The sequence below is a fragment of the Aggregatibacter actinomycetemcomitans DSM 8324 genome (assembly GCF_000372365.1).
In the GTDB taxonomy this organism is placed as follows: domain Bacteria; phylum Pseudomonadota; class Gammaproteobacteria; order Enterobacterales; family Pasteurellaceae; genus Aggregatibacter; species Aggregatibacter actinomycetemcomitans.
In genome coordinates this window covers 56,805-114,475 of the sequence record NZ_AQUU01000006.1, presented here as the reverse complement: position 1 = coordinate 114,475, position 57,671 = coordinate 56,805, and the positions used below count along the sequence as shown (strand labels likewise).

56 protein-coding genes and 1 pseudogene (2 of these 57 cut by a window edge) are annotated in these 57,671 nt (G+C 45.7%); 26 read left to right on the top strand and 31 right to left on the bottom strand.

Annotation, left to right across the window (positions count from 1 at the left end; translation table 11 throughout):
- The 16 genes and pseudogenes from nrfC to rsuA form a co-directional block, all read right to left on the bottom strand.
- Positions 1–264 carry the start of a cytochrome c nitrite reductase Fe-S protein gene (nrfC, locus tag A3CS_RS0104855; protein ID WP_005547396.1) on the bottom strand. It extends 414 nt beyond the left edge of the window, so the window shows 264 of its 678 coding nt (coding positions 1–264); it begins with the start codon at positions 262–264; the stop codon falls past the left edge of the window.
- On the bottom strand, positions 261–926 hold the full coding sequence (gene nrfB, locus A3CS_RS0104850) for a cytochrome c nitrite reductase pentaheme subunit (protein WP_005547398.1): 666 nt from the start codon (positions 924–926) through the stop codon (positions 261–263). The genes nrfC and nrfB overlap by 4 nt, the downstream gene beginning before the upstream one ends.
- A 73-nt stretch (positions 927–999) precedes the next feature.
- Entirely contained in the window at positions 1,000–2,523 is a 1,524-nt protein-coding gene (gene nrfA, locus A3CS_RS0104845; protein ID WP_012821116.1) for an ammonia-forming nitrite reductase cytochrome c552 subunit, read from the bottom strand.
- Between the two features lie 576 nt (positions 2,524–3,099).
- Positions 3,100–3,390, bottom strand: coding sequence for a hypothetical protein (locus A3CS_RS0104840; protein ID WP_005547402.1), 291 nt, complete (start codon positions 3,388–3,390; stop codon positions 3,100–3,102).
- A 17-nt stretch (positions 3,391–3,407) separates the two neighbouring features.
- Complete coding sequence (locus tag A3CS_RS0104835) at positions 3,408–4,034, bottom strand: hypothetical protein (protein WP_005547404.1); 627 nt, start codon at positions 4,032–4,034, stop codon at positions 3,408–3,410.
- A 131-nt stretch (positions 4,035–4,165) separates the two neighbouring features.
- Positions 4,166–5,089, bottom strand: a complete 924-nt coding sequence (gene ccmI, locus A3CS_RS0104830; protein WP_005568059.1) for a c-type cytochrome biogenesis protein CcmI — start codon at positions 5,087–5,089, stop codon at positions 4,166–4,168.
- Complete coding sequence (locus A3CS_RS0104825) at positions 5,089–5,640, bottom strand: cytochrome c-type biogenesis protein (protein WP_005547408.1); 552 nt, start codon at positions 5,638–5,640, stop codon at positions 5,089–5,091. The genes ccmI and A3CS_RS0104825 overlap by 1 nt, the downstream gene beginning before the upstream one ends.
- Complete coding sequence (locus A3CS_RS0104820; protein WP_005542796.1) at positions 5,640–6,185, bottom strand: DsbE family thiol:disulfide interchange protein; 546 nt, start codon at positions 6,183–6,185, stop codon at positions 5,640–5,642. Before A3CS_RS0104820 ends, A3CS_RS0104825 begins: the two co-directional genes overlap by 1 nt.
- A gap of 28 nt (positions 6,186–6,213) precedes the next feature.
- On the bottom strand, positions 6,214–8,172 hold the full coding sequence (locus A3CS_RS0104815; protein ID WP_005547410.1) for a heme lyase CcmF/NrfE family subunit: 1,959 nt from the start codon (positions 8,170–8,172) through the stop codon (positions 6,214–6,216).
- Positions 8,172–8,690, bottom strand: a complete 519-nt coding sequence (ccmE, locus tag A3CS_RS0104810) for a cytochrome c maturation protein CcmE (RefSeq protein WP_005547412.1) — start codon at positions 8,688–8,690, stop codon at positions 8,172–8,174. The genes A3CS_RS0104815 and ccmE overlap by 1 nt, the downstream gene beginning before the upstream one ends.
- On the bottom strand, positions 8,687–8,893 hold the full coding sequence (ccmD, locus tag A3CS_RS0104805; protein WP_005574716.1) for a heme exporter protein CcmD: 207 nt from the start codon (positions 8,891–8,893) through the stop codon (positions 8,687–8,689). The genes ccmE and ccmD overlap by 4 nt, the downstream gene beginning before the upstream one ends.
- 17 nt (positions 8,894–8,910) lie before the next feature.
- Positions 8,911–9,648, bottom strand: a complete 738-nt coding sequence (locus tag A3CS_RS0104800; RefSeq protein ID WP_005547415.1) for a heme ABC transporter permease — start codon at positions 9,646–9,648, stop codon at positions 8,911–8,913.
- A 10-nt stretch (positions 9,649–9,658) separates the two neighbouring features.
- Positions 9,659–10,324, bottom strand: coding sequence for a heme exporter protein CcmB (ccmB, locus tag A3CS_RS0104795; protein ID WP_005547417.1), 666 nt, complete (start codon positions 10,322–10,324; stop codon positions 9,659–9,661).
- 4 nt (positions 10,325–10,328) lie between these two features.
- Positions 10,329–10,964 (bottom strand): cytochrome c biogenesis heme-transporting ATPase CcmA, encoded by a 636-nt coding sequence (gene ccmA / locus A3CS_RS0104790; protein WP_005547419.1) that lies wholly within the window; start codon positions 10,962–10,964, stop codon positions 10,329–10,331.
- A gap of 171 nt (positions 10,965–11,135) precedes the next feature.
- Positions 11,136–12,367, bottom strand: a pseudogene (locus tag A3CS_RS01000000110885) (Bcr/CflA family multidrug efflux MFS transporter).
- The gene (rsuA, locus tag A3CS_RS0104780) at positions 12,333–13,034 is read right to left on the bottom strand and encodes a 16S rRNA pseudouridine(516) synthase RsuA (RefSeq protein WP_005547425.1); all 702 of its coding nucleotides are present in this window, start codon (positions 13,032–13,034) and stop codon (positions 12,333–12,335) included. Before rsuA ends, A3CS_RS01000000110885 begins: the two are co-directional and overlap by 35 nt.
- A gap of 216 nt (positions 13,035–13,250) precedes the next feature.
- Here rsuA and A3CS_RS0104775 point away from each other — a divergent pair, with 216 nt between their 5' ends.
- The 3 genes from A3CS_RS0104775 (at position 13,251) to A3CS_RS0104765 (ending at position 17,506) form a co-directional block, all read left to right on the top strand.
- Complete coding sequence (locus tag A3CS_RS0104775; protein ID WP_005547429.1) at positions 13,251–15,515, top strand: NADP-dependent malic enzyme; 2,265 nt, start codon at positions 13,251–13,253, stop codon at positions 15,513–15,515.
- Positions 15,516–15,659: 144 nt separating this feature from the next.
- Positions 15,660–16,304: a Fe-Mn family superoxide dismutase gene (locus A3CS_RS0104770; RefSeq protein WP_005547431.1), complete on the top strand. Its 645-nt coding sequence runs from the start codon at positions 15,660–15,662 to the stop codon at positions 16,302–16,304.
- Between the two features lie 410 nt (positions 16,305–16,714).
- On the top strand, positions 16,715–17,506 hold the full coding sequence (locus A3CS_RS0104765) for a factor H-binding protein (RefSeq protein ID WP_005547433.1): 792 nt from the start codon (positions 16,715–16,717) through the stop codon (positions 17,504–17,506).
- Positions 17,507–17,707: 201 nt separating this feature from the next.
- Here the strand turns inward: A3CS_RS0104765 and ypfJ are convergent, their stop codons facing one another.
- Positions 17,708–18,535: a KPN_02809 family neutral zinc metallopeptidase gene (gene ypfJ / locus A3CS_RS0104760; protein ID WP_005547435.1), complete on the bottom strand. Its 828-nt coding sequence runs from the start codon at positions 18,533–18,535 to the stop codon at positions 17,708–17,710.
- A 139-nt stretch (positions 18,536–18,674) separates the two neighbouring features.
- Between ypfJ and lysM the strand changes: the two genes are divergently transcribed.
- On the top strand, positions 18,675–19,118 hold the full coding sequence (gene lysM / locus A3CS_RS0104755; protein ID WP_005547437.1) for a peptidoglycan-binding protein LysM: 444 nt from the start codon (positions 18,675–18,677) through the stop codon (positions 19,116–19,118).
- A gap of 89 nt (positions 19,119–19,207) precedes the next feature.
- On the opposite strand, the gene plsY is transcribed toward lysM, so the two are convergent.
- Complete coding sequence (gene plsY / locus A3CS_RS0104750; RefSeq protein ID WP_005543723.1) at positions 19,208–19,804, bottom strand: glycerol-3-phosphate 1-O-acyltransferase PlsY; 597 nt, start codon at positions 19,802–19,804, stop codon at positions 19,208–19,210.
- 96 nt (positions 19,805–19,900) lie between these two features.
- Between plsY and folB the strand changes: the two genes are divergently transcribed.
- The 3 genes from folB to A3CS_RS1000000112020 are packed head-to-tail and all read left to right on the top strand — an operon-like array spanning position 19,901 to position 21,862.
- Positions 19,901–20,254 (top strand): dihydroneopterin aldolase, encoded by a 354-nt coding sequence (folB, locus tag A3CS_RS0104745; RefSeq protein WP_005547440.1) that lies wholly within the window; start codon positions 19,901–19,903, stop codon positions 20,252–20,254.
- A gap of 20 nt (positions 20,255–20,274) precedes the next feature.
- Positions 20,275–21,705 (top strand): membrane-bound lytic murein transglycosylase MltF, encoded by a 1,431-nt coding sequence (gene mltF, locus A3CS_RS0104740; protein WP_005574737.1) that lies wholly within the window; start codon positions 20,275–20,277, stop codon positions 21,703–21,705.
- 10 nt (positions 21,706–21,715) lie between these two features.
- Positions 21,716–21,862 (top strand): hypothetical protein, encoded by a 147-nt coding sequence (locus A3CS_RS1000000112020; protein ID WP_005543716.1) that lies wholly within the window; start codon positions 21,716–21,718, stop codon positions 21,860–21,862.
- Positions 21,863–21,904: 42 nt separating this feature from the next.
- Here A3CS_RS1000000112020 and dsbB read toward each other — a convergent pair whose 3' ends face one another.
- Positions 21,905–22,444, bottom strand: coding sequence for a disulfide bond formation protein DsbB (gene dsbB, locus A3CS_RS0104730; RefSeq protein ID WP_005547444.1), 540 nt, complete (start codon positions 22,442–22,444; stop codon positions 21,905–21,907).
- 23 nt (positions 22,445–22,467) lie between these two features.
- Complete coding sequence (gene nhaB, locus A3CS_RS0104725) at positions 22,468–24,012, bottom strand: sodium/proton antiporter NhaB (protein WP_005543712.1); 1,545 nt, start codon at positions 24,010–24,012, stop codon at positions 22,468–22,470.
- A 194-nt stretch (positions 24,013–24,206) separates the two neighbouring features.
- Here nhaB and fadR point away from each other — a divergent pair, with 194 nt between their 5' ends.
- The gene (gene fadR, locus A3CS_RS0104720; RefSeq protein ID WP_005568029.1) at positions 24,207–24,938 is read left to right on the top strand and encodes a fatty acid metabolism transcriptional regulator FadR; all 732 of its coding nucleotides are present in this window, start codon (positions 24,207–24,209) and stop codon (positions 24,936–24,938) included.
- 120 nt (positions 24,939–25,058) lie between these two features.
- Here fadR and A3CS_RS0104715 read toward each other — a convergent pair whose 3' ends face one another.
- A complete protein-coding gene (locus A3CS_RS0104715) occupies positions 25,059–26,273 on the bottom strand; it encodes a pyridoxal phosphate-dependent aminotransferase (RefSeq protein ID WP_005547449.1) in 1,215 nt (404 codons plus the stop codon).
- Between the two features lie 116 nt (positions 26,274–26,389).
- Between A3CS_RS0104715 and A3CS_RS0104710 the strand changes: the two genes are divergently transcribed.
- From A3CS_RS0104710 to A3CS_RS0104675, 8 genes are all read left to right on the top strand, one after another.
- The gene (locus A3CS_RS0104710; RefSeq protein ID WP_005547450.1) at positions 26,390–27,694 is read left to right on the top strand and encodes an isochorismate synthase; all 1,305 of its coding nucleotides are present in this window, start codon (positions 26,390–26,392) and stop codon (positions 27,692–27,694) included.
- Entirely contained in the window at positions 27,685–29,391 is a 1,707-nt protein-coding gene (gene menD, locus A3CS_RS0104705; RefSeq protein WP_005568025.1) for a 2-succinyl-5-enolpyruvyl-6-hydroxy-3-cyclohexene-1-carboxylic-acid synthase, read from the top strand. The genes A3CS_RS0104710 and menD overlap by 10 nt, the downstream gene beginning before the upstream one ends.
- A gap of 52 nt (positions 29,392–29,443) precedes the next feature.
- Positions 29,444–30,193: a 2-succinyl-6-hydroxy-2,4-cyclohexadiene-1-carboxylate synthase gene (gene menH, locus A3CS_RS0104700; protein ID WP_005547454.1), complete on the top strand. Its 750-nt coding sequence runs from the start codon at positions 29,444–29,446 to the stop codon at positions 30,191–30,193.
- Positions 30,194–30,288: 95 nt separating this feature from the next.
- A complete protein-coding gene (rpsO, locus tag A3CS_RS0104695) occupies positions 30,289–30,558 on the top strand; it encodes a 30S ribosomal protein S15 (protein ID WP_005540508.1) in 270 nt (89 codons plus the stop codon).
- A 207-nt stretch (positions 30,559–30,765) separates the two neighbouring features.
- Positions 30,766–31,920, top strand: coding sequence for a methionine adenosyltransferase (metK, locus tag A3CS_RS0104690; protein WP_005571105.1), 1,155 nt, complete (start codon positions 30,766–30,768; stop codon positions 31,918–31,920).
- 68 nt (positions 31,921–31,988) lie between these two features.
- Positions 31,989–32,489, top strand: coding sequence for a SprT family zinc-dependent metalloprotease (locus A3CS_RS0104685; protein ID WP_005568024.1), 501 nt, complete (start codon positions 31,989–31,991; stop codon positions 32,487–32,489).
- Between the two features lie 156 nt (positions 32,490–32,645).
- Complete coding sequence (locus A3CS_RS0104680; protein ID WP_005588266.1) at positions 32,646–33,887, top strand: HAAAP family serine/threonine permease; 1,242 nt, start codon at positions 32,646–32,648, stop codon at positions 33,885–33,887.
- 92 nt (positions 33,888–33,979) lie between these two features.
- The gene (locus A3CS_RS0104675; protein WP_005547462.1) at positions 33,980–35,344 is read left to right on the top strand and encodes an L-serine ammonia-lyase; all 1,365 of its coding nucleotides are present in this window, start codon (positions 33,980–33,982) and stop codon (positions 35,342–35,344) included.
- A 180-nt stretch (positions 35,345–35,524) separates the two neighbouring features.
- Here A3CS_RS0104675 and ansB read toward each other — a convergent pair whose 3' ends face one another.
- Positions 35,525–36,574: an L-asparaginase 2 gene (ansB, locus tag A3CS_RS0104670; RefSeq protein ID WP_005547464.1), complete on the bottom strand. Its 1,050-nt coding sequence runs from the start codon at positions 36,572–36,574 to the stop codon at positions 35,525–35,527.
- Positions 36,575–36,847: 273 nt separating this feature from the next.
- On the opposite strand from ansB, the gene A3CS_RS0104665 reads away from it, so the two are divergent.
- The 7 genes from A3CS_RS0104665 to A3CS_RS0104635 all read left to right on the top strand — a co-directional run bounded on the left by A3CS_RS0104665 (position 36,848) and on the right by A3CS_RS0104635 (position 43,324).
- Positions 36,848–38,008 (top strand): bifunctional tRNA (adenosine(37)-C2)-methyltransferase TrmG/ribosomal RNA large subunit methyltransferase RlmN, encoded by a 1,161-nt coding sequence (locus tag A3CS_RS0104665; RefSeq protein WP_102873378.1) that lies wholly within the window; start codon positions 36,848–36,850, stop codon positions 38,006–38,008.
- Between the two features lie 21 nt (positions 38,009–38,029).
- The gene (gene pilW, locus A3CS_RS0104660) at positions 38,030–38,581 is read left to right on the top strand and encodes a type IV pilus biogenesis/stability protein PilW (RefSeq protein ID WP_005547469.1); all 552 of its coding nucleotides are present in this window, start codon (positions 38,030–38,032) and stop codon (positions 38,579–38,581) included.
- 143 nt (positions 38,582–38,724) lie between these two features.
- Complete coding sequence (locus A3CS_RS0104655) at positions 38,725–39,780, top strand: RodZ domain-containing protein (RefSeq protein ID WP_019518281.1); 1,056 nt, start codon at positions 38,725–38,727, stop codon at positions 39,778–39,780.
- Positions 39,781–39,791: 11 nt separating this feature from the next.
- A complete protein-coding gene (gene ispG / locus A3CS_RS0104650) occupies positions 39,792–40,895 on the top strand; it encodes a flavodoxin-dependent (E)-4-hydroxy-3-methylbut-2-enyl-diphosphate synthase (RefSeq protein WP_005547472.1) in 1,104 nt (367 codons plus the stop codon).
- 21 nt (positions 40,896–40,916) lie between these two features.
- A complete protein-coding gene (hisS, locus tag A3CS_RS0104645) occupies positions 40,917–42,194 on the top strand; it encodes a histidine--tRNA ligase (RefSeq protein ID WP_005547474.1) in 1,278 nt (425 codons plus the stop codon).
- A 10-nt stretch (positions 42,195–42,204) separates the two neighbouring features.
- Positions 42,205–42,819, top strand: coding sequence for a YfgM family protein (locus A3CS_RS0104640; RefSeq protein ID WP_005547476.1), 615 nt, complete (start codon positions 42,205–42,207; stop codon positions 42,817–42,819).
- Between the two features lie 52 nt (positions 42,820–42,871).
- Positions 42,872–43,324, top strand: a complete 453-nt coding sequence (locus A3CS_RS0104635) for a methyltransferase family protein (protein ID WP_005539334.1) — start codon at positions 42,872–42,874, stop codon at positions 43,322–43,324.
- Positions 43,325–43,329: 5 nt separating this feature from the next.
- Here A3CS_RS0104635 and hda read toward each other — a convergent pair whose 3' ends face one another.
- The 5 genes from hda to gshAB form a co-directional block, all read right to left on the bottom strand.
- Positions 43,330–44,034 carry a DnaA regulatory inactivator Hda gene (hda, locus tag A3CS_RS0104630; protein ID WP_005539331.1) on the bottom strand — a complete coding sequence of 235 codons (705 nt, stop codon included), beginning with the start codon at positions 44,032–44,034 and terminating at the stop codon, positions 43,330–43,332.
- A gap of 119 nt (positions 44,035–44,153) precedes the next feature.
- Positions 44,154–45,407 carry a nucleobase:cation symporter-2 family protein gene (locus A3CS_RS0104620; protein ID WP_005547483.1) on the bottom strand — a complete coding sequence of 418 codons (1,254 nt, stop codon included), beginning with the start codon at positions 45,405–45,407 and terminating at the stop codon, positions 44,154–44,156.
- 123 nt (positions 45,408–45,530) lie between these two features.
- Complete coding sequence (gene upp, locus A3CS_RS0104615) at positions 45,531–46,157, bottom strand: uracil phosphoribosyltransferase (RefSeq protein ID WP_005539327.1); 627 nt, start codon at positions 46,155–46,157, stop codon at positions 45,531–45,533.
- A gap of 134 nt (positions 46,158–46,291) precedes the next feature.
- Positions 46,292–48,139, bottom strand: coding sequence for a peptidylprolyl isomerase (ppiD, locus tag A3CS_RS0104610; protein ID WP_005547484.1), 1,848 nt, complete (start codon positions 48,137–48,139; stop codon positions 46,292–46,294).
- 132 nt (positions 48,140–48,271) lie between these two features.
- Positions 48,272–50,545 carry a bifunctional glutamate--cysteine ligase GshA/glutathione synthetase GshB gene (gene gshAB, locus A3CS_RS0104605; protein ID WP_012821123.1) on the bottom strand — a complete coding sequence of 758 codons (2,274 nt, stop codon included), beginning with the start codon at positions 50,543–50,545 and terminating at the stop codon, positions 48,272–48,274.
- A 231-nt stretch (positions 50,546–50,776) separates the two neighbouring features.
- On the opposite strand from gshAB, the gene A3CS_RS0104600 reads away from it, so the two are divergent.
- The 3 genes from A3CS_RS0104600 (at position 50,777) to clpX (ending at position 54,452) form a co-directional block, all read left to right on the top strand.
- Positions 50,777–52,378 (top strand): phosphoethanolamine transferase, encoded by a 1,602-nt coding sequence (locus tag A3CS_RS0104600; protein WP_005588272.1) that lies wholly within the window; start codon positions 50,777–50,779, stop codon positions 52,376–52,378.
- Positions 52,379–52,619: 241 nt separating this feature from the next.
- On the top strand, positions 52,620–53,201 hold the full coding sequence (gene clpP / locus A3CS_RS0104595) for an ATP-dependent Clp endopeptidase proteolytic subunit ClpP (RefSeq protein ID WP_005542551.1): 582 nt from the start codon (positions 52,620–52,622) through the stop codon (positions 53,199–53,201).
- Between the two features lie 9 nt (positions 53,202–53,210).
- Entirely contained in the window at positions 53,211–54,452 is a 1,242-nt protein-coding gene (clpX, locus tag A3CS_RS0104590; RefSeq protein ID WP_019518278.1) for an ATP-dependent protease ATP-binding subunit ClpX, read from the top strand.
- A 62-nt stretch (positions 54,453–54,514) separates the two neighbouring features.
- Here the strand turns inward: clpX and A3CS_RS0104585 are convergent, their stop codons facing one another.
- The 4 genes from A3CS_RS0104585 to A3CS_RS0104570 all read right to left on the bottom strand — a co-directional run.
- Complete coding sequence (locus A3CS_RS0104585; protein WP_005547493.1) at positions 54,515–54,838, bottom strand: helix-turn-helix domain-containing protein; 324 nt, start codon at positions 54,836–54,838, stop codon at positions 54,515–54,517.
- Complete coding sequence (locus A3CS_RS0104580) at positions 54,831–55,181, bottom strand: type II toxin-antitoxin system RelE/ParE family toxin (RefSeq protein ID WP_005585570.1); 351 nt, start codon at positions 55,179–55,181, stop codon at positions 54,831–54,833. Before A3CS_RS0104580 ends, A3CS_RS0104585 begins: the two co-directional genes overlap by 8 nt.
- Before the next feature lie 116 nt (positions 55,182–55,297).
- Positions 55,298–56,143, bottom strand: a complete 846-nt coding sequence (locus A3CS_RS0104575; protein ID WP_005547497.1) for a DUF817 domain-containing protein — start codon at positions 56,141–56,143, stop codon at positions 55,298–55,300.
- A 72-nt stretch (positions 56,144–56,215) separates the two neighbouring features.
- Positions 56,216–57,671, bottom strand: the 3' portion of a protein-coding gene (locus tag A3CS_RS0104570; protein WP_019518277.1) for a heavy metal translocating P-type ATPase. It continues 704 nt past the right edge of the window; the window shows 1,456 of its 2,160 coding nt (coding positions 705–2,160); the start codon falls outside the window, past its right edge; its stop codon occupies positions 56,216–56,218.

Below are 57,671 nucleotides of genomic sequence, written 5' to 3'. Positions count from 1 at the left end.
CTCATATTCCTGATTCGGAAATTCGCCGTAAGGCTCGCTGCGCAAAATCTCCAAGCGGGAAACGCCTTGCGGCACTTGGTTGGTTTCACGACAGGCATCCATACAAGCGGTACAGCCGATGCACGCGTTTTCATCGTGCACCATGGCGTAGCGTTTCGGTTTATCCGCCTTTTCCTCTTTTGCCAAAGAGGTGACTGATGTCCCCGTCATAAGGATTAACGCCCCCATGCCGGAAACAAAGTTTCGGCGTGAACAGGCTGTCATTGTTTACCCTTTTGTTCGGTTGATGGAGTTTGTTCTTGTTGTGCTTTGCGTTTTTGTTGCTCTGCCTGTTGTTTTCCATGGCAATCCACACAAAGTTTTACGTGATTTTTCGGTTCAATGTCTTTCATCGCATCCGCTTTCGGGTGCAATGTGTGGCAGCTTGCGCAAGGTAATTTCATGGCGTGCACATCATGCGCCCAGAATTTTTCACGCAGTTTGTCCGGTTGATGACAAGAAAAACACACTTGGTTTTGTTCTTGTGCGCTATACATCGGTTTTTTCTCACCGAAAATATCACCTTCAAAACGCATCACGTCTTTCGCACCACGACGGTGATCTTCGGAAATATTACCGTGGCAGTTCACACAATTAATCGGTTTACCGTTATTCGGATTTTTTTGGCTTAAATGGGCGCCGTGGAATTTACCGAAATGCAATTCGCCGCCGGATTGATCCAAGGTTTGGCTTTTATCCACTTTGTCAAATTTATGGCATTTGGCGCAATATTGATTCGGATCCCGTTGATTGTCCAACTGCGGTTCATAAGTCAGCTGATTATCAGCCGATGGCGTTTTCGCCTGTGCAACCATCGGCAGCGCCGCAAGCATAGCGAACAGTGCGAGCGCTTTTACAGGTTTGCGGATTAAGGAAGTTACATTCATTCTGATTACCTCAAATTTGCGTTTGAAAATGACCGCACTTTTTTCTTTCCCGGCAAAAGTGCGGTGCTTTTTTCTATTGTTTTGTTGCGGAATCTTCAGCTAATTTGCCTGTGGCTTTCGCTTCTTTTTCCCATTGAGGTACAACAGTTTTTAAGAATTCTTCTTTGGCTTTGCGTTCTTTTTCGATGTCAATGCCCACGGCTTTCCAGGCTTTTTCCGCGGTGGAAATATCCGGCACTTCAATCGGTGTTTTTACGCCATGTTTGGTTAAGATGGCAGCCAATTTGGCACGGGCATCAGCAGCGCGGTCAAGACCGGAACCTAACACGCGTAACATCACATCAGGTGCGTGCATATGTCCGCCGTGGCTGGCTGCGGCGTAATCCCAGCGCCATTGCGCGTGACGAATGTCCATTAACGCCGGTTCCATTTCTTCTTTGGTTGCGCCGGCATCCCATGCGGCTTTCGCTTCAAAGTGCAAACGAACTACTTGATTTTCTAAGCGCCCCATAATGTCTTTCACTTCTTTTTTGCGGGAAGCCACAATGTCTTTTAACTTCTCTTTACTTTGATCGTGACAGTTGGCACAAGTGCTATCAAAGGCATCAAATGGATTTTGAATTTGGTGGTCGGTATAAACTTTACCATCCGCCCCTTGCACTTTCGGCATGTGGCAATCGATACAGGTCACGCCGTTTTTACCGTGCATACCTAAAGACCAAATTTCAAAGTCAGGGTGTTGTGCTTTTAAGATCGGCGCTTTGGATAAGATATGAGTGAAGTCGGTGAACCCGATGTCATCGTAGTATTTTTCCATGTCATCGACGGTTTGACCGTTATTCCATGGGAAAGTCACTTGTTTCAAGTCACCTGCGAAATAATATTCAACGTGACAGTTCGCACAAATTTCCGCCCGTTTTTCGGTGCGGGCGGCAGTGCCGAAACGTAAATCAGGCTGTGTTTTGCCTTCCGCTTTCGCTCGGGCTTGCAACGCATTGTTTAAATGATCCAAAGCACGAATAACGTGTGGACGGGCAATTCGCAATGCCGGTTTACCTTCAGCAAACTCTTTAGAGGTCGTGTCGTGACAGTCGGCACAACCGATGGCATTCACCACTTCCGCCCCGCCTTTTGCCCATTTACCATTGAAATAGCCTTCTTCTCCCCATTCGGCGATTAAACGCGGCACATCCGGACCTTTACAGGTCCAACACGCCATCGGTTGTGGACCGTCGTTAGCGGTTTTCGGCGCACCGGTACGCAAAATATTGCGTAAATCTTTAATGGCATAAATGTGTCCGCGCGGTGCGTTATATTCTTTCGCAAAGGCATAACCGCCCCATAATATGATTAAACGTGGATTTTCCTCATCTGCATAAATAATCTTGTCGCCTTTTTCGGTGGCTTTCCAAGACGCAAATTGTTTCGGGTATTTTGCCGCAAACTGTTCGTTTACCGCTTCAATTTTTAGATTCGGATTTGGTGCTTCCACAGGTTGCTCAAGCGGTTTATACACCAACTCCGCCATTGCCAAATTAAACACACCTAAAGCTGCGAAAGAAGCTGCCACTACCAGGCTTTTGCTCAATGCGTTCACGATAATCACTCCAATCAGGTTAACTGTAGTTTTGTTAAGGAAATGTCTATACCGCCCGCATCATAAAAATGATAACTTTTATCATGAAAAACAATGCGATATAAGGTATAAAAGGGGGTTAAACGAGTTTAACATAACCAAATATCCGCGCTCATTCCATGGTTATTTTACATTTTCTTGTTTTTGATCAATTTTTCCAATTTAATTTTCTATTTTAGTGAAATTTTGTAGCATGAAAATTTCTCCTAAAATGTGTCAACTACCTATTTATTAGTATAAAAATATCATTAAAGGGGAAAATTAAATGAAGCAGGAATATATAACTATAAAGAGGTATATTTACATTTTATGCTACAAAAAAGAATTATTTTTATTTGAATATTTTATCGAAGAAGAAATACCCTAATTACGGGCAATAAAAAACCGAACTCATCGAAATGAATTCGGCTTTCTGATTTGATGTTCTACTCTAAAAGTGCGGTTAATTTCTTACTCATAAATCTTGAAGATTTACTTGTATCCTCGACTCCGCCGACAAAGCCAACGTTCAAAAAGCATTATTTTTGTCAGGGTCTTTTACCAGTGCCAACCGCGATAATAGCCAATGCTCGGTGTCACAACCAGTCTTGGCTGACGCTCGCGATAAATCACGGTTTTCGGTTCCGAATCACTAGCGTTTAACACATTGTCTTCCGGTTTAACGTCTCTTACTTGATATTTCTTCGACACCGTATTACCGCTATACACTTTCGCTTGATAAGCTTCAACTGTCTGCTTATCTAAAGGAGCTTGATTGATTTGTGGAGCCTTAGAAGAACAAGCAACTAAAACACCACTAATCACTGTGACGAGTAACAATTTTTGCATAATTTACCACCTTATTTTTACTTACAAACTACGTTAGAAAGAATTTCTCTGCTCTTTTGCAAATTTTTATTAATCAAGGTCTTACCGTTTCGTTGTTCTTCCGACTTTACTTCTTTATCTAACTCGGGATCCTGAATATTAAACACCGGCGCATATTGCACGTTTTTCGGTTCCACGTCAGAAGATACGGTGGCGCCGATGATACTGGCGTAATATTGCTGCTTGGATTTATCTACATAATAGGTTGTAGAATCGGTGAACGCGACGCCATCGGTATATTTGAAGCCGTAACAAATGCCGGCGCCGGATTCAAATACTGAGTGAGAGTCTTTATTTTCTTTAATCTCAAACACTTCAAAGGCGATGCTTTTACCCAATTCACTCACATCAGCAGCATTTTTAGGATCGAATTTCTTGCCGTTATTTTGATTAATGTAAGTGGTTTTACCTTGCCCGCCGCTGTCAGAAAAAGAAAATTGTTGTTTGTACACAGCTCCGGCATACCTAGCCGGATTAAGCTGTTGAGCGGTTTTATCGGTTATCACGCCATCTTCGGAAATATGCATAGTCCAAGATTCTGCAAAAGCCAATGATGAAAGGAAAGTAAAACTCAGACCGAGCGTTAATTTTTTGAAAAGCATCATTGGGACCCCTTAAGAATAAAGTGAAATGGAGTATAAATTATAAAATTGTACAAATCTCAAGCGGTAAGTTATCAGGATCACAGAAAAAAGTAAATTGTTTTCCAGTCAATGCAAAACCCGAAAAGGGGTCATTATTTTTCCTGTTGTGGCGTCAGTTGTTGGTGTTTTTCCTGTTTCTGTGCTTCCAGCGCATCACGTGCGGAACGAATACTTCGTTCAATAATCGGAACACGCCGGTCATCTTTCGGTAATAGTTTCAACATCATCGCCCAGCTGACCGCTGCCATTTTGTAGTCTTCCGTTTCAAAATAACGGAACGCCAACAAACTCAAAGCTTCAACGTTGGTATGATCTTCACGAATGACGTCGCGCAATAAACTATCCCCTTTCAATTTATCCGTTTCATCCCCGGAGAACATCAAAATACGGGCATACGCCAATTTATACAGATTATTTTTCGGTTCTAATTTATTCGCGCGGGCAAAGCTGTCTAATGCCATTCTCGGCTGTTCCAAGTTCATACCGATTTGCCCTAACAACCACCAGTTCTTCGCATTATTCGGATCTTTTTGCAAATCCACCCGTAACGCGGTGGCAAATTGCTGCATTTCAGCATCGTTTAACGGATTTGTGCTTTCACGTTTTAAACGCTCATAAAAGTGCGGTAGTTTTTCCGCGCTTTTTTCCAACATAATTTCCGCCTGCCAGGAGCCCACTACAAAATACGCCGACACGGACAAAATGCCGAGTACCAGAAAGCCGGAGACAAACCACAGCTTGCCGTAACTCTTTTCACTGCGCACCGCACTTTCAGGCTGTTGCGGAATATCTTCCAATAAGGATTTTTGCAATTCGGTTTTGAGTTGTTCGGCGTTTTCCAACAAGCCTTGTTTTTCATCCCATTCCAGCTCTTTTAAACGTTCAAAATAAAACGCCTTGTTGAGATCATCACGACGGGTTGATTGGGTTTGCACAAAACGCGCAGACAGCAACGGGAAAAAACAAATTAACGCGGCAATCAGCGTTAACACAAAAATGCTTGTCCACAAATTCATTAGTCATTTTCCTTATTTAACAAAGCATTAAGGCGCTGCTGTTGTGCTTCACTTAAGGCCTGTGGCGCGGCATTATCCGCCCCACTCGGCATCGTTCTTTTCCGCCCGAAAAGCCATACCAGCCCGCATAAGATCAAAGCAAAAGGCGTAACCCATAAAACAAGGGTGGCAACGGTCAATGGCGGGTCATAAGTAACAAAATTGCCATAGCGATCCACCATGTATTGCACCACATCCTGTTTGGATTTGCCTTCCTGTAACAATTCAAACACTTTAGTGCGCATATCCACAGCAATAGCGGCGTTAGAATCGGCGATATTGTTATTCTGACATTGCGGACAGCGCAGTTCCCGCGTTAAGGCGTGATAGTCGGCTTCCTGCTGCGGCGAGCTGAAATTCAGCACGTCGATGGCGGCAAACACATTGATGCTGAAGAAAAGTGCGGTTAACAAAAAACAACGTTTTTTGAACGTTGGCTTTGCCAACGGCCCCGAAGGGGTGAATAAACGAACAAGTGAGCTTATAAATATAAATAAAAGTTTTTTTTTCATTACTGCGCACTGCCTAATTTTTGGTAAATGGGTTGCAAGGTTTCCTGCCACACTTTCGCGTTTACATCACCCGCATGGCGATAATGAATCACGCCGTTGCCGTCCACCAGAAAAGTTTCCGGCGCGCCATATACGCCTAAATCCAAGGCAAATGAACCTTTTTCATCTTTTAACACAGCCTGATAAGGATTGCCCAAATTCTTCAGCCATTTCGTCGCTTTGGCACTGTTATCTTTATAATCCAAGCCGATAATCGGCACGCCCTGCTTCGCCAGTTGATTCAAATATTGGTGCTCCGCATAACAAGTCGGGCACCATGTCGCCCATACATTGAGTAAAAGCGGTTTGCCCTGTTTAAACAGCGTTTCATCATAGGTTTTATCCGATAATAAATCCTGCAACGTCTTCGGCGGAACCGGCTTACCCACCAACGCCGATTCCAATGCTTTCGGATCATCACCCAGTGCATTGCGTTGTAATTGCACCAGAAAGGCGGTAACCAAAACGAAGAAAATAATTAAAGGTAAATATAATTTCTTTTTCATTATCAATACTCGATGATTCTATAAGGGGTTACTGCACGGTTTCTTTACCTAAAATTTTACTAAACCGATAACGGCGGTCGAACAGGCATAATATCCCGCCGAGCACCATAAACAACCCACCAAGCCATATCCAGCGGATAAAGGGTTTGTAATACAAGCGCAACGCCCAGGAATTGTCGTCTAATTTTTCACCTAACGCCACATACAAGTCACGGCTGAAACCCCAATCGATCGCGGCTTCGGTCATCGGCATTTTGCTCACGGTGTATAAGCGTTTTTCCGCATAAAGCGTGGTTTCTTTTTTGCCGTCACGATGAATATCAATTTGCGCTTTGCCGCCGATGTAGTTCGGTCCGTTGGCATCGCTGATGCCTTTGAAAGTGAAATCATAACCGGCAATTTGTACCGTATCACCGACGTGCATCCGCACATCCCGTTCTACGCTGTAATTTTGACTGAAGGCAATGCCCCAAACGGTCATGGCGACCCCCAAATGTGCCAAAATCATGCCCCAATGGGAGCGGGATAATTTAGTTATACCGCGCCAAAAAGATTCACGGTGCGTCGCCCGTTGCTGCATTTCATACAGGCTTAACAGCACGATAATCACCGACATCATGGTGCCGAGTACGGCGCTGATGGTTAATTTGTTTTGGAGCGCATACGGCAAGGCAAAACCGGCAAGAAGCATAATCACTAGGCTGACAATCACCGGCGTGCGAATGGCAGAGAACTGATCACGGCGCCACTTTACCAGCGGTCCGATACCCAATAACAAGGCGAACGGGGTCATGATAATCAGGAACATTTGATCAAAAAACGGCGCGCCGATGGAAATGGAACCCAAGCCTAATTGTTTGTGAACAAGCGGCAGCAGCGTACCCAGCAACACCACACAAAGTGCGGTCATTAATAAAATATTATTTAACAGTAGCAAACTTTCGCGGGAATAGCGTTCCGCATTATCACGGGAGCGAATTTGGCTGCCTTTATAAGCGTATAAGGTCAGTGAACCGCCGATCACCACGATTAAATACTCCAACACATATAAACCGCGGGTTGGGTCGGAGGCAAAGGCGTGTACCGAGACCAAAATACCGGAACGCACTAAGAAAGTACCGAGCAAACACAGCGAGAAGGCTAAAATCGCCAGCAACACCGTCCAGGCTTTGAAAGAACCCCGTTTTTCCGTCACAGCTAAAGAGTGCAACAATGCCGTGCCCGCCAGCCAAGGCATGAAAGAGGCGTTTTCTACCGGATCCCAGAACCACCAGCCACCCCAGCCCAGTTCGTAATACGCCCACCAGGAACCAAGCACGATACCCAGAGTTAAAAAGATCCAGGCCGCCATGGTCCAAGGACGTGACCAACGCGCCCATGCGGTATCCAGTTTACCGGTCATTAAAGAGGCGATGGAAAAAGCAAACGCAACGGAAAAACCAACATACCCCATATATAACAACGGCGGGTGGAAAATTAAGCCAACATCTTGCAATAACGGATTCAGTTCTTTGCCGTCCACCGGAAAATCAGGGAAAGTGCGGTTAAACGGGTTGGAGGTAAATAACACGAAAAGCAGAAAACCGATGCTGATAATGCCCATAATGCCGAGTACGCGGGCGGTGGCTTCCTGCGGTAAGTGTTTACTAAACAAGGCGACTGCCGCGCCCCACAACGACAGCAACCAAATCCACAATAGCAATGAACCTTCGTGGGAACCCCAAACTGCAGATAAGCGATAGTAAATGGGCAAGGTGGTATTGGAGTTGTTCACCACATATTGCACGCTGAAATCATTCACGGCGAACAAATAAAACAAAGCACCAAATGAAAAGGTTAACACGAAAAACAAGCCGTAAGTCATCGGGCGCGCCAAGGACATCAGTTGGGCGTTGCCTTTTTCCGCCCCCCATAGAGGGAAAATCGCCAATAAAACGGCGATCGCCAGACTTAGGGCTAAGGCATAATTTCCTAATTCTGCAACCACTACTGACCTTCTTTCATTTTTTCCTGACGATCGCGTTCGCTTTCGCCTTTCAGATCAGAGATGCCCATCGGTTTATGGATTTTCTGCATTTGCTGTTCCAGATCCGGCGGCACATAATTTTCATCGTGTTTTGCCAATACTTCGGTGGCTTCCAACAAGGTAGGTTCTTTTAGCACGCCCTGTGCCACAATGCCCTGCCCTTCACGGAATAAATCCGGCAAGATACCTTCATATTCCACGCTGATGGACGGTCCAATGTCGTTTAAATCAAACTGCACTTTCAGGCTTTTCGAATCCCGTTGCACCGTGCCGGCAACCACCATGCCGCCGACGCGAATGCGCTGCCCTACTTCCGGTTTTTGATCGGCATTGTCATTTTTGCCGTACACCACTTCCGACGGGGTATAGAATAAATCGATATTTTGGCGTAACGCGTACAACACCAATGCCGAAGCCACCGCGACACCTAACAAGACAAATAAAACAACAGACAAACGGGATTTACGTCTTGGGTTCATAGCGCTTCTCCTTTTTGTTTCAGTTGTTGTAAACGGGTTTCACGTTGTTGTTCATGTTTGATGGATTTTAATACCGCACTTTTGCCAGCAAGGCTTTGCACAATTAACACCCCAATCACCAATAAACTTAAACCATAAGAAAGCCACACATAAAAACCGTAGCCTCCCATGTTGATAAACTCACTCCAAGATTGAAAAAACATATTTCCCCCGGTAAACACTAAAGTTTTTCAGCCAACGCTTTAACCCACGGGCGTTTGGCATCTTCTTTTAATAATTCATTGCGGTAACGCACTAAGGTTAACCAAATTGATAAAGTCATAAAACCGAAGATACATAAAATCAACGGAATCAACATCGGCGTGGCAATGGACGGGCGCTCCAGTTTGGTAATGCTCGCCCCTTGATGCAACGTATTCCACCATTCCACCGAGAAATGGATAATCGGCAGATTCACCACGCCCACAAGGCATAATACGCAGGCGGCTTTTGCGCCCACATTGCGATCCTGAAAGGCGGAATATAAGGCGAGTACGCCTAAATATAAGAAAAACAAAATTAATTCGGCGGTTAAACGGGCATCCCACACCCACCAGGTACCCCACATGGGTTTGCCCCAAATAGCACCGGTAACCAACGCTAAGAACGTAAATAACGCCCCAATCGGCGCCATGGCAATCATCGCCAGCTGCGCCTGTTTAATTTGCCACACTAACGCCACCAACGCAGCAATCGCCATGGAGCCGTAAACGCCCATAGACCAAATCGCCGTCGGTACGTGCACATACATAATGCGGAAACTATTGCCCTGTTGATAATCCGCCGGTGCGAATGCCAGCCCCCAAACGACACCGACCGCTAATAAAAGTGCGGTTAAAATCGCAAAGAAAGGGCTAAACTTGCCGCATAATCGATATTGTGTTTCCGACTTTGCATAAGGATGCAACCACTTCCACATAAACTATCCTCTATTGATCCAAACTAATCCGCAACGCCGTCGCAATCGCAAAAGGCGATAAGGTAACAACGGCGGCTAAAATCGCACCGAGAATGGCTAATTGCCCGCCGTAAGGTAAATTCAATGCGGCGGCATCCAGTACCGACGCAGAAAAAATCAGCACCGGAATAAACAACGGCACCACCAATAAACTCAATAATACGCCGCCTTTGCGCAACCCCACCGTAATCGCCACGCCTATGGCCCCAAGGCAGCTCAACACCGGCGTACCTAATAACAAAGTCAGCACTAATGCCCACCAAATTGCTCTTTCCAATGACAGCAATAATGCGGCGACAGGCGATAACAAAATCAACGGCAAGCCCGTGAGCAACCAATGAGCAAGCACTTTCGCCAATGCCGTCAACATCAACGGTTGCGGCGTGAGCATGAGTTGTTCCAGAGAACCGTCAATAAAATCATCCCGAAATAAGCGCTCAAAAGACAGCAATGCAGACAACAACGCCGCCACCCAAGCCACACCGGGCGCGATACGGGAAAGCAGTTTCGGATCAGGTCCGATAACCAGCGGAAACAACGTAATCACGATGAGGAAAAACCACAACGGATTCAAAATTTCCGCCTGTTTACGCATGGCGATTTGTAATTCGCGTTTAATAATCTGCCAAAAAATCATGCCGTTATTCTACACATTTAAACTGTTCTAAATGGATTTTTTTCAACCGCGCACTCGGCACTTCCTGATGGCTGGTTAAAATCACGATGCCGTTATGTTGCGCATGTCGCTCAAAAAGTGCGGTCAATACTGCCACGCCTTTTTTATCGATAGCATTGAAGGGTTCGTCTAAAATCCACAACGACGCTTCCGACAACCATAAACGCGCCAAGGCTATGCGTTTTTGCTGCCCGGCAGATAGTTGCGCCGCCGGAATATCTTCACGCTCAAGCAAGCCTACGGTTTGCAACACTTCCCACAGAATGTCATCGCCCTGCCGGCAGCGTCCGATTTGCTGATAAAAATGCAGATTTTCCCACGCTGTCAATTCGGGTTTAATCCCATTTTGATGCCCCAAATACAGCAAATCATCATGAAAAGCTTCACACTGTTTAAAAATCTCTTCAGAATTCCACCGCACTTTTCCTTCCAGCGGCGTAGCAAGCCCCGCAATAATGCGTAGTAAACTGGTTTTACCGATACCGTTATTCCCTTCAATCTGCACAAAATCGCCCGCCCGAATGTGTAAATTCAGGTGGTGAAATAACACTTTGTCGCCACGTTGGCAGGCGAGTTGTTCAAGATTGAGTTGATTGTGCATGATAATTTGTGATTCAAACCGATTTTAGCGCGGCATTCTATCATAAGGTGAAGGAACGGCGTAGGCGGGAAAGTACAAAATCATATAACTCTTTCACGGTACTTTGAGATATTTTTGATTTAGAACAAATTTACCTGTCCGTTGCAGATTACAATAATGCGCTTTTTAAAATTATAAATTGCGCGCGGTTAAAAAATAATAGCAAACCACCGCCATCAACGAACACACCGCCATGGTCAGCAACATTGGTGTTGCGCTACTCATATTCATAAGGGCAACCAGTGATCCCACGCAGGCGCCGGTGCCGAAACGCACGCTGCCGACCATAGAATTTGCCGAGCCGGCGGCGTTCGGGAATTTTTCTAAAATGGACGCCATGGCGTTGGAAGAAATCAGCGAGTTTTGTCCCACAAAAATCGCAATGCCAATTGCCATTGCCCAAAAGCCCAAATCCAGCAACAGCACCAGAACCAACCAAATTGCCGCCAAAAACTGAACCGTCAAACCAACGCGCAACATAGTTTCCGCGCCGACTTTATGCACCAATCGCCCATTCAGGAAGGAACCAAAGGTCATCACCGAGATATTCAGCATAAAGAAATAACCGAAATTCTCCGGCTTAATGCCGTAAATGCCGATATACACAATAGACCCCGCCGTGATGAAAGAAAATAAGCCCCCGAAAGCAAAAGAAGCGGCGAACATATACCCCAGCACCGGTTTTTGTTTCCATAACGCTATGAAATTGCGGGCTATGATGTTCAACCGCAAGGGAATGCGTTTTTCTTTATGATGGGTTTCCGGCACTACGAAAAAGACCAACAGGATACTTAACAAGCCCATCATGGCGATCACATAAAAAATCGCGTGCCAATGGAAGAAATACACGATATAACCGCCCAGAATCGGCGCCACCAATGGTGCTATCATAAACACCAGCGTGATGGTTGACATCATTTTGGACAGCTCGTTTTTATCGAACAAATCCCGTAACAGCGCCCCACCAACACCACCGGTGCCGCGCCAAAAAAGCCTTGAATGAAACTAAGTGCGGTGAAATTACCGATTGCATGGATTTGTGTCAGGATCAATGCCGCCAACGCCGCCACGGTCCCCCCCAACAAAATAATCGGCTTACGCCCAAAACTGTCGCCAAACGGTCCCCAGAACAACTGTCCGAGTGCCAAGCCATAAGCAAAGGACGTTAACGTATGCTGCACCTGATCATTAGTCACCTGAAAATCCTGCGTGATATTCAAAAATGCAGGCAGATACATATCCACGCTTAACGGCGGCAGCATGGACAAAATGCCTAAGGCAACAACAAAAATAAAATTCGTTTTTACGGTTTTGCTTGGATTCAAGGATTTATTCTCCGGAAAAATATGCGATTTCTTCGGCATTTAACACACGAAAATCGCCTTCTGCTAAATTGTCATCTAAGGTCAGATTACCGATTTTCCAACGATGCAACCCGAGCACTTTATTCCCCAACGCGGCAAACATCCGTTTCACCTGATGATAACGCCCTTCGCTAATGGTTAAATTCACGTTGTAATCATCTAAAATTTCAAGTACCGCCGGTTTGGTGGGATCTTTCTCGCCGCGTAGCAAAATACCCTCAGCACAGGCTTGCACATAATTGGCTTCCACCGGATCCGCCAGCGTCACCAAATAGGTTTTCGGCTGATGATGTTTTGGCGAAGTAACGCGATGAGACCATTGCCCGTCATCGGTTAACAACACCAAACCCGTGGTATCTATATCCAAACGCCCCGCGCTATGCAAACGGGCGGATAAAGGGTAATCGAAAAACTGATAAATGGAGGGATGTTCATCTTCGTCGTGTGAGCATACATAGCCTTGCGGTTTGTTAAACATCAAATATTGCCCGACATCCAGCCACGTCAGTAGTTCACCGTCAAAATAAATCGCATCTTGCGGCGACACTTTGGTCGCCCCGCTCTTCTCAATTTTACCGTTAATCGTAACCGCACTTTGACGCAACGCCTTGGTCGCCTGCGAACGGGTCAGCCCCGTATGCTCCGCTAAAAATTTATCTAATCGCATAATGATCCTTTTCTTTTCCTTACCCGCATTATAAACCCAAATTGACTTTCCTGCCTGATGAAAAACATTTGGAAAAACCACCGCACTTTCCCTCATTCACAACCATCCACCAAGAAAATCATCAGGAATGTGTGAAATATCACAGAATTCTTTTGGAATTTAATTATAATATTTGGTGTTTTTTCACCCTATTATTCAAAAAAGAGGATTTATTTTATGGATGAACAACTTAAAAAAGCCGCACTCGATTTTCATGAATTTCCGATTCCGGGGAAAATTGAAGTTACTCCGACAAAATCTCTTGCAACCCAACGCGATTTAGCGTTGGCGTATTCACCAGGCGTGGCGGCGCCTTGTTTGGCAATTCAGGCGGATCCTGCTGATTCCTATAAATATACCTCGCGCGGCAATCTGGTTGCTGTGATTTCCAACGGAACCGCGGTGCTCGGGTTGGGCAATATCGGCGCGTTAGCCGGTAAGCCGGTGATGGAAGGGAAAGGCGTGTTATTTAAAAAATTCGCCGGGGTGAACGTGTTCGATATTGAAATCAACGAACATGACCCGGATAAATTGGTGGATATTATCGCTTCCCTTGAACCGACTTTCGGCGGGATTAACCTGGAAGACATTAAAGCGCCGGAATGTTTCTATATTGAACGCAAGCTGCGCGAAAGAATGAATATTCCGGTCTTCCATGATGACCAACACGGCACGGCGATCATTTCTGCCGCCGCGGTATTGAACGGTTTACGCATCGTCGGTAAAAAAATTGAAGATGTGAAATTAGTGGCATCCGGCGCGGGTGCAGCATCTATCGCCTGTTTGAACCTGTTGGTTTCCCTCGGTATGAAACGGGAAAATATCACGGTGTGCGACTCCAAGGGGGTCATTTATAAAAACCGTGACGACCGCATGGACGAAACCAAAAAACTTTACGCCATTGATGACAACGGCAAACGCACATTAGCCGACGCCATTCCGAATGCGGATATTTTCTTAGGCTGCTCTGCCGCAGGTGCGTTGACGCAAGATATGGTAAAAACCATGGCGGCGCATCCGTTAATTTTGGCATTGGCGAACCCTGAACCGGAAATTTTACCGCCGCTCGCCAAAGCCGTGCGCCCGGATGCCATTGTGTGTACCGGTCGTTCGGACTATCCGAACCAAGTAAACAACGTCCTGTGCTTCCCGTTCATTTTCCGTGGTGCGTTAGATGTAAGCGCCACCACCATCAACGAAGAAATGAAATTGGCGGCGGTGCGCGCTATTGCCGATTTGGCATTGGCGGAACAAAGCGAAGTGGTGACCTCCGCTTATGGCGACAGTGAATTGTCTTTCGGCCCGGAATACATCATTCCGAAACCGTTCGATCCGCGTTTGATCGTGCGTATCGCGCCGGCGGTGGCAAAAGCCGCCATGGATTCCGGCGTGGCAACCCGTCCGATTGAAGATTTCGATGCTTATATCGAAAAACTGACGCAATTCGTTTACAAAACCAACCTGTTCATGAAACCGGTATTCGCACAAGCCAAACAGGACAAAAAACGCGTCTTGCTCACCGACGGCGAAGAAACCCGCGTATTACACGCCGTCCAGGAAATCGCCACATTAGGCATTGCCTACCCGATTTTATTGGGTCGTCCGAGCGTCATTGAACAACGCATTAAAAAACTGGGTTTGCACATTCAGGCAGGACGTGATTTCGATCTGATTAACATTGAAAACGATGAACGCTACAACCAATGCTGCACCACTTACTACAATATGCTTAAACGCGCCGGCATCACACCGGGTATTGCCAAACGCGAAATGTTCAATAACCCGACTGCCATCGGTTCCGTGTTGTTACATTTAGGTCATGCCGACGCCATGTTGTGCGGCTTGGTCGGACATTACGCGTCCCACTTAAAAACCATCAAAAACGTCATCGGTTTACGTCCGGGCGTACGCACGCCGGCAACGGTGAACGGTTTGGTATTACCGACCGGCAACCTATTCCTGACCGACACCTTCGTGAACAACGATCCGAGCGCGGAAGAACTTGCCGAAATTACCATGATGGCGGCGAAAGAAGTGAGTTTGTTCGGTATCGAACCGCAAATCGCCTTGATCTCGCACTCCAATTACGGCAGCAACAACAGCCCAAGTGCGGTCAAAATGCGCGACGTTTTAGCGTTAGTGCGGGAAAAAGCGCCGGAACTCAGCATTGACGGCGAAATGCACTGTGATGTGGCGTTATCCCAACGTTTACGCGACGACGTCATGCCTGACAGCCCGTTAAAAGGCGCGGCAAATCTGCTCGTCATGCCAAACATGGAAGCGGCACGTATCAGCCTGAACCTGTTACAAGGCACGGCAACACCGACTACCGTAGGGCCGATTCTCATGGGTTTGAATAAACCGGCGCACATTTTGACCTCCGTATCTTCCGTTCGCCGTATTATCAACATGGTGGCAATTGCTGCAGCCAAAGCCCAATGACGACTTAACAAAAAATAAAGAAGATGGCTAATCACCATCTTTCTTTATTTGTTAATAAATTGTAACGTTTAATGATTCCAATCAATCTTTGTGCTATCATTTTGGCGTTTTATACTCAATCAACCCGAAGAAAAGGAAAACGTTATGGCTTATACTTTACCTGAATTAGGCTATGCCTATGATGCATTAGAACCCCACTTCGATGCACAAACCATGGAAATCCACCACAGCAAACATCACCAAGCATATGTTAACAACGCGAATGCGGCACTAGAAAATCCCCCTGAATTACAAGCACTTTCCGAAGGCTGTCCGGGCAAGTTATTGGCACACTTAAGCGAAATCACTCCGGAAAAACGCCCGGCATTACGCAACAACGTAGGCGGTCACTTAAACCACAGCTTGTTCTGGAAAAGCCTGAAAAAAGGCACAACCTTAAAAGGCCCATTGAAAGATGCCATCGAACGTGATTTCGGTTCCGTTGAAAACTTCAAAGCAGAATTTGAAAAAGCGGCGGCAACCCGTTTCGGTTCCGGCTGGGCATGGTTAGTTTTAGAAAACGGCAAACTCGCCGTGGTTTCCACCGCCAACCAAGACAATCCGATTATGGGCAAAGAATACGCCGGCTGCTCCGGTGTGCCGATTTTCGGTTTAGACGTTTGGGAGCACGCCTACTACTTGAAATTCCAAAATCGCCGCCCGGATTACATCAAAGAATTCTGGAACGTACTGAACTGGGATTTCGCCAATGAACGTTTTGAAAAAATCTTAGCCGGTACACCACGCTAATTTGCTAAACAGATAAATTCCAAAGCCGTCTGAAAATTTGCTCCTTCAGTCGGCTTTTTTCTTTACTGCCAAAAAACCTAAAAAGTGCGGTAGGCTTAAAAAACGTTTTTCAAACCCACCGCACTTTGGGGATAATGTCTGCTCTTAACGCCTATGGATAATCCCTTTCTTTTCAATTTGTTCCGATTATATTGATAAAGAATACAGTGCTGCTTACATTGTCAAGCCACGTGGAAGAACAAATTTATGAATTTTTGATTTAAGTCACAAATATCGTTATAAAATTATTATAGGATAAGTCGTCAGCCGTATCAGAAACCACTGAGATGTTCGGTTTGTGAATTGTTAACTTTGTTTATTTAACAGGAGATACGGCGGTTTACCCTGTTATAACGAAAGGAAGGAAACAAATGAAAACGAAATATTTATTGGCGGCGCTGACCGTCGCCTGCACATTATCCGCATGCAGCCAAGCTGCCGGGGGGTTGGCGGATGGTCTACTGAAACCGTTCGATCCGAAAGCAAAAGACTGGAAGCAGTTAACTATCTCCGAATCTGTTCCCGATAACGGCACTTTGGAACTAACCGACCGCGGCGGCAAAACCCAGATCTTGCGTAAAGGCGGCGTTCTGGATACAGGCTATTTGAGATCCGATAAGATCTCTGACTACAATTACGTCAAAAAAATCAACGTGAACGGTCAAATAATCGAGTTGGAACGAGGCGATTTTCTGATATATAAACAGAATAATTCCATCGTCGCCGCTACGTTAGCGAAACAGAAAACCAACGCAGATGGTACACGTTCCTCTGCCTTTGATTTCCATGTCAACGAGATTCAAGGGCGAGACATCGCCTTTAATAATCTGCCGGCTTCGGGACAGGTAAACTATCGCGGCATCGCATTTACCGGCGATGACCGTGGGGGTCGTTTATCCTACACTATCGACTTCGCTAAAAAACAAGGCAGCGGTCGCATCAGTGGTCTACGTGGTGACTATAACGTAGATTTGGCGCAAACAGACGTCCGCGCAATGGGGAACGGTTCCGGGTTGAGTGGTAAGGCTATGAAAAATGGTGTGGAAAGAGGAAATTACACGCTAAAAATCTTCGGTAACAAGGCAGAAGAAATCGCCGGTAAAGCTGAGATCAAAACCGGTAAGGGAACTCAAGAAATCGGTTTGGCAGGTAAAAAAGAATAAACTCGGTTTCCTCTGATCGGTGTAAAGGTGGTCTGAAGCTTTCAATACAGGTTTCCACCACCTTTTCTATCCATTAATCGGTTCGTAGAAAAATCCACGCTACACGCCGCAAGTTAGAATTATTATCTGACTTAACGTGGTTGCCCTATTACAGGTTTAGGAAATGATGGTAAAAACAACCGCACTTTTTTATCACATAGTTTAAAACGTATTACACTGTGCCGGATCCGCCGTATTTACACCGCGTTTAAACCATTGCAAGCGTTGTGCCGATGTGCCGTGGGTAAAGCTGTCCGGTACCACATAACCTTGGCTACGCTTTTGCAAACGATCGTCGCCCACGGATTCCGCCGCATTGAATGCTTTTTCAATATCGCCGCTTTCAAACAAACCTTTTCGTATTGCCAGACTTGCCCACACGCCCGCATAACAATCCGCCTGTAATTCCAATTTTACGGAAAGCTGATTGGCTTCCGTGCGGGAGGTTTGTCGTTGCAGGCGATGAACCTGCGATAAGGTGCCGAACAGATTTTGCACATGATGCCCCACTTCATGGGCAATCACATACGCAAACGCCGCTTCGCCCGCCGCACCGAGCTTATTTTTCATGTCGTTATAAAAAGACAAATCTAAATACACCCGTTGATCATTGGGGCAATAAAACGGCCCCATTGCCGATTGACCGGTGCCGCAGGCGGTCGGTGTCGCACCGTTATACAACACCATCGTCGGTTCGATATATTGTTTATTATGTTTGGCAAAATACGCATTCCAAACATCCTCAGTATCGCCCAGCACCACTTTGGAAAGCCCCGCCAGCTCTTGTTCCTGCTGCGATTGCAAAGGTGTAGTTTGTGTTACGCCCACATCAACCTCGCCGACTAATCCCGATAAATCCACGCCATAATAAGCGCCCACTAAAATAATAATTAACCCGAGAATACCGGTGGGTCTGCCACCGCCAAAACCACCACCTGACGAACGTCTGTCTTCCACGTTTGAGCTTTCTCTACGCCCTTGCCAACGCATAACCCTTCCTATTGATTAAGTGAAATTTTCGTCATTCTAATCCATAACCCTTTTCCCGCCTACTATTTTATTTCTAGACTTATATGATTGAATTGGTTATGTTGTGACTTCCGTTCATTCATCAATAAGGAGAGAAAAAATGGGTTTATTTGATTTTGTCGGCGACATCGGTAAAAAAATCTTCAGCAAAGAAGAAGAGGCCTCCGCTGCCGTCACCAAACACATTAACGAAGACAATCCCGGCGTTGCCGATGTGGAAGTGAAAGTGGAAAACGGCGTGGCGAAAATCGCCGGTGTTGCCAGCTCCGCCACCGCTTTGGAAAAAGCCGTGTTAATGGCGGGCAATATTGTCGGTATCAGCGAAGTCAATATCGATGAAGTCACCGTGCAAAACGGTGAAAAGATTGCCGGCGAAGATGAATTTTACGTGATTCAAAAAGGCGACACCCTTTGGAAAATCGCTGAAAAACATTACGGCAATGGCAGCAAATACACTGCTATCGTAGCAGCCAATAAAGAAGTGATTAAAGACGCGGATAAAATCTTCCCCGGGCAAAAAATTCGTTTGCCGAAAAGCTTGTAGACTTGGCTTAAAAAATGCTTTGGGAAATGACCGCACTTTAAATTTGAAATTAAAGTGCGGTTATTTTTTTCGGTGTTTTTCAGATGGCGCTACTTTTTAAACTTGCGCCATATTTTGTCTTCCTGTCCGCGCCAGAGACGTTGGATATTTTCGTGGTGTCGATAGATGAGCAGGCAGCAAACCAAGGCGACGGGAAAGGTGAATTCGGGTTTGAACCACCACACATAAAGCGGCACCAGTAATGCGGTGACGACAGCACTGAGAGAGGAATAGCCGCTGATAAGGAACACGACAATCCAGGTGCCGAGTGTCGAAAATAAGACGCCCCAAGCGATAGGTGCGATGGCACCGAAGGCGGTGGCGACGCCTTTGCCGCCTTTAAATTTAAAGAAAATCGGGAAAATATGCCCTAAACACGCCGCTAACGCCACCATGCCCAATTCAAATTGTGTTAACCCCAAATAATAGCCCAACCACACCGGTAACATGCCTTTTAAGATGTCGAAAATAAGCACCGCCAAGGCAATCCAACGCCCGCCGATACGTAACACGTTGGTCGCGCCGGGGTTATGGGAACCGGAGGTTCTAGGGTCCGGCAAGCCGGTGACTCGGCATAATAAAATCGCACCGGAAATGGAACCGAGCAAATAGCTCAATAGCATATAAAAAAGGGCGAAAAGGCTCATTGGACTTCCTATGACTGGAGAAAAAGAGTTCGTCTATTGTACCCAAAGTTGGTAGTATAAGCCCACAAAAATTTTAGGAATAACAACAGGAACACCATGCAAGATCTGATTTTTATCGAAGGTTTAACGGTATTTGCGCAAATCGGCGTTTATGATTGGGAACAACAAATTAAACAAAAACTCATTTTTGATGTCGAAATGGCGTGGGACACTCGTCAGGCGGCAGCTGCCGATGACGTTCAATTTGCATTAAATTATGCGGAAATCAGCCAATTCATTATTGATTATGTGCAATCCAAACCGTTTTTATTAATTGAACGGGTTGCCAATGAAGTGGCGGAACAATTACAACAACAATTTAAAATTTCGTGGCTTCGTCTCAAATTAAGTAAACCGAAAGCCGTTGCGCAAGCGGAAAACGTCGGTATTATTATTGAGCGAAGCCGTTAAAAATCAGAGAAAAAGACAATTTGAAAGGTTTATTTTTACGCATTATTGCAGGCTTATGCCTATTGTTATGGGCAATTGATATGGTATTTCCGTGGCAGCAAATTATGCATTCGGAAGAAAATGCTTATCATGCCATTCAAGATCGCGGCAAGCTGGTGGTGGGGACGATTAATAATCCGGTTTCTTATTTCATCAATGCCGAAGGCGAATCCGGCTTGGAGTACGAATTAAGCAAGGCCTTCGCCGATTATTTGGGCGTGGAACTTGAAATGCAGCCGATGAATAGCACGGACGATCTTTTTTCCGCGTTAAACGATCGTCAAATTGATATTGCCGCCGCCAATTTATTTTATCACCCGACCAAAGCCGAGCATTTTCAGCTTGGTCCGTCCTATTACTCCGCGTCTTGGCAAATCGCTTATCGTAAAGGGAAAAATCGCCCGCGTTCGTTAGCACAGATTAACGGCAGCCTTGTAGTCCCCGACAGTTCCGAATTGCAGCAAATTTTAAAAGAAGCGCAGCTGAAAAACCCGAAATTAAGCTGGATGGTAGACAGTAAATTAACGCAAGAAGAATTATTGTTACAGGTGGCGGAAGGGAAAATTGATTATACCATCGCCAATTCTTTAGATATTTCTGCCACCCAGCAAATTAAACCGCAAATTGCCGTGGCTTTCGATTTAACCGATGAAATGAGCGTGCATTGGTATTTACCGAATAATTCTTCAAGTGAATTACAATCGGCATTGCTGGGCTTCATGAACAGCTCCATTGATTCGGGCTTAATCGCCAACATTGAAGAGAAGTATTTTAATCATTTCCGTCAGTTTGACTATGTGGACATTAAATCCTATTTGAATTCCATTGAAACGATTCTCCCGAAATTCGAACCGCTCTTTACTAAACACAAAGGCAATTTGGATTGGCGTTTATTAGCGGCAATCGCGTATCAGGAATCCCACTGGAACCCGGATGCCACATCGCCCACCGGCGTGCGTGGCATGATGATGTTGACCAAAGACACCGCAGAACGCATGAAAATCAGTGACAGAACCGATCCGGAGCAAAGCATTAAAGCCGGTTCCGAATACTTACATTGGCTGATCGGACAGATTCCCGACAGCATTAACAGTGAAGATCGTATTTGGTTCGCCCTTGCCGCTTACAATATGGGATTAGGGCATTTATTGGATGCCCGCCGTTTAACCAAAAATTTAGGCGGCAATCCGGATAATTGGCTGGATGTGAAAAATAACTTGCCTTTGTTGGCGGAAAAGCGATATTACCGTAATCTGAAATACGGTTATGCCCGTGGTTACGAAGCCTTTCAGTATGTAGAAAATATTCGGCGCTATATGAACAGTATCATGAATTATTATCGTATTCAGGAAAAACAAAACGATAAAACCACGGAAACTGCCACAGGGCAAACGAAACCACAAAGTAAATAAGGGGGTAATCATGCTTAGAAGACGTTTTCTAAAACCGGCTAAAAAGAAATTCTTTCATCAACAACAAGCCCGTTCTTTGCGCCTGAAACATTTAAAACAACGCAAAGCCAAGCTATTCGCCCGCCACGCCTTACAATTTGTTGTGCAGGATATATAAAAAAATGGTGCAGTTTTTAAGCTGCACCATTTTATGGTTGAGTTAATTAAATAAACGTCTTCTTCCTCTATTATCAAGACGTTTAAATTGGCTAATTAACACTAACACCAAAACAATCAAATACACGGCAAACATAACCACAATCCACTGCGCCATGGAAAGCCCTAACCACGACCAAACCACATCGCTGCAAGAACCGGTGGGTTGGAATAATGCCGGAAACCATTTATCCAACGGCAGGGTTTGTGGAAATTCCGGCAAATAGGAACATTGATTCCAGGGTGCCGGATGCAGTTGATAATCTACGTGCTTAAGGGAAATTAATAATCCTTTCACGGTACTGAAAAACGCGATAAGCAATGCCAATAAACGGAAAACCAAAAAGCGCGGTGCAATTAATCCGACAATTCCGGCAAAAGCAATACCGAATAAGGCAACCCGTTCATAAATACACATGACGCAGGGTTGTAATTCCATGCCATATTGGAAATAAAGTGCCGTTCCTTCTAACGCCAATGCTGAAATAACCAACAACAACCAACCGGTCCGTTGCACGGAAAGTGTTTTGAAAAATTTTAGCATTGCGTTCTTCCTCCTAAAAAATGTTAAATCGGCATGATCAAGCCTAAGTTTGCCAGCCAAATAGTCATCGGCGGTAAAATATATTCCACGGCGAACAAACCCACTAACGACAACACAATAGTATAAGGCAACGCCATGTAAACCATTCTACCATAAGAGAGGTTGATTAGGGGCGCCAAAGAGGAAGTCAATAAGAATAAGAACGCAGCCTGTCCGTTTGGTGTCGCTACAGAAGGCAGGTTGGTACCGGTATTAATCGCTACCGCCAACAATTCAAATTGATGTGGCGGAATCACATTAGCAGTTAACGCATTTTTTGCTTCATTGATATAAACCGTTGCAACGAACACGTTATCGGAAATAGCGGATAACAAACCATTAAAGGCGTAGAATAAAGTTAACTGAACAGTTTCCTCTGAAGATAAAACGTAATGAATAATCGGCGCAAACAGTTTTTGGTCAATAATCACGGCAACTACGGTAAAGAACACAACCAGTAGTGCAGTAAACGGCAAAGATTCCTGGAATGCTTTACCCAATGCATGTTCGCTGGTAACACCACAAAGTGCGGTACAAAAAATAATGACACTTAAACCGATTAAACCGACAGACGCCAAGTGGAATGCTAAACCGATAATCAACCAAATCCCGACAATTGCCTGCGCGATAAGCTTCAAACGCTCCTGCTTGGTCATTTTTTTCATACTGGCTTTATCAAATTCAGATAAAACCATCCATACTTGATTTGGTAATTTCGCGCCATAACCAAAGAGATGAAACTTTTCTATTACTACGCAGGTTAGTAATCCGAATAAAAAGACCGGAATCGTCACCGGCACCATACGAAAAAAGAATTCAACAAAATTCCAACCCGACTGTTCCGCAATGATTAAATTCTGTGGTTCGCCCACCATGGTCATTACACCACCGAGCGCAGTACCTACACAGGAATGCATCATCAAATTACGCAGAAATGCCCGAAACTCCTCTAAAGTTTCACGATCTTTACCGATTTTCTCATCATTAGTAATATCGGTAGGATCGTAGAATGTACCCCCCGATGCCACTTTGTGATATACCCCATAAAACCCCATAGCCACGCTGATAATGACAGCCACTACGGTTAGCGCATCTAAGAAGGCAGATAAAAACGCGGCACTAAAACAGAAAGATAAAGAAAGCACCAATTTGGAATGAATATTAAGAAGAAGCTTAGTAAACACGAAAAGCAACAATTGTTTCATGAAGTAAATTCCTGCCACCATAAACATCAAGAGCAAAATCACTTCAAAATTTGCCAGCACTTCTGCTTTAATGTGGGCAGGATTTGTCATTCCTATAAATACCGCTTCAATGGCAAGTAACCCGCCGGGCTGTAACGGATAACATTTTAGCGCCATAGCTAGGGTGAAAATGAATTCAATGACTAATAACCACCCCGCCCAAAAAGGTGAAATAGCAAATAAGACGGGATTAATGACAAGAAATGCGACGATCGCTATTTTATACCAGCCCGGGCTAGAACCAAGAAAGTTTTTAAAAAATGCCTGTGTATAATTACTATCCATAAAGTTGACCTTAATTTCTTAATTAACAATATATTAACCTAATACCGTTCAAGGTAGTTCAGCGCTAAACTGTGTCAAAAATAGCAGATGATGTCAACGAATTTAAAAAATAATTATCTAATTGTAATGTATAGTCGTTTCAACGATAATAAAGCCGTTTTTTATTTGATAACTACTGATAATACCGAATTACTATGAATAACAATTCCCCCCTTCTGAAAGCACAAAGCCCGGCGGCATTAGCAGAAGAATACATTGTAAAAAGCATTTGGAATAATCATTTCCCACCCGGTTCGGATTTACCGGCAGAACGTGAATTGGCCGACAAAATCGGTGTTACCCGCACCACCCTGCGTGAAGTTTTGCAACGATTGGCACGTGATGGCTGGTTAAATATCCAACATGGCAAACCCACCAAAGTTAATGATATTTGGGAAACCTCAGGTTTAAACATTCTGGAAACCATGATCCAACTTGACGGTTCACGCCTGCCTTCGCTGACTGCCAATATGCGTTCCGCGCGCACCGACATCTCCATGATCTACATTCCGAAAGCCTTTAAACGTGCACCCGAGCGTTCTCTGCATATCCTTCACCCGATGGACAACTTGGAAGATACCGCGGAAGACTATACAAAATTCGACTATGACGTATTTCGCAATCTGGCTTTTGCTTCCGATAATCCCGTTTACGGATTGATTTTGAACAGCTTTAAAAGTTTATATACCAGAATCGGTTTATTCTATTTTCAAAGCGCCGAAGCACGAGAATTAGCAAGACGGTTTTACTTCAACCTAAGGGATATTTGCCAGCGCCAAAGCATCGAAGAAGTCGCTCCTTGCATTTTACAATACGGCAAAGAAAGCAGCGCACAATGGACGAAAATGCAGGAGTTTTTACCGAAAGATTTCAGCGAGTATACATAAAAGTGCGGTAGTTTTTTTCGGTGTTTTTTCTTTATCATGCTGAAAAACACTGATAAAAACCACCGCACTTTTCAAGTTCAAAAGAAACCCCGAATTATCCTGGTTCCTGTTTGATGGTTCTTATTGATGATAATGAGACAAGAATCCGGCGAATTTGTCCAATGCCTCTTCAATTTGATGCACATACGGCAATGTAACAATACGGAAGTGATCCGGTGAATGCCAGTTAAAGCCGCGCCCGTGTACCAACAACACTTTTTCCTGCGCCAATAAATCGAACACCATTTTTTCATCGTCATACATATTGAATTTTTTGATGTCGATTTTCGGGAACATATACAACGCGCCCATCGGTTTGGTACAGCTGATGCCCGGAATCTGATTAATTAATTCGTAGGCTTTATTCCGTTGTTCCAACAAACGCCCGCCCGGCAGGATAAATTCGTTAATGCTTTGGTAGCCGCCCAAGGCGGTTTGAATGGCGTGCTGCATCGGCACATTGGCGCACAAACGCATAGACGCCAGCATATCCAAACCTTCAATGTAACCTCTGGCGTGTTTTTTCGGTCCGTTCAAAATCATCCAACCTTGACGGAAACCGGCAACCCGATAGGCTTTTGACAACCCGTTCAACGTCACCGTTAATAAATCCGGCGCCAAGGCGGCGATATGATGATGCACTGCGCCGTCGTATAAAATTTTGTCGTAAATTTCATCGGCAAAGATAATCAGGTTATGCTGACGCGCCACGTCCACAATGTCCAATAACAAGTCTTTGCTGTACACTGCTCCCGTCGGGTTGTTCGGGTTGATAATCACAATGGCTTTGGTACGCGAAGTAATTTTGCTTTTAATGTCTTCCACATCGGGGGACCAATCCGCCTGTTCATCACACAAATAATGCACCGCTTTGCCGCCCGCCAAGGTCGCCGCCGCCGTCCATAACGGATAATCCGGCATCGGGATCAACACTTCATCACCGTCATTCAGCAACGCCTGCATTGCCATAGTAATCAACTCAGACACACCGTTGCCGATATACACATCGTTTACCGTTACGTTACGAATATCTTTCGATTGATAATATTGCACAATGGCTTTACGCGCCGAATAAAGCCCCTTGGAATCGCAATACCCTTGCGCCGACGGCAAATTACGCAACACATCCACCAAAATCTCATCAGGCGCTTCGAAACCGAACGGCGCGGGGTTGCCGATATTCAATTTTAAAATTTTATGCCCTTCTTCTTCGAGACGCAGTGCCTCTTTATGCACAGGCCCGCGAATATCATAACAAACGTGCTCTAATTTATCGGATTTCGGAAAGCGTTCCATAGTTTCGACCTTAGTGATTAAGAAATGAAATATTTTGTGAAAAATTCCCGCAAAGTGCGGTAGAATTACGGTTTATTTTTAACTTATTTTCCTAGTAAAGACAATGCTTTTTCAAAATGGATAGTTTGCAATCAATAAAAGCGCAGTTAATCAGCCAAATTCATCAATTAGAATCAGAACAACATGCTATTTCGGTTTGCTCGGCGCAGGTCGAAGGCAGCGTTAATTTACTTGCCTGGCTAAAAGCGCAGCCACACTATCCGCAGTGCTATTTCAAATTACAACAAGGCGAATCGGCTTTTGCCGCCATCGGCGAAGTGCGCGCCTTTGATCAATTGATTGCCGCCCAACATTTTATTGAACACGCTGATTTGTCTTTATTCGGCGGCATGACCTTTAACGGCGACACCTATTTTTTCCTGCCGCAACTGCTGTTGGAACAAACGCAATATCGGCTTACGGTGAAAGTGTTTATCGATCACGCCGATTTCAAAGAAAGCAAGCAGCAGGCACTGACGTTCTTAAAAACGCTGGAAAAAACCACCGCACTTTTGGATGTGCAAAGTAAAGCGACCTTATCCCACCGACAAGCCGACCAAGCCCGCTGGCAACATTGGGTAGAACAGGCGTTAGCGCAAATCAGAAGCGGCTATGTGGACAAACTGGTGCTGGCGAATGAAACCACATTTCATCTTAACGCGCCATTAAATGCACAGGATTTTCTCGCCAAAAGCGAAGCCCATAATCACGGTTGTTATCATTTTCTATTGGCGAAAAGCCCTTCTTCCGTTTTTCTTGGCTCTACGCCGGAACGCCTATACGCACGCCATCAGCGCCGGCTCACTACCGAAGCCTTGGCAGGCACGGCATTGGTGAGCGACGACCCCGCAGAAAACCGCCAACAGGCGCAATGGCTCTTGCGGGATAGGAAAAATATTCATGAAAATCAGCTGGTTGCCGAAGGCATTTGCGCCAATCTAAGCGCCTTTGCCAAACAGATTCAGCTCGGTGAGATCGGTTTGAAGCCGCTGCGTCGGGTTCAACATTTACGCCGCGAAATCACCGCACTTTTAACGGAAAACTGCACTGATCTGGATTGTTTAAAAGCCATTCATCCCACTGCTGCCGTTGCCGGTTTGCCACAACAAAGCGCCAAAACCTTATTGGCACAAATTGAAAATTACGATCGGAGCTGGTATGCAGGCACGTTGGGATTTTTTAATCGGGGGCGAGCCGAATTTTGCGTAACCATTCGTTCCGCCTTTATTGAAGCGGACAAAATTCGCGTTTTTGCCGGTGCCGGTATTGTTGAAGGGTCTGTTCCCTTGCTAGAATGGCAGGAAATCGAACGTAAAGCCGCCGGTTTAATCTCATTGTTACAAATAACGGAATCTAAAAACGGAGAGAAAAAATGTCAGTAAGCGTATTTAATCGTTGTTGGTCGAAAGTGATCTTGGAAACCCTTGTGCGTCAAGGCGTGTCCCACTTTTGTATCGCGCCCGGTTCGCGTTCGACCCCGCTGACATTGGAAGCCGTCCGTTTACAAAACGCCAACCGCGCCCTTTGCCACACGCACTTCGACGAACGCGGCTTGGGATTTTTTGCTCTTGGTGTGGCGAAAGCCACCAAAAAACCCGTCGCCGTTATTGTCACCTCCGGCACGGCTGGTGCGAATTTATACCCGGCGATCATCGAAGCGCGCCAAAGCCATGTAAACCTCATCGTGCTCACCGCCGATCGCCCGCCGGAATTATGGGAATGCGGCGCCAATCAAGCGATTTTACAAGAAAATATGTTTGCCGATTACCCACTGGCAAGCCTGAATTTACCACGCCCAAGCCAGGATTATGCGGCAAGCTGGTTCATTTCCAAAATCGAACAGGCTTGTCATCAACAGGCGGAAGAAGGCGGCGTCATTCACATTAACGTACCGTTCTCCGAACCGTTATATGACGCCAATGTGGAAGAAATTGACGTTCATCCGTGGCTGGCACAGGTTCAGTGCTGGTTAAGCCAAAATAAAAGTTGGACGACTTATCCCGCCTTGCACCAAGAAGTGATCATTCACGAGAATTGGGATCATTGGCGCACCAAACGCGGTGTTGTCGTGGCGGGCAGAATGCCGGCGGAACAAGCCATGGGTATCGCCGCCTGGGCAAATACCATGGGCTGGGTGTTGTTGACCGACATTCAATCGGGCGTGGAAGCATCACTGCCTTATGCCGACATTTGGCTTGCCAATCAAACGGTAAAACAAAAAATGTTGCAAGCGGATATTGTCATTCAACTTGGCAGCCGTTTTATCAGTAAACGCATTAATCAATTTTTAGCGGAATTTAAAAACGAATATTGGATTGTGGATGAAAACCCGCAAGCCGTGGATCCGTATCATCACTCCCATACCCGTTTTGTTGCCAAAATTCACCATTGGTTACGTGCCCACCCGCCGTTAAGACAAAAACCTTGGCTGTTGGAAGCGTTGGCACTGTCCAAATTCTGCGCCACATTCATTGAGCAACAAGTGGGCGGCAATTTGAACGAAGCCTCTTTAGCTCACCACATTGAACGCCTGCTGCCGAACAACGGCGCACTTTTCCTAGGCAACAGTTTATTTGTGCGCTTGGTGGACGCACTGACCAAATTGCCGGAAGGCTATCCGATTTACACCAATCGCGGCGCCAGCGGCATCGACGGTTTACTTGCCACCGTCGCCGGCATCGGTATCGGTTCCAATCAGCCGGTGGTCGCGTTAGTGGGCGACACGTCCGCGCTGTATGATTTAAACTCGCTGGCGTTATTCAAAAAAATCACCCAACCGACGATTCTTTTTATCATTAATAATAACGGCGGGGCGATTTTCGATATGTTGCCGGTGGATGCGGAAGTGAAAGACAAATTCTACCGTATGCCGCACCACACGGAATTTTCCCAAGTGGCGTCCATGTTCGATTTAAAATATGCGCGCCCTTACACCTGGGCGGATTTGAGTTCCGTACTGAAACAAGCCTATTCACGCCGTGAAGCCACCATCATCGAAATCAAAGTGGCGCCGAATGACGGCAGCACCGTTTATAAACGCCTAATCGAACAAATCAGCTATGCTGTCGTCGGCGAATAAATAACACCATCAAAAGCAAATTATTTCATGATAATTTGCTTTTTTAACTTCTATGAAACCGTATCTCGTCTTTTTACACGGCTTACTCGGTACGCAAGCCGACTGGCAAAAACTCACGGAAAATCTACCGCACTTTCATTGCATTGCCCTGGATTTACCGTGGCACGGCAGCGCCAAAAACCACCCTGCGAAAAATTTTGACGAAGCCTGCGCTTATGTGGCGCAACAAATCCAATCGGCAGTGGGGAATCAACCTTATTTTTTAATCGGTTACTCGCTCGGCGGACGGATTGCGCTGTATTACGCACTTCATAGCAACTGTGAAAAATACAACCTGCTGGGCTTGATTATTGAAGGCGGTAATCTTGGGCTGACCGATGAACAAGCGAAAAAAGTGCGGTGGAAAAATGATGTATTTTGGGCGCAACGTTTTCGCTATGAAACGGCGGAATCCGTACTGAACGACTGGTATCAACAGGCGGTATTTGCCCATTTGACCGAACATCAACGCAACGCCCTCATCGAAAAACGCCGAGCCAATTGCGGGGAGAATATTGCACAAATGCTGTTGGCGACCTCCCTTGCCAAACAGCCGGATTTACGTTCTGCCGTCAAAAACAGCCCTTATCCCATTTATTATTTCTGTGGCGAGCGGGATCATAAATTCAAACACATGGCACTGGAAAATCAGCTTAACTTAACCGTTATCCCTAACGCGGGACATAACGCCCATCAGGAAAATCCAACGGCATTTGCCGCGCAATTAAATGCGTTGTTAGAGGATAAATTCGTTGCTTTTTGAGCGCGCAATAGCTAGAATCTGCATTCCTTATTATCGTAGCTGAATTAGAGATCGGCTAACGATGTATCATTAACCACCTCATATCAGGAGTTATTATGTCTCTAAGTACTGAACAAAAAGCAAAAATCGTTGCTGAATATGGTCGCGATGGTAAAGATACCGGTTCTTCCGAAGTTCAAATCGCTTTATTAACCGCACAAATCAACCATTTGCAAGCACACTTTGCGGAACACAAAAAAGACCACCACGGTCGCCGCGGTTTATTACGTATGGTTTCCCGTCGTCGTAAACTTTTAGATTACTTAAAACGTACAAATCTTGAACTTTACAGCAGCTTAATCGCTCGTTTAGGTTTACGTCGCTAATCTTTTTAGGTTGTTATTTTAGTAGAAACCCTCAACGTTTGTTGGGGGTTTTCTTTTTTATACACCTCATTATTTACATCAAACTGACAAAACTCTCCCCTTTCCAAGTTGCATTTTTGAGCTAAACGCGTATTATAGCCGTCTAGATGGAAATACTTCCAAAAACGCTAACATTTACATTGAATTAACATCATTCCGGAGAACACAATGAGCCAATATTTATTTACATCCGAATCCGTTTCCGAAGGACATCCGGATAAAATCGCCGATCAGATTTCTGATGCGGTATTAGACGAAATCATCAAACAGGACCCGAAAGCCCGCGTTGCCTGCGAAACCTATGTCAAAACCGGCATGGCGTTGGTGGGCGGTGAAATCACCACTTCCGCGTGGGTGGATATTGAAAACTTGGCCCGTGAAGTAATTTGTGAGATTGGTTACACCAGCTCCGAAATGGGCTTTGACGGTCGTTCCTGCGCGGTATTAAACGCCATCGGTAAGCAATCTTCCGACATCAACCAAGGTGTAGATCGCGAAAACCCGTTGGATCAAGGCGCGGGCGACCAAGGAATCATGTTCGGGTATGCCACCAATGAAACCGATGTATTCATGCCTGCCGCCATCACCTATGCCCATCGTTTAATGGAACGCCAGGCACAAGTGCGCAAAAGCGGAAAATTAGATTGGTTGCGCCCTGATGCGAAAAGCCAATTGACCTTTAAATATGAAGACAACAACATCATCGGAATCGATGCCATGGTGCTTTCCACCCAGCATTCCGAGGCCATCAGCCCAAAAGAGTTGCATGAAGGCGTCATGGAAGAAATTATCAAACCGATTTTACCGAGCCAATGGTTATCCAAAGACACCAAATATTTCATCAACCCGACCGGTCGTTTTGTCATCGGCGGACCGATGGGCGACTGCGGTTTAACCGGTCGTAAAATCATCGTCGATACTTACGGCGGTGCGGCGCGCCATGGCGGCGGCGCATTTTCCGGTAAGGATCCGTCTAAAGTTGACCGTTCCGCCGCTTATGCCGCCCGTTATGTAGCGAAAAATATCGTCGCGGCGGGCTTGGCGGATCGCTGTGAAATCCAACTGTCTTACGCTATCGGCGTTGCCGAACCGACCTCCATCATGATCGAAACCTTCGGCACCGGTAAAGTGGCTGATGAATCATTGGTGAAATTAATACGCGAATTCTTTGATTTGCGTCCATACGGTTTAATCAAAATGTTAGATTTAATCCAACCGATTTATCGCCAAACGGCGGCTTACGGTCACTTCGGGCGTGAGCAATTCCCGTGGGAGAAAATCGATCGTGCGGCAGATTTACGTGCTGCGGCAGGATTAAAATAATACATTAAATCATTAAGTTGTGATAAAGTGCGGTTAAAAAATAACGCGTTTTTTAACCGCACTTTTATATGCAAACAGAAGAAAATTTCCGCATCCTGAAAATGCAGATTCTGCGCCGTTTACAGAGTGGTTTACAGCTGGCAGAAGCGCATTTCAACCAACCCTTTTCAATGCCGCAAATTAATTATGAATTAAAAGGCAGCAAAGCGGGGCTGGCATACCTACAGGAAAACACCATCAAATTTAACCGCACTTTATTACTGGAAAACACCGAAAGATTTATTCATCAAGTGGTGCTACACGAATTGGCGCATTTGGTGGTATATCAACACTATGGCAGAGTACAACCGCACGGCAAAGAATGGCAGTTTGTGATGACCGAGATTTTTCATCTGCCGGCTGAGGTGCGCCATCAATTTGATTTAACCTCTGTGCAAGGCAAAACCTTCACTTACCGTTGCGCCTGTCAAACCCATCAATTAAGTATTCGTCGTCATAATAAAATTCAACGTGATGGTGCAGTATATTTTTGCCGTAAATGCAAAACCCGGTTAAATTGGGTTGTTTAAATATTAACAGGTTAAATTAAAACTTGTTACAAAACTATCAAAATTATCTCTAAAAGTTATACTTCGATCACAAATCTTTTAAATTCCTTTTGCACTCCCTTCGTAACAGTACTACTATCTGCGCAAAAATAAATATAACTTATAAAAGGAGACAATATGTCAAATCAAAATGAAAAAAAATGGCGTAAATTCGATATTATTTGGATGCTTAATCTGTTTGGCACGGCGGTAGGAGCAGGTGTACTGTTTTTGCCGATTAATGCGGGTATGGGGGGATTTTGGCCGTTAATTGTGATGGCGATTTTAGTAGGACCAATGACTTATTTGGCACATCGCGGTTTATCCCGATTCGTGCTGTCGTCCGCCAAGCCGGGCAGTGATATTACCGAAGTGGTAGAGGAACATTTCGGTAAAACAGCAGGGAAATTAATCACCTTGCTGTATTTTTTTGCGATTTTTCCGATTTTGTTAATTTATGGCAATGGCATCACCAACACCGTGGACTCCTTTATCGTCCACCAGCTAGGCATGCCATCGCCGAATCGGGTGCTGCTCTCTTTTGTTCTCATCGCCACATTAATTTCCATTATGCTGATGAATGAAAAAGTGATGCTGAAAATCACCGAATTCTTGGTTTATCCGTTAGTCATCATTCTTGTCGCTTTATCGGTTTACCTGATTCCGAACTGGAACACCTCTATGCTACAGGAAATGCCGACGACTCAAGGCTTTATCATGACCTTGTGGCTCACCATTCCGGTATTGGTATTTTCTTTTAACCACTCTCCTGCCATTTCCGCCTTTTCGCAATCGCAACAACGGGAATACCAAGATCCCGTTTTGGCGGAAAAGCACGCGAGCAAAACATTGAAAGGCACGGCAACCATTTTGTTATTTTTCGTCATGTTCTTTGTGTTCAGCTGCGTATTGACTTTAACCCCGGCGGAGCTTACCGAAGCGAAAGCACAAAATATCAGTATTTTGTCTTATTTAGCCAACAAATTCGACAACCCGTATATTTCCTACCTCGGCCCGTTAGTGGCGTTTTTAGCCATTACCAGCTCCTTCTTCGGACATTATTTGGGCGCCCGTGAAGGGTTGGAAGGCTTGTACTTAAAAATGACCGACAACAAAACCATCAATCGAAAAACACTGAATTATGGCACCGCACTTTTCTTCCTCATCACCCTTTGGCTGGTGGCTATTCGCAATCCGAGCATCCTTGGTTTAATCGAATCGTTGGGCGGCCCGATTATCGCCATGATTTTGTTCATCATGCCAATGTATGCCATTCGTAACGTACCCGCCATGCGACGTTACAGAGGCAGACTCAGCAACGTATTTGTGGTTGTCATGGGGTCCATTGCGATTTCAGCGGTAGTCTATGGATTATTTTAAAATTTCGCGTAGAATGCGCTTCCTTTAAAGTTTAACCCGATGCCTCACCTTATGCGTGAGGCATTCCGATAATGAAAAATGATGAGTGAAATATGATTAGTGTTTTTGATATGTTTAAAATCGGCATCGGCCCGTCCAGCTCACACACGGTGGGTCCGATGAAGGCGGGGAAACAGTTTATTGACGATTTAATTGCGCAACATCTCTTGGAAAAAACAGAGAAAATCCAAGTGGATGTTTACGGTTCACTCTCCATGACCGGTCTTGGACACGGCACCGACATCGCCATCATCATGGGGCTGGCAGGCTATTTACCGCATAATGTGGAAATTGAACGTATCCCCGGGTTCATTGCGGAGGTAAAGAAAACCGCCAAATTGCCCCTTGCCAAAGGCAAACAGACTGCACAATTTGACCCGGCAACGGACATGATTTTTCACCAAACCTTCCTGCCGCTGCACGAAAACGGCATGACCATTACCGCATTTCATCAGGCGCAAGAATTATATAAACAAACCTATTATTCTATCGGCGGCGGGTTTATTGTAGACGAAGCCCATTTCAACCAAACCGAAAAAAATGAAATGAACGTGCCTTATCCCTACCACATTGCGGCGGATATTTTACGTAACTGTCAGGAAAGCGGGTTATCCATTTCCAGTTTAATGATGCAAAATGAACTGGCACTACATAGTGAAGAAGAATTAAAAACCCATTTGCATCAAGTGTGGCAGACCATGAAAGATTGTATCGAACACGGTTTACACACTGAAGGGGTTCTACCCGGTCCGTTAAAAGTAGCTCGTCGTGCGGCAACACTTTATCGCATGCTGAAAGCGAACAGCGAGCTTTCAATGGATCCAATGAGTGTCATCGACTGGGTAAATATGTTTGCTTTGGCGGTGAACGAAGAAAATGCTGCCGGCGGACGAGTCGTCACCGCCCCCACTAACGGTGCTTGCGGTATTGTGCCTGCGGTGCTGGCGTATTATGAGAAATTTGTCGGCACACTCACCGATGAAATCGTCGAACGCTACTTACTCGCCTGCGGCATGATCGGTTCGTTGTACAAAATGAACGCCTCCATTTCCGGTGCGGAAGTAGGCTGTCAGGGGGAAGTGGGCGTTGCCTGCTCGATGGCGGCGGCAGGACTTTCGGAAATTCTCGGCGGCAGCCCGGAACAGGTGTGCATTGCGGCGGAGATCGCCATGGAACACAACCTTGGCTTAACCTGCGACCCGGTGGGCGGGCAAGTGCAGGTGCCTTGCATCGAACGCAACGCTATCGCCTCCGTCAAAGCCATTAACGCCAGCCGCATGGCATTGCGTCGCACCACCAGCCCGCGCGTCAGTCTGGATAAGGTGATCGAAACCATGTACGAAACCGGTAAAGACATGAACGCCAAATACCGCGAAACCTCACAAGGCGGCTTAGCGATTAAAGTGGTTTGCTCGTAAAAGGTGCGGTCACAAAAAATTCCATTTTTTAAACGTTGGCTATGCCAACGGCCCCGAAGGGGTGAATAAATCACTTCAGTGATTTATGAATATTTTTCACAGTGTTTTTAAATATAACCCCATACTTACCGTATGGGGTTATATTTAAACGTAGGTTATAAAACCTCAAACGGGACGTCGTTAAAAATCATCGAAATATTGCTGAATTTCCTTCACATCTTTGGTTTTGGTTAATGCTAATTGCAACAACACGCGCGCTTTTTGCGGGTTCAACGAACCTGAGGTCACGAAGCCGTATCTGCTGTCATCCACTTCCGCATCACGGGTGGTGTAGCCCGTCGGCACGCGGGAAGAACGCACCACTGCCACGCCGTCTTTTGCCGCTTTTTCCAATAAATCCAAATTTGCCTGATTCACATTGCCATTGCCCACGCCGGCACTAATGACACCCTGATACCCCGCGCTCAATAAGGCTTGTAACGGTTCCGTCGGCATATTGGAATACGCATATACAATGCCCACTTTCGGCAAAGCGTCCAGTTTCGATACATCAAACGGCGTATTAGCAATGTGTTTGCTTTCCGGCGAACGTTCGTAATCCACTTTGCTGTTATGAATATAGCCTAACGGACCGAAGTTCGGCGCTACAAAGGTTTGCACCGCCGTGGTGCTCATTTTGGTTACATCGCGGGCACCCAGTACTTTGTCGTTCATCGCCACCAGCACACCGCGGCCGGCAGATTTTTTATTTGTCGCCACCACTACGGCATTATATAAATTTAACGGACCATCAGCGCTTTTCTCCGTCGCCGGACGCATAGCGCCCACTAATACCACCGGTTTGTCACATTTCACAGTTAAATCCAGAAAATACGCGGTTTCTTCCATAGTGTCCGTACCGTGCGTAATCACAAAGCCGTCCGTATCGGCGCATTGCCGATTAATGGTTTTGGCTAATTTTAGCCACACTTCATCGTTCATATCCTGTGAACCGATATTCACAACTTGTTCGCCTTTAATTTCCGCAAGATTTTTCATTTCCGGCACCGCTTCAATTAAGCGCTCTACCGTCAACTGCCCTGCTTTATAGGCAGAACTGACCGCCGTTTCCCCACCGCCGGCAATGGTTCCGCCGGTTGCCAAAATGGTAATGTTCGGCAAATTTGCCGCATAGGCGACGGAACAGGCTAAACTTAATACGGTGAATGCGGTTAATTTTCTTAACTTCATAATGACTCCTCTTTATTAACATTTAACGCTACCCGGATTTTACTCACAAAGTGCTCAAACAAAAGAACCAACCAGTATGATTTCCTGATATTTCAGCGGGATTTTTTCCAATTCTTCGATCCTGATCACAAAAAAGTGCGGTCATTTTTTACAGCGTTTTATTTCCACGCGTAAAATCGCTGGCTTAATGCAACCGAAATCAGTACAATCGCACCTCATTTTTATCCTGTCGTCACTTCAAAAGGAAGGACGCCAATTTCGGTTTCCGCCATAATGTGTAATAACGAGGCTCCCATGTTAGAACAAGCTGTTGCCGAACCGGCAAAAAAAGTCAATTTAATGAATTTAACCCGCGCACAAATGCGTGAATTTTTCGCTGAATTAGGCGAAAAACCGTTTCGCGCCGATCAGTTGGTGAAATGGATTTATCATTTCGGCGAAGACAATTTCGACAATATGACCAACCTGAACAAAGCGTTACGGGAAAAATTAAAAACCATGGCGGAAATCAAAGCGCCGGAAGTGGCGGTTGAGCAACGTTCCGCCGACGGCACCATTAAATGGGCGATGCAGGTGGGCGATCAGCAAGTGGAAACCGTGTATATTCCCGAAGCGGATCGCACCACCTTATGCGTTTCTTCGCAAGTGGGTTGCGCCTTGGCTTGCACCTTCTGTTCCACCGCCCAACAGGGTTTTAACCGCAATTTAACGGTGGCGGAAATTATCGGTCAGGTGTGGCGCGCCTCGAAAATTATCGGTAATTTCGGCGTCACCGGCGTGCGTCCGATTACCAACGTCGTGATGATGGGCATGGGCGAACCCTTGTTAAATGTGGCGAATGTGGTGCCGGCAATGGAAATTATGCTGGATGACTTCGCCTACGGCTTGTCCAAACGCCGCGTGACCTTATCCACCTCCGGCGTGGTACCGGCGTTGGACAATTTAAGCAAAATGATCGATGTGGCGTTGGCGATTTCCCTGCACGCGCCGAACGATGAATTGCGCGATGAAATCGTGCCGTTAAACAAGAAATACAACATTAAAACCCTGATTGATTCGGTGAACCGTTATTTGAGCGTCTCCAACGCCAATCACGGCAAAGTCACCATTGAATATGTGATGCTGGATCACATTAACGATCATGTGGAACACGCCCATCAGCTCGCCGCCGTACTGAAAAATACGCCGTGCAAAATTAACCTGATTCCGTGGAACCCGTTCCCCCAAGCGCCTTATGCGAAAAGTTCCAACACGCGAATTGACCGTTTCCAAAAAACCTTGATGGAATACGGTTTAACCGTGATTGTGCGCAAAACCCGCGGCGATGATATTGATGCCGCCTGCGGACAATTAGCCGGCGATGTGATTGACCGTACCAAACGCACCGCACAGAAAAAACACTTCGGGCAAGGCATTGCCGTTCAAATTCAATAAATCTGTCAGGAGGAAAAATAAATGATCAAATTTCAACAGCACAATCGTGCAATACCGTTTATTTTTCCGTTTTTGCTTTCCGCCTGCGTCACCCAACAAAGTGCGGTGGATTTTGACAAGCAAAAAGCCGCCAAAGCACGCGTGGAACTGGCATTAGGCTATTTACAGCAGCAAGATTCGGCACAAGCCAAGCTGAACCTGGATAAAGCCTTTTCTTACGCTCCCGATTATTATTTAGTGTCAGCGGCATTTGCCTATTTCTATCAACAACAGGGCGACATTGAACAAGCCCGTACCGCCTATTTAAACGCGATAAAATTAGATGATAAACAAGGGGATGTGTTCAATAATTACGGTGCATTTCTTTGTGCGCAAGGGGAATTCGACAGTGCCTATGTACAATTTGAACGCGCCTTAAAAAGCTCGAATTATTACCATCAGGCGGACACTTATGAAAACTTGGCGTTATGTGCTTTATCCGCCAAAAATCAGGCGATTTATCGGCAAAATCTCGCATTATTGACGAAAATCTCTCCGAAACGGGCGGCAAAATTACCACAAGGGATAAAATAACCTTTTCCCACGGGCAAAAGTGCGGTCGTTTTTCCCCACAAATTTCCTTCCAATCGCAGAATAACGCCATATAACAGTTGCAAAACAGGCGTTACAACCTTAAACTTTAGCACTCAATTTTAGTCAGAAATATCGTCCGTTTTATGAATATGCAAAATACATCAGAAACACAATCCCGCAACGAACAGCAGACCACTTTAGGCGATAAATTTCGCCTCGCCCGCGAAGCCCTCAATCTTACGCCGGAGCAAGTGTCAAAAGAGATTTCTTTACGTCCCGCCCTTGTTCGTCTCATCGAAAATAACCAGTTTACCAACGAAACCATTCCCGCCACATTTATGCGCGGCTATGTGCGTAGTTATGCGAAATTTTTGCGTATTCCGGACAGCGAATGGATGAATGTCATTCATTTCGGCAACGAACAGAAAAACGATTTGGGCAAAAACGCCCGCGCCACCCGCTCCGTTAACCAATATTCGTCACACAATAACTGGATCGGTTACCTCAGCGCGTTAGTCATTTTGATCGTGGTGGGCATGACCGGAATGTGGTGGTGGGAAAGCCACCAGCAATCTAACGCGGAACGAGATGTATTAGTCAATTCCTACACGCCGTCCGCACCGGTGACAACGGAAGTGAACACCGCGCCTGCCAAGCCCGCAGGTAACGAAATTCCGGTGCCGCAGCCTACGGCCAAAATCGAAAATACCTTAACGGATACCGCACCGAAAGGCACCGGCATCGAAATTGAGACCAAACCGCTCACAGAGACACCGGTTGCAGCCAATACGACGGCGCCTGTCGCTCAAGAATCAAACGCTCCGATAGCAAGCGCCAATGTATTGCAACCTAAAATGGACAAAATCGGCAGCAATGAGCAGTTAACTAGCGTTCAACCTGAATCGCAAGCCTCCGCCGAGCCACAAAGTGCGGTGGAAAATTCAAGTGTTTCTGCCGTCACCACAAAGGATAACTTATATATTGAAGTTATCGGCAACTGCTGGATCAGCGTTAAAGATAAAAACCGCAAAGTCTTGGCACAAAAAGAATACAAACAAGGTGATGTGTTGAGTTTCAACGAAGAAGAACCTTATTCGTTAATTATCGGCGCGCCGGGCAACGTAAGAATTACTTATAAAGGTCAAGCCTTCCCGTTGACCGTTGACGGACGTGTGGCAAAATTTAAATTACCTCAATAATGAGTTAACTGATGTTAGAAAAACCAAAGATTCAGCGTAGAGAATCAAAGAAAATTTATGTGGGAAAGGTGCCGGTGGGCGGCGATGCGCCGATTGCCGTGCAATCAATGACAAATACGCGCACTACCGATGTGGAAGCCACCGTGGCGCAAATTAAGTCTCTGGAACGGGTGGGAGCAGATATTGTACGTGTTTCTGTGCCGACCATGGACGCGGCGGAAGCCTTCAAATTAATCAAACAACAAGTCAACGTGCCGCTGGTGGCGGATATTCACTTTGACTATCGCATTGCGTTGAAAGTAGCGGAATACGGCGTGGACTGTTTACGTATCAACCCGGGCAATATCGGGCGAGAAGATCGCATTCATGCCGTGGTGGATTGCGCTAAAGATAAAAATATTCCGATTCGGATCGGCGTCAATGCCGGTTCTCTGGAAAAAGACATTCAGGAAAAATACGGCGAACCGACACCGCAAGCCTTATTGGAATCCGCATTACGTCATGTGGAAATTCTCGATCGTTTGAACTTCGATCAATTTAAAGTGAGTGTTAAAGCCTCCGATGTTTATTTGGCGGTAGAATCCTATCGCCTGCTCGCCAAAGCCATTAAGCAACCCTTGCATTTAGGCATTACCGAAGCCGGCGGTGCCCGTGCAGGCGCGGTGAAATCGGCAATCGGTTTGGGAATGCTATTGTCCGAAGGCATCGGCGATACGTTACGGGTATCCTTAGCGGCGGATCCAATGGAAGAAATTAAAGTCGGTTTCGACATTTTGAAATCCTTACGCATTCGTTCGCGCGGGATTAATTTCATCGCCTGCCCGACCTGCTCCCGTCAGGAATTTGATGTTATCGGCACGGTCAACGCCCTTGAACAGCGTTTGGAAGACATTATCACGCCGATGGACGTCTCTATTATCGGCTGCGTGGTAAACGGCCCGGGCGAAGCGCTGGTGTCCGATTTGGGTGTGACCGGCGGCAACAAGAAAAGCGGTTATTATCTTTCCGGAGAACGTCAAAAAGAACGTTTTGACAATGAGGATTTAATCAATCAGCTGGAAGCCAAAATTCGCGCCCGCGTTGCGCAGCAAGATCCGAAAAATCGCATTATTTAATCTTTATTACAGGAATTTATTGTGGCAAAAACTATTCAGGCAATTCGTGGTATGAACGATTGCTTACCAACGGAAACCCCTTTGTGGCAGTGGGTTGAAAATAAAGTGCGGTCGGTTTTACAGGCGTATGGTTACGCCGAAATCCGGATGCCGATTGTGGAAAGCACGCCGTTATTCGCCCGCGCTATCGGTGAGGTGACCGATGTAGTAGAAAAAGAAATGTTTACCTTTAACGACCGTGACGACGAAAGTTTAACGCTCCGTCCGGAAGGTACGGCAGGTTGCGTGCGCGCCGGGATTGAGCACGGTTTGTTATATAATCAGGAACAGCGTTTGTGGTACATGGGACCGATGTTCCGTTACGAACGCCCGCAAAAAGGGCGTTATCGTCAATTCCATCAGGTCGGCGTGGAAATTTTCGGCATTCCGAATCCGGAAATTGATGCAGAGATTATCGCTTTAACCGCCCGTTTGTGGAAAGATTTAGGTATTTTTGACCATGTTACCCTTCAACTTAATTCCATCGGCTCCTTGGAAGCACGTAAAAATTATCGCCAGGCGTTGGTGGCTTTCCTGCAAAATCATCTTGATATTTTAGATGAAGACAGTAAACGCCGTTTAACCACCAATCCGTTACGGATTTTAGACAGCAAAGATCAGCGCGTTCAACAAGTATTAAATGATGCGCCGAAATTACACGATTACCTTGATGAAGAATCCCGCGAACATTTTGCACAATTATGCGCCTTGTTGGATAATTTAGGCATCACATACGAAATCAATCAAAAACTGGTACGCGGTTTGGACTACTACAATAAAACCGTGTTTGAATGGGTGACTTCCGCGTTGGGCGCGCAAGGCACGGTATGCGGTGGCGGTCGTTATGACGGCTTGGTGGAACAGCTTGGCGGACACGCCACCTCCGGTGTCGGTTTCGCTATGGGCTTAGAGCGTTTAGTGTTGCTCGTGCAGGAAGTCAATAAACAGATTACGCTACCAAGTGCGGTGGATATTTACATTGTTTATCCAGGTGAAGGCACCACGGTGGCGGCGTTTAGCCTGGCGGAAAAACTCCGCTCGGAATTACCGCACTTACGCACGCTATTGCATTGCAGCGGCGGAAACTTCAAAAAACAATTCAAACGTGCCGATAAAAGCGGTGCAAAATTGGCTTTAGTGATCGGTGAAGATGAAGTGAAAAATCAACAAGTGGTTGTGAAAGAATTGCTACAACATAGCGAACAAGTGGTGGTAGCATTAAGCGACATTACGACTCATATTCAAAATACGTTTAAATAAGGAAAGAAAAATGGCTTATACCATTGAAGAAGAACAAGAACTGACTGCCATCAAAGCCTGGTGGAATGAAAATTACAAATTTATTATCGTTTGTTTTGTTATTGCGTTTGGTGGCGTATTCGGCTGGAATTACTGGCAGTCTCATCAAATACAAAAAATGCACAAAGCCTCTGCAGAATATGAACAGGCATTGTTTAACTATCAAAAAGATCCGAAAGCACAAGCGGAACAATTTAATCAATTCATTAAAAACAATGAAAAAACCAGCTATGCCGTCTTAGCCTTGCTGGATAAGGCTAAAATCGCAGTGGAAAACAAAGACTTCCCATTGGCAGAAGATGCGCTGAAACAAGCGATGGCGCAATCTAACGATGATATTTTATCTTCCGTCAGTGCGTTACGTTTGGCGTCCGTACAATTCCAGTTGGGGCAATTGGATCCCGCGTTGGAAAGCCTTAAATCCGTCAAAGAACAGGCATGGAACAGCGCAAAAAACCTGTTGGCAGGCGATATTCAATTAGCCAAAGGCGATAAAGAAGCCGCGAAGAAAAGCTACCAACAGGCACAGGAAAATGCCGGTGCGTTGGAGCAACAGCTCATTCAAGTGCGGTTAAATAATTTATAGTTTTTAAGGCTTGGTTTCCAAGCCTTTCTGTTATCTCGCTCCAAGGCTTACTATGTCAAGAAATAAACCGAAAATTCCCATTCCGCCGCCACTCATTTTTGTTTTTTGCGCGTTACTGATGAAATTGCTGCCACCCGTTTGGCAATTTCCGACATCCTGGGGATTGGTCATTATTTTCAGTGCCTTAGGTTGCTTCATCGGCGCAGGCAGTGTGCTGCAATTTTTGCTGGCAAAAACCACCGTCAATCCGCTGCAATTAGAAACCGCTTCACAATTAGTGACGACCGGAATTTATAAATTCACCCGCAATCCCATGTATTTAGGCTTAGTTTTTATCTTGCTGGGTTGGATGTGTTATTTAGGTTCGTTATCCGCCGTTCTCGGCATTGTATTATTCATTTGGTACATCACCGAGTTTCAGATTAAACGGGAAGAAGAAAGCCTGCGGAACATTTTTGGAGAGCAATTTACACAATATTGCCATCGTACCCGCAGATGGTTATAGGTTGGTTATAAAGACAGGATTTCTTTGACGAAGGGAATGGTTAGTTTGCGTTGCGCCTGCAAAGAAGCCTGATCCAGTTTTTCTAAGGCTTCGAATAAGGTTTTCATATCCCGCTCCAAACGCTTAAACAGGAAATTTGCCGTTTCATCAGGCAATTCGATACCGCGCTGGTGCGCATTCTCTTGCAACACGGCAATTTTTTGTGCGTCGTCCAGCGGCATTAATTGATACACCTCCCCCCAAGTCAAACGGGAATGGAGATCCGGCAGACGCGCCGCCAAATTCGCCGGAGATTGATCGGCGCCCATTAATAAAAGGGTTTTTCCGGTTTCGCGAATGCGATTAATCAAATCAAAAATCGCCAGTTCCCATTCGGCATTGCCTATCACTTCCTGCACATCATCCAAACACACGACGTCCTGCCGTTCAAGATTTTCCAACACCGCCGGGGAGAAATACTGAGCCTTATTCAACGGAACATAAAGTGCGGGGCGTTGTTGGGTTAAATAATGATGGCAAATGGCTTTCAACAAATGACTTTTACCGCTGCCTCGATTGCCCCAAATATAGAAAAATTGCTGTTGAGGATGGGAGAAATTTTTTTGCAGGGAATTGAGCAACAGCTGATTATTTTCCGCATGGAAATTTTCCAACGTATCATCATCAAGCTGATGAATAGGCAAAAGAAGTTGAAAATGTGGCTCGCTCAAATCAAATACCGAAAAATGCTGAAGGAAAGTGCGGTAAGAATAAACGAAATTTTTTCATTTAGAAAGCCATTGGCGGATATTTTTATCCTCGTTTTTATATCCGCCAATGGGATTTTCGTTTAATCCTGAAGGGTGTCATTTTTCGCTTTTGGCAATACCAGATTCAAGATAATCGCCACCACGGCGCACAGGCTGATTCCTTTTAAAGAAACACCACCCACATCAACGAACATATTGCCGATACCGAAGGTCATTACCACCGCAATGATACACAAATTACGCGCTTCGGTAACATCCACTTTGGCGCGAATTAAGGTACTCATGCCTACTACCGCAATGGAGCCGAACACCAACATCATGATGCCACCCATCACGATGGTCGGAATGGTGGATAAAAAGGCACCCACTTTGCCACAGAAAGAAATACCAATCGCCCAAACCGCCGCCCAGGTCATGATATTCGGGTTAAAATTGCGAGTCAGCATCACCGCGCCGGTCACTTCCGCATAAGTGGTATTCGGCGGTCCACCTAATAATGACGCAGCACCGGTGGCGATACCGTCGCCCAGTAATGTACGATGTAATCCTGGTTTTTTGATGAAATCTTTACCCGTTACCGAACTGATTGCCATAATCCCGCCCACATGTTCAACCGCAGGCGCGATAGCAATCGGCAGTAAATATAAAATCGCCTCCAGTTTAAACTCCGGTGCCGTAAGATTCGGCATACTGAACCAAGGCGCGTCCAATACAGGTTGGAATTTAATTAAACCCATGAACAGGCATAAAATATAGCCCACGGCGATACCGAACATAATCGGGATTAATTTCATCAAACCCTTAGAAAATACCGCGACGCACAAGGTGGTAATCAGGGTCACCATGGAAACCAGCACCGCATCGTTATATTGATAGTCGCTGTTTTTACCCAGCGCCATATCCACAGCGACAGGCGCCAAGCCCATACCGATGATAATAATCACCGGACCGACCACCACCGGCGGGAAAATGCGCTCCAACGCCGCCACGCCGCGCAGTTTCACCAGTGCGCTTAACGCCACATAAACCAAACCGGCGCACGCCAAACCGCCCATGGTAGCAGGAATACCCCAAGTGGCGACGCCATATTGAATCGGTGCAATAAAGGCAAAGGAGGATGCCAGGAAAATCGGCACCTGTTTTCCGGTGCAAAGTTGGAAGAGTAAGGTTCCGATACCGGCGGTAAGCAACGCCGTATTGGCATCAAGACCGGTAATTAAAGGCACTAAAACCAATGCGCCAAACGCGACGAATAACATTTGTAAACCGACAAACGCTTGCTTGCCGACGCTTTGACGCACTTGTGATGCGTCTAATTGTGTTGCTGTTGTCATATAAGTTTCAACTCTCTGTCTGAATTAACTTAAGTGCGGTCGTTTTTTCAAGTGTTTTTGACTTTCTTTCGCCCGCGAAAGAGGCGGATAAAAACCCGTCTTTGATTCGGTATAAAATCAGGTTTATTTCGTACCGAAAATCTTGTCGCCCGCGTCACCTAAACCCGGAATGATGTAGCCGTTTTCATTTAAGTGATCGTCAATAGAAGCCGTATATAACTCAACATCCGGATGGGCTTTTTCCAATGCGGCAAGCCCTTCCGGCGCCGCCACCAAAACCAATACTTTAATATGTTGGCAACCTTTTTGTTTAAGTAAATCAATGGTAGCAATCATGGAACCGCCCGTTGCCAACATCGGATCCACCACGATTGCCAAGCGTTCATCTAAATCACTGGCAAGTTTTTGAAAGTACGGCACCGGCTCTAACGTTTCTTCATTACGGTACATCCCCACTACGCTGATACGCGCACTCGGCACGTGCTCCAACACGCCGTCCATCATGCCAAGACCGGCACGCAAAATCGGCACCACGGTCACTTTCTTGCCTTTAATACGATCGATTTCTACCGGACCGCACCAACCATCAATAATCACTTTTTCCGTTTCTAAATCCGAGGTGGCTTCATAGGTCAACAAGCTGCCCACTTCCATCGCCAATTCACGAAATTTCTTGGTATCAATATCGGCGGCCCGCATTAAACCTAGTTTATGCTTTACTAACGGATGTTTAACTTCTACTAATTTCATCGTATGTCTCCTTATTTTTTGCTGGATGGTTAGACGCGAAAAATTAACTCGCGGAATTGTAAATAAAAATACTTTTAGTGAACAGTGTATTGCAGACAAAAATAATGCCTATGTGTCATAGGCATTATGTGCAATTATTGCTCCTGATTCACCACCGAATCGTTTATTTCAATTTTGGCTTTGGCGCGTAACGCATTCAACAGATTATTCTGCAACGCAATCTGATCGGCACGCGCCAGTTGCACGGCAAATTGTTGTTGCTCCTGTTCGCTTAGTGCGCCGTCAACAACCTTATCTAAGGCAATCACAACAATGTCGCCTTTTGTTTCTTTGGTTGCTTGGTAAACCGCTTTTCCTTCCGTCGGTTTCGGCATCGCAAACACGGCATTGTACAACATCGGATCGTTATTTTCTGCGAATACCAAGCTTTGTGTCGCACCGAATTTCAGGCTATCCACGGTTTTACCCGCCGTTAATTCCTGCACTAACTTGTTGGCTTCGGCTAACACCACCGCTTCCGCCTTTTGGCGTTTAAGACGGGCGGTAATGTCATTTTTCGCTTCGTCTAAACTTTTCACGCTTTCCGCTTTATGCTCTAACACACGAATAACAACCGAATGCTGATCGCCGATGCTCATCGGTTCGGAATTGCTACCGCCCTGAGAAATATCGGAATCAAAAATCGCCGAAACTACATTTGGGTAATTTAACGCTGCCGGAATATCTTTACGTGAGAAATACCCCGTTTCCTGTACTTTCACGCCACCGGCTTCCGCCGCCGCGTTCAAAGAGGAAGAATCTTCAAAGGCTTTTTCTGCCACGCGTTTTTCAACGGAAAAGAACTGGTTATTCACTAAATTTTGACGAATTTGCGCAACAATTTGAGGCCTCACGCGCTCCAACGGCAACACCGCCGAATCTTTACGCTCTTCCACTAAAATAATGTGGTAGCTATTATCTAATTTAACCGGCTGACTGAACTTACCCACATCCAAGGCATTCGCGGCGTCTTCAAAAACTTTCGGAAATTCACCCGCACTTACCCAACTTAAATCTCCGCCTTTTTCCGCACTAATCGGGTCAATGGAATGGTTCTTCGCTAAAGTGGCAAAGTCCGCGCCGTTTTGCAGTTGTTGATATAAATCCTGTGCCTGTTGCTCGGTTTTCACTTCAATATGCGCGAGACGTTGTTGCCCTTGAGTCATGAATTGGGATTTATTGTCCTGATAATATTGCGCAATTTCCACATTGCTAATATTGATGTTTTTCTCCATATTGGCGCCGGACAAATCAAGATATTGCACTTTCACCGATTCCGGCAGGGTAAAATCTGCCTTATGGGCGTCATAGTAAGCTTGAATTTCTTCGGCACTGACCGTTTGTTTGGCAATTTCGTCCGCTAAAGACAGTGTTGCTAAACGCACATCACGACGTTGAAAGAAAAGTTTTGTCAAGGCTTCCTGCTGCACCGGCACGGTGAACGCGGTAATACCTAAACCGCTTTGCAATTGCTCCAAATGCAAGGCTTCGCGCACATAACCGGCATAGGTTTCGGCGCTGATACCGTTGCTTTGCAACAACTGCTGATATAACACATTGTCAAATTTGCCGTTATTTTGGAAGCTCGGTGTGGTGACGATTTCCTGCTTAATACGCTCATCGCTGACGCCTAATTTGAGGTCTTTAACATATTGGCGCAGTAATTCCTGATCAATCAGGGAAGATAGAACCTGTCTTTTTAAATTGGCAACGACAGTCGGAGAATCCGCTTCTTGCGGGCTAAGATTTTGAGAGGCGATATTGTATTGATTTTGAAAAGCTTGCTGTGAAATTTCTTCGCCGTTCACTTTCGCTGCCGAACTATCAATTCTGGAGTAAAGATAGCCTGCCATAGAACTAATAACGAAAGTGACCGTAATAAAACCAAAAAGAAACTTGGAAGCCCAGTTATTTGAAGCTCCGTGCAGTTTTTCCATTACCATTGAAATGTATCCTATAAAAGTGACGCAAAAATTTGCACGATTATAATCTAAAGCGCCTTTGTGCGCACTAGCAAAATAAAAAATCAAAGACGAATCTCTGAATTCGCTCTTTATTTTTATGTTAATAGAAAATTACTTCAACTCAGGAAATAACATCTTCAACACGTTTTGTGTCACTCTGCGGGATTGTCCGGCGTAAGGGAAAATGTGCATCATCATCATCGGGTTGAAATTGGCTTCAATCACACCCCAGGATTGTAAGTTCGGTTCGGCGGGTTTGGTTAAATCAGGAATAATTAAATCCACGCCGCACACTGCCGCGCCCATGGCTTTGGTAATGCCCACCGCGAGTTCCTTATAGCTTGGGTGCATTTGATCTGTCATATCGATGGAATCGCCGCCGGTGCTGATATTGGAATTGGCGCGTAACTGCACCAGCTGATCTTTTACCGGCACACTGTCCACCGCCAAACCCTGTTCTTTCAACTGTAACCGCTCAATATCGCCCAAAGCGATTTTCTTCAACGGCGTACGGCTACCGCCGCCACGCAACGGATGATCGTTTTTCTGCGCCACCAATTCCGCCACCGTATGCACGCCGTCGCCGATAACATTCGCCGGCACGCGCAATAACACCGCCAGGGTTTCATCGCCCAGCACAAAGAAACGGTATTCGGTGCCGGTTAAATAATCTTCCACCATCACTTCTTTATCTTCACGAAAAGCGATTTCAATGGCTTTGGCAAAATCTTCCCGATCATGTACACCTTGTTGGAAAATGCTGATACCTAAGCCGTAATTGGTGGATTTCGGTTTAATCACCACGGCACGACCGGCAAATAAGGCGTAATTGGCAACCGCCTGTTCCACACTGGTGAATTCTACACTTTGCGGCACGTTAAACCCGGCTTTCGCCAACACTTTTTTGGTCACCACTTTATTTTCCATGATCAGTGGCGAAATGTAGCTGTCGTGGGAAGTCATGTTGCCGTTTTTCACATATTCCAAATGATCGCCGAATTGCAGGCTGAGGAATTGATCCCGCTCATCCAGAATTTCAATTTTCAGCCCTTTTTGAATCGCATCGAACATCAGAGCTTGAGTGGAAAGCTCCATATTATCAAAAGCGGACAAAGCGTAAAAACGCTCAAATGCCTGCTGTTTGTAACGAATCGCCAGTTCCGCACCCAATTTTTGATAACCGCCATGTTGCTCAATAGCATTAACCAAACGCGCGCCAAGAGTAAGTGTCGGATCCGCAAATTGTGCCAATTTCTCTTTTACGATCGTCGCGATTTCCGCGCCGGCATGAATTTCCGTCAACATGGCTAGCAATTGCTGCAACACACGCTCTCCTTCCGATTGAAAGGCGGTCGGCGACAACGGATTTTCCCACGCCACCTGCGCTAATTTTTCTTTGCCTAAATCCACCGCACTTTCGGTGGATTCTTCGTCCAACCACGCCATAAGCAAAATAAAATAGTGAACGAATTTCGCATCGTTTAGCGCAATACCATAAGGCTCGAACGGATTCAAATCGAACAGGCGAAATTCCAAATACTGAATGCCGTTTTGCAGCAGCTCGCGGGCGTGCTTCGCGCCACGTAAACGGACATTGGAATAAAACTCTTTTTCCGCGATTAATTGACCGCTATTCACTGCGTGTTCCAAAGTATTGACATAATCCTTCAAGCTGTCGTAAGAAATTTTGACTCTCGGATCATTCACATAGCCATATTGGCTGGAACGCAGACTACGCACATATTGTCCCGGTTTTAATGGCGTGCCGCCGCGGAAATAATTAGCGTCAACGGTCGGCGTCGCCGCCAGTAAATAAACGAGAATCCATTGATAACGCAGGAAATTTCGGGCAACTTTCAGATACAAATCATTCTGAAAATCCACCGCACTTTGGTATTCATTTTGCCCGTTAAAAAGCTGCCGGATTAGAGCGGGATCCAGTTGGAAATTATAGTGAACACCGCTCACCATTTGTTTGCTTTTGCCGTAGGATTGCACCAAATGCTCACGATATGCCACATCTGCCGGATTCTCCAATTGCGCTACTTTGATTTGATCTTCCGGCGGCAACCCTGCCGGCATACTTAACGGAAACACGTATTCATCTTGCAGCATGGTGCGCAACACTACTTCATGAATGGCGGATAACCAACGTAAAGTGTCTTCAATTTTTTTATTCGGCGGGGTAATTAATTCAAGCTGGCTTTCGGCGAAATCCGTTTGGATATAAGGGTGGTAAGAACGGCTGCCAAAACATTTCGGGTGTGCGCTTACCACAACGGAACCGTCCGCATGCACGCGTTGGCTTTCTTTTTCAATACCGAAAGAACCCTGCTGAAACAACAATTCCAAGCGATTCTCTTTTATAACCTGCTGAATTTTCATAAAACTTCCTTTAATCCGAGTTGAAAAACAAATTTACTTATTGCTACAGTCGGAATACATTTTTCAAAAAACAACCACATTATTAAAATTAATGCCTCTAAATGCAAATAAAAAATCGTAATTCTCATAAGGAACGGTGATAACCTCATGTATTGCTATGAAAATACTTCAATTTAAGTAACAAAGAGACTAAAATTTTGCCTTAATGAAAAACACATGACGGTAATAACAATGTTTCAATCAAAAAAATTCTCTTTTCTTTACAATGATATATCCTTCTTTCTATTGTTACTGTTATTCGCCTTTCTGTCACATATTGCCCTCGGCATTTTAGATAATTATGCCAATCACATTCTGAGCATTTTGGGCTTGGGCATCCTGCTTTTCACGTTCAAAAAGCACAGCAACCGCTTATTTCTGGTCGCTTTTGTTTTTATTTTTGCCATTTCCTTCGGCTATGTGCCGTCAGGCATATTATACGGGCTGGTCTCCATCGGCGTGATTGCCTCCGTTTATGAAACGAATTTCAGCGAAACTTTGGGCTTTTTTCGCGCCATGCCCATTTCAATTTATTTTTTCACCGCACTTTATGTCGTTTTATTCATCGCATTATTGGTGATTAATCGCCATATCCATAGCAATAAAAAATATCAACCGGCTTACTATTGCCTTTATTTAGCCGCCGTTGTTCTGAGTTTATATACTCCCGTCAACAAACTCATCAACCACACGGATAAAACACAACCCTTTACCACCGCCGAATTTATTAAAGCGTCGGATTTTTACCCGGTCAGTTTTATTTCCAACGCGGTGAAGGTGAACAACACGTATTTAACCCAACGCGATTTATTAAATGACGCCCTAACCAAAACCCCGGAATGGGATATTGTTTACGTCGAACCGAAATACCAAAATTACGTGTTAATTATCGGGGAGAGTATGCGACGGGATTACACCTCGTTATACGGTTATCCGCAAAAAACCACGCCGTTTTTAGAGCAAGTGAACGGCTTGATTTTTAATCTGTATGTGGCGGCGGGCCCGAACACTCAGCCTTCTTTACAACGCACTCTTTATCGTTCCACCAACAATAATGAAGAAACGGTTTACACCGACAACATCATCTCCCTCGCCAAATTGGCGCACTACAAAACCTACTGGCTGTCCAACCAAGGCAAAGTGGGCGAATGGGACACCATGGCATCGCGCATCGGCATTCAAGCGGACGAATCCTTTTTCACCAAAAAAGGCGGCTACGATTCGGGCAATACGCCGGACACGGCATTATTGGAACCATTAAAACAGCTATTAAATAAAGACAAAGATCAAACCAAATTAATCGTGTTGCATTTAATCGGCTCCCACCCGACATTTTGCGCCCACTTAAATGGCGAAGAACCGAAATTCCATTTAGTCAGCCGTGAAATGTCCTGTTATTTGGATACCTTAAAACAAACGGATACCTTATTGTCGGAAATTAATCAGATTCTGAAAGCGCAAAATCAAAGTTATTCGGTGATTTATTTTTCCGATCACGGCTTGGCGCATTTGGGCGAAGGCAAAAATCTGTCCATGTTAAACAATAAAGAATACAAACAAAGTTATGCCGTGCCCTTTATTCGTTTTTCCAGCGACGATACCAAAAGAACCGTCATTAAAAACCCGCAAAGCGCCTTTAATTTTATTAACGGCTTTGCCCAATGGCTCGGCATCAAAGAAACCCATTTGAGCCAGGACGATTTTTTCAATCCGAAACCGCAACCGATTAAAGTGTTTAACTGGCGGGCGCTGGTGGATTACAACTCGCTGAAGGAAGATCCGGCGAAAAAATAGCCTTAGCAACAGAAAAGATTCATTTGTCGCGCTCAAAAGTGCGGTCATTTTTCCGAACGAATGTCGGCACTTTTGATTTTTCGCGGAATAGCAATTCAGCAAAGGCAATTTTTCAGGTAAAATAGCCGCCGTTTTTTGCGAAGTGAATTCGCCTCTGCGGCATCGTCGGCTTACCCGGCACCAAAAACACCGTTTTTTCTGACCGCACTTTTCACCCCATTATGACGAAATTGAGGAGCATATGAGTCTAATTCCTATGGTCGTTGACCAAACCTCCCGCGGTGAACGCGCCTATGACATTTATTCCCGCCTGCTGAAAGACCGCGTGATTTTTCTCAGCGGCGAAGTGGAAGACAACATGGCAAACCTGATTGTGGCGCAACTGCTTTTCTTAGAATCGGAAGATCCCGATAAAGACATCAACCTATACATCAACTCCCCGGGCGGCTCCGTCACTGCCGGCATGGCGATTTACGACACCATGCAATTTATTAAACCGGATGTTCGCACCCTGTGTATCGGTCAAGCCTGTTCCATGGGTGCATTTTTATTAGCCGGCGGCGCAGCGGGCAAACGCGGCGCATTACCGCATGCCCGCGTGATGATTCATCAACCACTCGGCGGTTTCCGTGGTCAGGCATCGGATATTCAGATTCACGCGCAAGAAATTCTGAAAATCAAAAGCACTCTTAACGAACGCCTGGCGTTCCACACCGGACAACCCATTGAAACCATCGAAAAAGATACCGACCGCGACAATTTTATGTCGGCGCAGGAAGCCAAAAATTACGGCTTAATTGACGAAGTGTTCAGCAAACGCTAAGAGACAAAAATGGCAAAAGATCAAGAATTACACTGTTCTTTCTGCGGCAAAGAACAAGACGAAGTGAATAAACTTATCGCCGGCACTTCCGGTTACATTTGTAACGAATGTATCGAACTGTGCCACGATATGCTGCTCAACGAAGAACATGGCGAAGAAGCGGAAGCTGAAAGCGCAAAAGAGCAACAGGAATTACCGACGCCCCACCAAATCCGAGCCCATTTGGACGATTATGTCATCGGTCAGGATTATGCCCAAAAAGTGCTGGCGGTGGCGGTGTATAACCACTACAAACGCCTACGCACCAAACATCAGACGAACGATGTGGAACTCGGTAAAAGCAACATTTTGCTTATCGGCCCGACCGGTAGCGGCAAAACCTTATTGGCAGAAACCATGGCGCGTATGTTGAACGTGCCTTTCGCCATGGCGGACGCCACTACCTTAACGGAAGCCGGTTATGTAGGTGAAGACGTGGAAAACGTGTTGCAGAAATTGCTACAAAACTGCGATTACGACATTGAACGCGCGGAACAAGGCATTATCTACATCGACGAAATCGACAAAATCACCCGCAAATCGGAAAATCCGTCCATTACCCGTGATGTCTCCGGCGAAGGCGTACAACAAGCCTTATTAAAACTCATCGAAGGCACCATCGCCTCCATTCCGCCACAAGGCGGACGCAAACACCCGCAACAGGAAATGTTACGCATCGACACCTCCAAAATCCTATTCATTTGCGGCGGTGCGTTTGCGGGCTTGGATAAAGTCATCGAAAAACGCACCAGCGTCGCCACCGCCATCGGTTTCGGCGCCGAAATCAAGAGCGAAAAAGACAAAGCGACACTGACCGACTTATTCAAACAGGTGGAACCGGACGATTTAATGAAATACGGCTTAATCCCGGAATTTATCGGACGTTTGCCGGTGGTGGCGCCATTAAGCGAATTGGACGAAGAAGCCTTGGTACGTATTCTCACCGAACCGAAAAATGCCCTGTGCAAGCAATATCAGGCATTGTTCGGTTTAGAAGAGGTGGCATTGGAATTCACCAACGAAGCCCTAACCGCAATGGCGAAAAAAGCCCTTGCCCGCAAAACCGGCGCCCGCGGCTTACGTTCCATCATCGAAGGCGTCTTGCTTGACACCATGTACGACTTGCCATCCTTGGAAGGCTTGAAAAAAGTCGTGGTCAACGAAAACGTCATCAACGACAACCAATCCCCGGAATTGATTTATTCCAACTAATAAAAAAGTGCGGTTAAAAAACACAATGGATTTTAACCGCACTTTTTCTTACGTAAAACGCTTTATACCAGCTGTAGCTGCACCATTCGTCCTGTTTTAGCAACAAAAGACACCAAGGTATCCAACGTAAATTTCTCTAATTTTTTGTTCACCATATCGGAAACTCGCGGACGACTCACTCCCAAAATGGCAGCTGCTTCCGCTTGTTTAAGGTTATTATCGGCAATCCAATCACTCATCACATTAAGTAAAAGAAGTTTGTTCTCAATTAATTGCTGACTTGCCGATTTTAATCTCTCCGCTTCCTGTTGAGAAAAACCTAAATCAGCAAACACATTACCATCGCCTTTTGTTGTGTGGCGAATTTTTGTATCAATATTATTCATCGTCTAACTCCTTTAACGCAGCATAACGCGCTTTAATTACGGCAAGATCTTGTGAAGATGTTTTTTGTGTTTTCTTTTGAAAGGCATGCAAACAATAAATCGCTTTCTTTAATTTGGCAATGTAAACCAAACGATATGCCCCTGAAATATCCCTCACTCGAATTTCCATTACACCGGAACCCAGGTTCTGCATTGCCTTAAAATCCCGAGGCGATAACCCCTGTTGTACGAGGTCAAGATCGAAACCTAATTCCCGTTTTATATTATCCGGAAACGCCTTAACATCCTCTAAGCTAGAGCCAATCCAATGAATTGGTTTCCGTTCTATTTGTTGCCTACTCATAATGTATAAAATTTTATACCAAAATAAATCATAATGCCAATGTTCACTCGGCGCGTCGTTTAATATGTCAAAGTGCGGTTAAAATTCATTGTGTTTTTTGACCGCACTTTTTCCACCTAATCCCTCGACACCCGAATCGTTTGTTTAATGTGTTTGAGGTTCGCCACGATGGTGAATGTCATTACCACCAACAACGCCCAGGCACTCCACTTGCTGGCATGCACTAACGACCACGCGCCGATTTGATTGGGGTAACGCCAAATGCCGATAAGCGTGCCGATATTTTCCGCCAGCCAAATGAAGAAACCAATCAACATGAAGGATAGCAATAACGGCATGCGACGCGGTTTGTCGTAAGGCGTGAAATAGACCGTGGTGCGGGCGTAAAGCCCAAGTGCGAAAGCCGCCAGATACCAGCGGTAATCGCCGATATAATGATGGGTGAAAAAATTCAGGTAAATCAGAATGGCGGTGAGCGTAGATAAAAAATACGGCGGGTGGCTTTGAATTTTCAACCCGAATAAACGCCACGCCTGAATAATATAACTGCCCACCGCGGCATACATAAACCCGGTGAATAAAGGCACGCCGAAGATTTTGCTGTAAGCGAAATCGGGATACGCCCAGGATTGAATGGAAGAGGAGGTTTTAAACAATTCCAACGCAAAACCCACCAAGTGAAACAGGGTGATGGATTTGATTTCATCGCGTGTTTCCAGTTTGAATCGAAACATCAAATATTGCACGACTAAAGCAAAAATCAGCAATAAATCATAGCGTGGAATGCCGGCGATGCCGTTTTTCGGCATAATAAACATGGCGATAAAAAACACGCCGGCAAACAGGCAGGCTCTGGCTTCTTTTAAACCGAAAAACCAGAATTCGACAAAAAATCGTTTGATTCCTTTCAACTGAGGATCGGGCTGATGATTCATGAGCCATAAATCGATTTTATTCAACATGTTATTCTTCTTATTAAGATATAAAATGTCGCTTATTATGCCCGAAGATCCTCAAGTTGAATATTGGCTAAGCTATTCAATTTTCACTTTTTTCAAACGTAACGCATTGCTTAACACGGAAATGGAACTTAGCGCCATCGCCGCCCCCGCAATTACCGGGCTAAGTAACCCGAACGCCGCCAGCGGAATCCCCAACACATTATAAATAAAGGCGAAAAAGAGATTTTGCTTAATGTTTTTCAGGGTCGCGCGAGAAATCAGCAAGGCATCCACTAATTGATTCACCGAATGTTGCATTAAGGTTGCCGAAGCGCTGTGTTGCGCCACATCGGCACCGTCACGCATAGCAAAACTGACATTCGCCGCCGTCAATGCCGGTGCGTCGTTCACGCCATCGCCTGCCATGGCGACCACTTTGCCCTGCTCTTGCAGCGCTTTAACCGCGCCCGCTTTATCTCTTGGCGACATATTGCCCTGCGCGTTTTTAATGCCCAGTTGATCGGCGATGTATTGCACCACATTGGGATTATCGCCACTCATGATATACACCTCAATATCGTGCGCCTGCAAACGGTTAATCGCTTTTTGACTGTCCGGTTTTAAGGCGTCCGCCAAAGCAAAGGCGGCGATAGGCTCGTCATTCAGCGTAACCGCCACAATACTGGCAATATTCCATACAGGATCAAGCCCCTCCGGCAGCGTTAAACCACAATATGAAGGCTTACCCACTTTCACCGTGCCGACATTTTCCACTTCACCTTGAATGCCCTGTCCGACGTCTGTTTGAATATGTTGCACGGCAGGCAAAACGACATTTTTCGCCATCGCTGCCTGCACAATCGCTTTCGCTAACGGGTGCGTGGCGTTTTGTTCAATGGCTGCTACCAACGCATAAATTTCATCTTCGGAATTGACCGCACTTTTTGCCTGCCAAAACGCCACCACTTGTGGTTTGCCTTCCGTTAGCGTGCCGGTTTTGTCCAACACCACAGCATTCACATGGGCGGATTCCTCCATCGCGGCGGCATCTTTAAACCAAATACCCTGTTTCACCGCTTTGCCCATGCCGACCATAATCGCCGCCGGCGTTGCCAAACCCAACGCGCAAGGACAGGCAATCACCAACACGGCAACGCCGTGAATTAACGCCATGACCACATCTTGCCGAATCCACCATGTGAGCAAAAAAGTCACTAACGCAATGCCAATCACCGTCGGCACGAACACCACCGCCACTTTATCGGCAAAACGGGCGATAGGCGCTTTACTGCCCTGCGCTTCCGACAAAGCGTTCATCATGTCGCCCAGCAGGGTTTGGCTACCCAGTTGTTGCGTGCGATAAACCAGACTACCATCCGCCACCATCGCGCCCGCCAACACTTTGCTGCCCAGATTCTTCATTTCAGGAACGGATTCACCGGTTAAATGGCTTTCATCACACCAGCCCGAACCGTCTTCTACCAAACCGTCCGCCGCAATGCGCTCGCCCTGATTGGCGCGTAACAGCTCGCCCACTTGGATCTGATTC

Coding starts and splice junctions, on each gene's coding strand:
- A3CS_RS0104835 (WP_005547404.1), bottom strand. CDS start 4,034: ATGATGCTTTTCAAAAAATTAACGCTCGGTCTGAGTTTTACTTTCCTT.
- ccmD (WP_005574716.1), bottom strand. CDS start 8,893: ATGTTTTTTCAATCTTGGAGTGAGTTTATCAACATGGGAGGCTACGGT.
- rpsO (WP_005540508.1), top strand. CDS start 30,289: ATGTCTCTAAGTACTGAACAAAAAGCAAAAATCGTTGCTGAATATGGT.
- ccmB (WP_005547417.1), bottom strand. CDS start 10,324: ATGATTTTTTGGCAGATTATTAAACGCGAATTACAAATCGCCATGCGT.
- ppiD (WP_005547484.1), bottom strand. CDS start 48,139: ATGGTAATGGAAAAACTGCACGGAGCTTCAAATAACTGGGCTTCCAAG.
- rsuA (WP_005547425.1), bottom strand. CDS start 13,034: ATGCGATTAGATAAATTTTTAGCGGAGCATACGGGGCTGACCCGTTCG.
- nrfB (WP_005547398.1), bottom strand. CDS start 926: ATGAATGTAACTTCCTTAATCCGCAAACCTGTAAAAGCGCTCGCACTG.
- A3CS_RS0104800 (WP_005547415.1), bottom strand. CDS start 9,648: ATGTGGAAGTGGTTGCATCCTTATGCAAAGTCGGAAACACAATATCGA.
- A3CS_RS0104820 (WP_005542796.1), bottom strand. CDS start 6,185: ATGAAAAAGAAATTATATTTACCTTTAATTATTTTCTTCGTTTTGGTT.
- A3CS_RS0104600 (WP_005588272.1), top strand. CDS start 50,777: ATGTTTCAATCAAAAAAATTCTCTTTTCTTTACAATGATATATCCTTC.
- lysM (WP_005547437.1), top strand. CDS start 18,675: ATGGGTTTATTTGATTTTGTCGGCGACATCGGTAAAAAAATCTTCAGC.
- dsbB (WP_005547444.1), bottom strand. CDS start 22,444: ATGCTAAAATTTTTCAAAACACTTTCCGTGCAACGGACCGGTTGGTTG.
- gshAB (WP_012821123.1), bottom strand. CDS start 50,545: ATGAAAATTCAGCAGGTTATAAAAGAGAATCGCTTGGAATTGTTGTTT.
- A3CS_RS0104685 (WP_005568024.1), top strand. CDS start 31,989: ATGCAAACAGAAGAAAATTTCCGCATCCTGAAAATGCAGATTCTGCGC.
- nhaB (WP_005543712.1), bottom strand. CDS start 24,012: ATGGATAGTAATTATACACAGGCATTTTTTAAAAACTTTCTTGGTTCT.
- A3CS_RS0104710 (WP_005547450.1), top strand. CDS start 26,390: ATGGATAGTTTGCAATCAATAAAAGCGCAGTTAATCAGCCAAATTCAT.
- ccmE (WP_005547412.1), bottom strand. CDS start 8,690: ATGAACCCAAGACGTAAATCCCGTTTGTCTGTTGTTTTATTTGTCTTG.
- folB (WP_005547440.1), top strand. CDS start 19,901: ATGCAAGATCTGATTTTTATCGAAGGTTTAACGGTATTTGCGCAAATC.
- fadR (WP_005568029.1), top strand. CDS start 24,207: ATGAATAACAATTCCCCCCTTCTGAAAGCACAAAGCCCGGCGGCATTA.
- A3CS_RS0104575 (WP_005547497.1), bottom strand. CDS start 56,143: ATGTTGAATAAAATCGATTTATGGCTCATGAATCATCAGCCCGATCCT.
- A3CS_RS0104620 (WP_005547483.1), bottom strand. CDS start 45,407: ATGACAACAGCAACACAATTAGACGCATCACAAGTGCGTCAAAGCGTC.
- A3CS_RS0104580 (WP_005585570.1), bottom strand. CDS start 55,181: ATGAGTAGGCAACAAATAGAACGGAAACCAATTCATTGGATTGGCTCT.
- A3CS_RS0104680 (WP_005588266.1), top strand. CDS start 32,646: ATGTCAAATCAAAATGAAAAAAAATGGCGTAAATTCGATATTATTTGG.
- menD (WP_005568025.1), top strand. CDS start 27,685: ATGTCAGTAAGCGTATTTAATCGTTGTTGGTCGAAAGTGATCTTGGAA.
- A3CS_RS0104640 (WP_005547476.1), top strand. CDS start 42,205: ATGGCTTATACCATTGAAGAAGAACAAGAACTGACTGCCATCAAAGCC.
- A3CS_RS0104715 (WP_005547449.1), bottom strand. CDS start 26,273: ATGGAACGCTTTCCGAAATCCGATAAATTAGAGCACGTTTGTTATGAT.
- pilW (WP_005547469.1), top strand. CDS start 38,030: ATGATCAAATTTCAACAGCACAATCGTGCAATACCGTTTATTTTTCCG.
- A3CS_RS0104840 (WP_005547402.1), bottom strand. CDS start 3,390: ATGCAAAAATTGTTACTCGTCACAGTGATTAGTGGTGTTTTAGTTGCT.
- ccmA (WP_005547419.1), bottom strand. CDS start 10,964: ATGCACAATCAACTCAATCTTGAACAACTCGCCTGCCAACGTGGCGAC.
- A3CS_RS0104675 (WP_005547462.1), top strand. CDS start 33,980: ATGATTAGTGTTTTTGATATGTTTAAAATCGGCATCGGCCCGTCCAGC.
- A3CS_RS0104655 (WP_019518281.1), top strand. CDS start 38,725: ATGAATATGCAAAATACATCAGAAACACAATCCCGCAACGAACAGCAG.
- A3CS_RS0104665 (WP_102873378.1), top strand. CDS start 36,848: ATGTGTAATAACGAGGCTCCCATGTTAGAACAAGCTGTTGCCGAACCG.
- A3CS_RS0104770 (WP_005547431.1), top strand. CDS start 15,660: ATGGCTTATACTTTACCTGAATTAGGCTATGCCTATGATGCATTAGAA.
- metK (WP_005571105.1), top strand. CDS start 30,766: ATGAGCCAATATTTATTTACATCCGAATCCGTTTCCGAAGGACATCCG.
- A3CS_RS0104635 (WP_005539334.1), top strand. CDS start 42,872: ATGTCAAGAAATAAACCGAAAATTCCCATTCCGCCGCCACTCATTTTT.
- ccmI (WP_005568059.1), bottom strand. CDS start 5,089: ATGAATTTGTGGACAAGCATTTTTGTGTTAACGCTGATTGCCGCGTTA.
- upp (WP_005539327.1), bottom strand. CDS start 46,157: ATGAAATTAGTAGAAGTTAAACATCCGTTAGTAAAGCATAAACTAGGT.
- menH (WP_005547454.1), top strand. CDS start 29,444: ATGAAACCGTATCTCGTCTTTTTACACGGCTTACTCGGTACGCAAGCC.
- A3CS_RS1000000112020 (WP_005543716.1), top strand. CDS start 21,716: ATGCTTAGAAGACGTTTTCTAAAACCGGCTAAAAAGAAATTCTTTCAT.
- A3CS_RS0104585 (WP_005547493.1), bottom strand. CDS start 54,838: ATGAATAATATTGATACAAAAATTCGCCACACAACAAAAGGCGATGGT.
- A3CS_RS0104775 (WP_005547429.1), top strand. CDS start 13,251: ATGGATGAACAACTTAAAAAAGCCGCACTCGATTTTCATGAATTTCCG.
- ispG (WP_005547472.1), top strand. CDS start 39,792: ATGTTAGAAAAACCAAAGATTCAGCGTAGAGAATCAAAGAAAATTTAT.
- ypfJ (WP_005547435.1), bottom strand. CDS start 18,535: ATGCGTTGGCAAGGGCGTAGAGAAAGCTCAAACGTGGAAGACAGACGT.
- clpP (WP_005542551.1), top strand. CDS start 52,620: ATGAGTCTAATTCCTATGGTCGTTGACCAAACCTCCCGCGGTGAACGC.
- ansB (WP_005547464.1), bottom strand. CDS start 36,574: ATGAAGTTAAGAAAATTAACCGCATTCACCGTATTAAGTTTAGCCTGT.
- A3CS_RS0104825 (WP_005547408.1), bottom strand. CDS start 5,640: ATGAAAAAAAAACTTTTATTTATATTTATAAGCTCACTTGTTCGTTTA.
- plsY (WP_005543723.1), bottom strand. CDS start 19,804: ATGAGCCTTTTCGCCCTTTTTTATATGCTATTGAGCTATTTGCTCGGT.
- clpX (WP_019518278.1), top strand. CDS start 53,211: ATGGCAAAAGATCAAGAATTACACTGTTCTTTCTGCGGCAAAGAACAA.
- A3CS_RS0104765 (WP_005547433.1), top strand. CDS start 16,715: ATGAAAACGAAATATTTATTGGCGGCGCTGACCGTCGCCTGCACATTA.